This is a genomic window from Actinomadura sp. RB99 (genome assembly GCF_014706005.1).
Classification (GTDB): domain Bacteria; phylum Actinomycetota; class Actinomycetes; order Streptosporangiales; family Streptosporangiaceae; genus Spirillospora.
The window spans coordinates 1-44,474 of record NZ_JABMCA010000078.1 but is presented as its reverse complement, the minus strand read 5'-3'; the positions used below and the strand labels follow the sequence as shown (position 1 = coordinate 44,474).

The window sequence follows — 44,474 nt, the reverse complement described above, 5'->3', positions numbered from 1 at the left end:
TACTGGCCCTGGCCCGCCGACGAGTGAACGTTCTGTGGGCACTTCTGCGTGACGGACGGTGCTATCAGCTCACACCACCGGTCACCGCTGCGGCTTGACAACAGCATTAGGAAGCGTCCTGCGCCCGGCGGCGCCGCACCGCGATCGCGATGCCCGCGCCGAGCGCGACGGCGCCGACGCCGGCGCCGGCCAGCATCGGGTTCGTCGCGACCGAGGTGCCGCCGGCACCGGCGGACGCGCCGCCGCTGGGAGTGATCAGCTTCAGGAACTTCTTGAAGACAAAGCCGTGCCGCTGGCTCACCGGCACGCCCCCGTGCACCTCGACCCAGCCGCCGTGGCTCGCCGTGCAGTCCGCGTCGATGTGCAGGCCGAACTTCAGCGGCGGCGGGATGAGCTTGCCGGCCGGGGTCTCGTGGACGTTCAGGCCGTCCCGCGCGATGACCTCGTACCGGCAGATGTCGCCGGCGCCGACGACCGGACCGCCGTGCGGCGCGGTGGCCGCCATGGCGGCGCCGCCGCCCAGCAGGGTCAGGCCGCCCGCCGCTCCGGCCACCGCGAGCCTCATGCCGGTTCGCGCGCTTGTCATCATACTTCTCCCCGAACTAGTGATCGTGTTGTTTGCCGGAGGTGTCCGACATCGTTTCGTTGATCACACTTCCCGGGGAGAATTCGACTGATGTCGCGCTGATCGCAAACATTGGGGACAGCGTCGGACGTAGATCATGAAGTCCGGTTCGAACGATCCCCAAGCGGAGACATTCCGCCCCCGTCAGAAGCCCAGATAATGGACATGCTGATCATGTAAGACAAAGAGGAAAAGCATTGCGAGTCGCGGCGTTCGGGTCATCCGGCGCGGCGTACCGTCCGGCGCGGGGGCGGCGTGGCAGGGTGGGGCGCATGGTGCCGATGCACACGAGCACGGAGGAACGGGACGCCCGCGTGGCGCTGCTGCCCGTCGGGAGCTTCGAGCAGCACGGGCCGTTCCTGCCGCTGGCCACGGACACGGTGATCGCCTGCACCGTCGCCGAGGAGATCGCCGAACGGTATCCCGTGCGGGTGCTGCCGCCCGTGACGATCTCCTGCTCGCACGAGCACGCGGGCTGGCCGGGGACGGTCAGCATCTCGGCGGCGACCCTGTACGCGGTGGTGCGGGACGTCGCGGAGTCGCTGCGCGGGGCGGGCGTGCCGAAGCTGGTGCTGGTCAGCGGGCACGGCGGCAACTACGTGCTCGGGAACGCCGTCCAGGAGTCGGCCGGCGCCATGGCGCTGTTCCCCGGAATGGACGAATGGGAGGACGCGCGCGCGGCCGCCGGAATGGCGACGTCCGGCATCTCCGACATGCACGCCGGTGAGCTGGAGACGTCGATCCTGCTGCACGCGCACCCGGAACTGGTGCGGCCCGGGTACGAGGGCTCCGACCACCTGGCCGACGACCGGCGGCACCTGCTGACGGCCGGAATGGCGCCCTACACCGCGTCGGGCGTCATCGGGCGGCCGTCACTGGCCTCGGCCGGCAAGGGCCGGGACGCGCTGGCCAGCCTCGTCGGGGCGTTCGGGAGGTGCCTCGCGGTGCTGGACCAGCAGGGCCAGGCCGCCCGGCAGGGCGGACACGAAGGTCAGCACGCCGTAGACGACGGAGATGGTGAGGCCCTCGGCGGAGCCTAGGCCGGCGGCGCCGAACGCCAGCGCGGTCACGGCCTCGCGCGGCCCCCAGCCGCCGACGTTGATCGGCAGCCCCATGACCAGCAGCGCCAGCAGCATCAGCGGCAGCAGTTCGGTGAGGGGCGCGTGGGAGCCGGCGGCGCGCGCGGCGACGACGAACAGGGCGAGATGCCCGGCGAGCGCCGCGACCGACAGCCCGGCGATGCCGGGCCAGGCCGCGAGGACGCCGCGGGCCTCCGAGAGCGCGGCGGCGACCGCGCGGTGCCGCCACCGGGCCAGCGCGAGCAGGACGCTCAGCACCAGCGCCGCCGGGATCAGCGCGGGCGCCAGCGACGCCAGCAGGGACGGCCGGGCCGGCAGGACGGCCAGGCACGCGAGCACGAGGACGATCTGCCCCGCCGCGCGCTCCAGCACGACCGCGCGGACGCCGCGCCCCACGTCCCCGGACCGGTGGCCGTGGCTGACGGCGCGGTGCACGTCGCCGAGGACCCCGGCGGGCAGCACCGCGTTGAGGAACAGCGCCCGGTAGTAGGCGACGACGGCGCCGGACAGCGGCAGCGGCAGGCCGAGGCGCCGGGCGATCAGCCGCCAGCGGGCCGCGGCGCACACGGTGCTGAGCAGGCCCACGGCCAGCGCGGCAGCGACGGACGGCCCGTCGACCGCCTTCAGCGCGGCCACGAACGCCGACGTGCTGTGCCACCACAGCAGGCCGGCGAGGATCGCCAGCGCGGCCGCGACGCGCAGCCAGGGACGGAGTTTCACGGTGTTCCCCCGGGGAGTGCGAGCAGGTCGGTGTGGTGGACCTCGGCGGTGAGGCGGCCGGCGTCGCACTCGGCGAGCCGGCGGCGCAGGTACTCGGCGGCGGGTTCGGCGAGGTCGGGGCGCTGCTCGACGGCGGCGCCGACCCAGCCGCGCAGCCATTCGGCGGTGAGCTCGGCCCGGTCCGGGCCGAGCCGCCACGGGCTGGGACGGGTCTGGACGTGCGCGCCGCGGCGGCGGAACGCGGTCGCGGCGGCGGCGGGCGCGTCGGGGCCGAGCAGCCCGTCGCGCCGCTGGTGGGCGTCGAACGCGGCGCCGATCTCGGCGTCGAGCGGGTCGTGCGGGAGGATCCGGACGCGTCCGGCGACCGTGAGGGTCAGCAGCGCGGGGCACGACGCGGCGGCGGCGATCCCGTCGACCTCCTCGGCGGTGAGGACGTCCAGCAGCGCGGACGCGGTGACCAGCGACGCGCCGACGAGGTCGGCGGCGCGCAGCCCGGCGAGGTCGCCCTCGCGGGTCTCGAGGGTGGCGGGCGTGCCGTCGGCGGTGCGGTAGGCGTTGGCGCGGGCCTCCTCCAGCAGCGCGGGGTCGTCGTCGTACAGGACCCAGTGCTGGGGGCCGGGCAGGCGCGGGGCGAGCCAGCGCCCGAGCGCGCCGGTGCCGCAGCCGAGGTCCCAGATGACCAGCGGCCCGCCGGCCGGCAGGCGGGCGCGCAGCGGAGCGAGCAGCTCGCCGGCGCGGGCGGCGGCGTCGGCGTCCTCGCGCAGCGCCAGCCAGGTCGGGGCGAACCCGGTCACGGTGCCTCCTCGGTGAGGCCGTCCAGGACGGCGGCCATGCGGCGGGACGTGTCGTCCCAGCCGGACAGGGTGTCGCGGCGCCGCCGCGCGGCGTCCCGCAGCCGGTCGCGCAGGCCGGGGTCCAGCAGCCAGCGGCGCAGGGCCGCGGCGAGCGCGGCGGGGTCGTCCGGCGGGACGAGCAGGCCGGGGACGGTGCCGCCGGGCGCGTGCCCGAGGGTGCCGGGGACGCCGTCGACGTCGCCGGCCAGGACGGGGGTGCCGCGCGCGAGCGCCTCGGTGACGACCATGCCGTAGGTCTCCGAGCGGGTCGGCAGGACGGCGAGGTCGGCGGCGTCCTGGACGGCGGCGAGCCGGGGTCCGGTGAGGGGCCCGGCGAGGTGGACGCGGTCGCCGAGCGAGTGCCGGGCGATCAGGTCGCGCACCCGCCCGGCGTGGGCGGGGTCGCGGTCGAGGGGCCCGGCGCAGACGCAGCTCCACGGCAGGTCGGCGGCCCGGGCGAGGGCCTCCACGAGGACGTCGTGGCCCTTGCGCGGGGTGACCGACGCGACGCACACCAGCCGCGACGCCCCGTCGGTGCCGGCGGCGAGCGGCGCCGGATCGACGCCGGGCGGGACGGCGTGCACCCGGGCCGGGTCGAGGTCATGGTGCCTGATCAGGCGTTTCATCGCCCACGGGCTGGTCGCGACGACCGCGGCGGCGGAGTGCAGCGTGGCGCGTTCGAGGGCGTCGAGACGGTCGTCGCCCTCGTCGACGAGGGGCATGTGGACGAGGACGGCGAGCCGCAGCCGGGACGCGTGCGGGACGACGACGTCCGGCACCCCGCACGCGACCAGGCCGTCCATCAGGACGGCGGTCCCGTCGGGCAGGGCGGCGAGGGACCGGCCGAGCCCCTCGCGGGCCGCCGCGTCGGGCCGCGGCCAGGCGCCGGGCGCGGCGATCTCCCGGACGGGCCGCCCCGCGGCGGCGAGCGCCCGGCAGAGCCGCCGGTCGTAGACGTTGCCGCCGCTCGGGACGTCCGGGTCGTCGATGCCGCCGGGAACGACGAACGCGGCGCCGCCGGGGGCGGGGAACGCAGCGCCGCCGGGGGCGGGGAACGCAGCGCCGCCGGGGGCGGGGAACGCAGCGCCGCCGGGGGCGGGGAACGCAGCGCCGCCGGGGGCGGGGAACGCGGTGCCGCCGGTCACAGCTCGCGCTCGTAACTCGCCCAGGCGACGTGCGACTCCCGCAGCGTCACCGCGATCCCGGACAGCCCGCGCGCGCTCTCCCCCATCGTCCCGGCGTGGATCCGGGCGGCCAGCCGGTCGGCGACGACCTTCGCGAGGTACTCCGTCGTCGTGTTGACCCCGGCGAACTCGGGTTCGTCGTCCAGGTTGCGGTAGTTCAGCTCCCGCAGGACCTCGCCGAGCTCGCGGGTGGCGAGCCCGATGTCGACCACGATGTTGTCGGCGTCGAGTTCCGCGCGGCGGAACGTCGCGTCCACGACGAAGGTGGCGCCGTGCAGCCCCTGCGCCGGGCCGAAGACCTCGCCGCGGAAGCTGTGCGCGACCATGAAATGGTCGCGGACGGTGATGCCGAACACGTGCCCTCCCTGTTGCGTTCCTGTGCGTGCTAGGCCGCCGGGTAGTCGATCCGGTGGCAGAGCGCGGGCGGCTCCCCGCGCGCCAAGCGGGCCATGGCCTGGGGAAGCTCGTCGAAGGGGCTGTTCCCCGTGATCAGTGCGTCGAAAGCCGGGGCGGCCAGCAGCCGCAGCGCCAGCGCGAGCCGGTCGCCGAACGACCGGCGGGACCGCCGGGCCGGCGCGACCATGCCGACCTGGCTGGCGCGGACGGCGAGCCGGCGCGAGTGGAAGAACTCGCCGAGCGGCAGGCTCACCTTCCGGTCGCCGTACCAGCTCAGCTCGATCACCTCGCCCTCCGGCGCGAGCAGCTCCAGCGAGCGGACCAGCCCGGCCTCGGTCGCGCTGGCGTGGAACACCAGGTCGCGGCCGCCGTCGGCGTCGCCGGGCAGTGCGAACCGGACGCCGAGCGCGCGCGCCGTCTCCGCCCGCGCCGGGTCGACGTCGACGAGCTGGACGTCGCATCCGGGCAGCCCGGCGAGGACGCCCGCCACCGAGCACCCGACCATGCCCGCGCCGACGACCGCGATCCGGTCGCCGACCAGCGGCGCCGCGTCCCACAGCGCGTTCACGGCGGTCTCCACGGTCCCGGCGAGGACGGCCCGCTCGGGCGGGACGCCGTCCGGCACCGGGACGACCGCGCCCTCCGGGACCACGTAGCGGGTCTGGTGCGGGTAGAGGCAGAACACGTGCCGCCCGGCCAGCTCCGGCGGTCCGTGCTCGACGACCCCGACGTTGAGGTACCCGTACTTGACCGGCCCGGGGAACGCGCCGTCCTGGAACGGCGCCCGCATCACCGCGTACTGGTTCTCCGGGACGCCGCCGCGGAAGACGAGCGTCTCGGTCCCCCGGCTGACGCCGGAGAACACCGTCCGGACGACGACCTCGCCGGGCCCCGGCTCCGGCAGCTCCACCGGGCGGATCTCCCCCTCACCGGGCGACCGGATCCAGAACGCGCGCGCGTCGGGCTCCATGCACTTCCCTCCCCCGCCGGGTCCTGCGATGCCGTGCGGCCAGCGCCAGCACGTCCCGTCCGAACGACCAGGCCAGCAGCGCCAGCGCCGCGGCCACGAACGCCGCCGCGTACGGGACGGCCCCGGACGCCGCGGCCGTCAGCACGACGCCCTGCACCACCGCGACCGCCTTGCGCGCGAAGCTCGGCGGCAGCGGCGCCCGCAGCCACGGCGCCGCCCACGACGCCGCGGCGAACGCGTACCGCATCGCCCCGATCGCCAGCACCCACACCCCGACCACCGTCGCGACCTGCACCGACAGGACCAGGATCAGCAGCGCGTCGGTCTCCATGTCGAAGCGCGCGCCGAGGTCGGAGGACGTCCCGGTGCGGCGCGCGACCCGTCCGTCCACCCCGTCCAGCACGAGCGCGACGGCCGCGAGCGCGACCAGCGCCCCGACCGGCCCGCCGTGGACGAGCCGCGCCGTGACGAGCGCCGCGACGCATCCGACGAGCACGAGCCGCGCCAGCGTGACGTGGTCGGCGGGGCGCAGCGCGCGCCGTCCCCGGAACGCGAACTCCAGGACGCCCCACGCGGCGAGGGCGCAGGCGACGCCGGCGGCGAGCCCCGCCAGGCCCGGCCGCAGCCACGCCACGGCCGCCACCTGGACGCACGCGGCGCCGGCGAGCTCCCACGCCCGCCACACCATGGGCCGGCGCCGCCCCGGCCGCGGCACGGGGCGTGACACCGTCATCGGCCTGGTCATCGGCGCGCCTCACCGGCGTCCACCGGGGCCGCCTGCGCGGGCAGCACGCCGTCCAGCTGCGGCAGGTCGTGGCCGAGGCGGTCGCGCTTGGCGGTCAGGTAGCGGAGGTTGTCGGCGCTGACCGGGACGAGGAGGGGGACCCGGGCGGCGACGTCGATGCCGTAGGACCGCAGGGCGCTGACCTTCACCGGGTTGTTCGACAGCAGCCGCACCGACCCGACGCCGAGGTACCGCAGCACCCGGGCGGCGGGCCCGTAGTCGCGGGTGTCGACCGGCAGGCCGATCGCGGTCGCGGAGTCGACGGTGTCGAGCCCCTGGTCCTGCAGCACGTGCGTGCGGACCTTCGCCACCAGCCCGATCCCCCGGCCCTCGTGGCCGCGCAGGTAGACCAGGACGCCGGCGCCCTCCCGGACGAGGGCGTCCATCGCCGCGTCCAACTGGTCGCCGCACTCGCACCGGGTGGCGCCGAAGATGTCGCCGGTCATGCACTCGGAGTGCATCCGGACGAGGACGCGCGCGCGGCCGGCGACGTCGCCCCGGACGAGCGCCATGTGCTCGTTGCCGTCGACCGGGTCCCGGAACGCCACGGCGCGGAACGTCCCGCGCCGCGTTCTCAGGTCCGCCTCCGCGATGTCCTCGCTGTCGATGCCCTGGTCGTGCATCTGCCCCTCCTCGGCTCGTGATCACCGTGCCCCGCAGCGATCGGTACGCAGCGGCCGCGGCCCGTGGTCGCGTCCCCGGCAATGAATCTACCCGTGAATCATTCAGACTCTGAACGAATCCGTCGGGCGGTCACACCGACTGGCACGGAGGGGAGGTACCCGAGGGTTCAGCCGATTCGCGCGCGGACCACGAGGTCGTGCAGGGCACGGCGCGCCGGCGGCTGCTCGGGGAGCGCGCTGCGGCCGCGCTCGTCCTCCAGCCGGGCCGTGAGCGCGGCGACGTCCGCCTCCAGGACCTCCCGCGACGGGGCGTCCGCCGGCAGCGCGCCGTGCTCGGCGGCGCGCTTGGCCTCGACGAGTTCCGGCAGGTAGGCGGGGCCGTATCCGGTCAGGCGGGTCAGGTCCGCCTGGAGCTCCGCCTCCCGCATCAGGTGGACGCCGGTGAGCAGCACCCGGAACGTGTAGAGCAGCGGCTTCAGCTCGCCGGTCCGCTCGAACAGCTTCCACTGCGAGCGCGCGAAACCGAGATAGTGGTGCGCGTGGTTCGACGTGAACAGGCCGGGCGCCAGCGCGACCAGCTCCTCGTGCAGCGGCGACGTCGCGACGACCAGCGGCGACAGCACCTGCTCCAGCACGTACCCGTTGCGCCGCAGCAGCAGCGCGCAGAACTTCGCGAGGTCGTGGGTGACCACGTCGGCCTCCACGCCCGCCTGGTCCCACATGAGCGTCACGGTCTCCTCGCCGGTCTCCAGCCCGACGATCTCCTCCAGCGGCAGCAGGTGGACGCCCCGCAGGTCGACATCGGAGTCCTGCGACGGGAAGCCGTACAGGTGGGCGCCGCTGACGGTGACGAACGCCCGCGGGTACGGGTGGTCGGCGGCCAGCGCGTCGAGCATGCCTTCGGGAAGGTTCACCAGTCGACACTCCTGCGGCGGACGGAGACGAGGAGGGTCTCCACGCGGTCGCGGTCGGGTTCGGGGGGCAGCGGGCTGCGGTCGAGGGCGCCGTCGAGGCCGGCGGTGAGCGAGGCGCGCCACCGCTCGATCTCGTCCCAGCCGGTCTCGCCGCGCCGGACGGCCAGCAGCCGGTCGCGCAGGGCGCCGACGTCCACCAGCGGCTCGCCCGTCCGGACCAGGTGCTCGCCGCTCAGCAGCAGGCGCAGCAGGTGCATGACGTGCTTCCACTTGGGCTCGCCGCGGTTGCGCAAGTCGCCTTGCAGCTTGCGGAACTGGGCGTCGGCGTAGCGGAGGAAGGTGCGGTGCGCGTGCCGGGACAGGAACGCCTCCCGGACGGCCAGCAGCTCCTCCCCGACGGGCGTGACCGTCTCGACGATCGGCGACCAGAGACACTCCAGGACGGTCGGGTTGGCGGCCAGCGCCAGCTCGCAGAACCGTTCCAGCTCCCACGAGAACTGCTCGGGCAGCGGGCCGTCCAGATGGGTCGGCGGCTTGGTGAAACGCCAGAACAGCGGCGCGGGCGCGACGAACACGCCGCGCCGGTCGGTGTCGCTGTCCCCGGTCGCGAGGCCGTACGCGCGCGAGCCGGTGACGACCGACAGCACGGTGTGGTCGCGGACGAGCCGGAGGTCTTCGGAGGTCACGACGGAAGCCTGGCGCAGGCGCCCGCCCGGACGCCACCGGGTTTGCCGGCGCGCTGTAAGGCGTTACGGCTCCGCAACGGGCTTGCAGAAACTTTCTGCAAGCTATTTACGCGACTGCAAGCCGTTGCTAACGTCCCCGTCCAGCCACCCCAATCCCGGACCTGCGGGACGACGTCCGCGTCCCGCAAAGGAGGACCCCATGCGGCGCATCCCCCCGATCGGCGCCCCGAGTTCCACCGGCCCCCTCGTCACCGGCCCCTTCATCACCGGCACCGTCGTCTGCGCCGCCCTCGCGCTCTCGCTCTCCGCCTGCGGCGGGGACGACGGGGGCGGCTCGAAGGGCGGCGCGGGCACCGCGAGCCTCACCGGCCGCGGCCCCATCACCTTCGTCACCGGCAAGGACCGCTCCGGCTACCTGCAGAAGCAGCTGGACGGCTGGAACGCCGACCACCCGCAGGAGAAGGTCCGGGTCATCGAGCTGCCGGACGAGCCGAACGACCAGCGCCAGCAGATGATCCAGAACGCGACGACGAAGTCCGACGCGTACACGGTGCTGAACCTCGACGTGGTGTGGACCGCGGAGTTCGCCGCCAACCGCTGGCTGACACCGCTGCCCAAGGACCGGATCGACCTGGCGAAGATGCTGCCCGCGACCGTCACGACCGGGCAGTACCGCGGCAACCTGTACGCGGTGCCGTCCACCTCCGACGCCGGGATGCTGTACTACCGCAAGGACCTGCTCGCCAAGGCCGGGATCTCCGCGCCGCCGAAGACCTACGCCGAGATGTGGTCCGACTGCGACAAGGTCGAGAAGCTGCCTGAGGGCAAGGGCGTCGACTGCTTCTTCACCGAGGTCAACAAGACCGAGAGCGTCACCATCAGCGCGGTCGAGGCGATCGGCAGCGCCGGCGGGTCCATCGTCGGCGCGGACGGCAGGCCGACGCTGAACACGCCGCAGGCCAAACAGGGCCTGCAGTTCCTCGTCGACGCCAAGAAGGACGGGCGGATGCCGAAGGAAGCCGTCACGCTCGACACCGAGGGCGGCCGCCGCTACTTCCAGTCCGGCAAGCTGCTGTTCCAGCGGCAGTGGCCCTACCAGTACGCGCTCGCGAACTCCGGCGACGGGTCGTCGAAGGTGGCGGGCGAGTTCGCGGTGGCGCAGCTGCCCGGCCCGAACGGGCCGGGCGTCGCCAACCTCGGCGGCCACAACCTCGCGATCTCCGCGTTCGCCAAGAACAAGGCGACCGCGCTCGACTTCATCCGGTACCTGACCGGTGAGCAGTCGCAGCGCGCGAACCTCCTCGCCACCTCGCAGGCGCCGACGCTCGCCTCGCTCTACGACGACCCCGAGATGGTGAAGAAGTTCCCGTACCTGCCAGTGCTGAAGCAGGCCATCGCCAACGCCAGGCCGCGCCCCGTCGCGGTGAAGTACGGCGACGTCACCGCCGCGATCCAGGGCGACGTGTACGACGCGGTGACCGGCAGGAAGACCGTCGACCAAGCGCTGACCGACCTGCAGGGCAAGCTCGGTCCGCTGACCGCGCAGTGACCGGCATGACCACCACGTACGACGGCACGCCGCCCGCCGCGGACACCGCCGCGGCGGGCGGGGCGCGCCCCCGCAAGCGCGACGTGCAGGGCACGAGGCGGCTCGCGGCGCTGCTGCTGTCCCCGACGCTGCTCGTGCTCGCGCTGGTCATCGGCTACCCGGTACTCGCCGGGTTCCGCGAGTCGCTGTACACGCGAGGCGAGGGCCTCGACGCCAACGGGTTCGTCGTCCAGGGCGAGCGCTTCGTGGGCCTGGACAACTACACCGCGATCTTCCACGGCGACCGCGGCGACGCGTTCTGGAACGCCTTCGGCAACACGACGTTCTTCACCGTCACGACGGTCGTGCTGGAGACGGTGATCGGCGTCGTGATGGCGCTGATCATGCAGCAGGCGTTCCGCGGCCGGGCGTTCGTGCGGGCCGGCATCCTCGTCCCGTGGGCGATCCCGACCGCGATCTCCGGCCTGCTCTGGCGGTGGATCTTCCAGGCGGACGGCGCCGCGAACGCGGTGCTGCGGCACCAGGTCCTGTGGACCGCCGACGGGTTCCAGGCGAAGATCGCCGTCGTCGTCGCCGAGGTCTGGAAGACCTCCCCGTTCATCGGGCTGCTCGTGCTCGCCGGCCTGCAGATGATCCCCCGGGACGTCTACGAGGCGGCCCGGGTGGACGGCGCCGGGCCCGTCCAGCGGTTCTGGCGGATCACGCTGCCGCTGGTCAAGCCCGCGCTGCTGGTCGCGGTGCTGTTCCGGATGCTGGACGTGCTGCGGATGTTCGACCTGCCCGCCGTGCTGATCGGGGTGAACCAGAGGTCGGTGGAGACGCTGACGATGATCGCCTGGTTCGAGGCGTCCAACCTGCGGTACGGGTCCGCGGCGGCGTACGCGACGATCCTGTTCCTGTACATCGCGCTGATCGCGTACCTGTTCGTCAAGCTGCTCGGCGCCGACATCATCGGCGAGGCGCGGCAGCAGGCGAAGCGGCCGCGCAGGAACCGCTCGGTCAGGGGGAAGCGAAGGAAGGTGACCGCATGACGGGGTCGCTGCCGAAGCGGGTACTGTCCTACCTCGGGCTCGCCGTCGTGGCCGTGTACTGCCTCGCGCCGTTCTACTGGATGGCCGTGTCGGCGTTCCGGCGCCCGCAGGACCAGTTCGACAACTCCATCGTCCCCACGCGCTGGTCGTGGGAGAACTTCCACGCGGTGTTCTCCGGCGACAACGGCTTCGGCCGCGCGCTGCTGAACAGCCTCGTCGTCGCGGGCTGCACCACCGCGCTGACCCTGCTCATCGGCACGTTCACCGCGTACGCCCTCGCCCGGCTGGACTTCCGGTTCAAGAACGCGGTGCTGGGACTGATCGTCGCGACCACGATGTTCCCGGGAATCTCGCAGCTGGTGCCCTTGCTGAAGCTGTTCACGGACATCAAGTGGATCAACACGTACCAGGCGATGATCCTGCCCAGCCTGGGGTTCGCGCTGCCGCTGTCGGTCTGGCTGCTCACCGCGTTCTTCCGCCAGCTCCCGTACGAGCTGGAGCAGGCCGCGATGGTGGACGGCTGCACCCGCGGCCAGGCGTTCCGCAAGATCATCGTGCCGCTGGCGGCGCCCGGGGTGTTCACCACGGCGATCCTGACGTTCATCGCCGCGTGGAACGAGTTCCTGATCGCGCTGTCCATGGTCAACAAGAAGGAGATGCAGACCGCCACCGTGGCGATATCCAAGTTCACCGGCGTCTCGGGCTTCGACCAGCCGTTCGGCACCCAGATGGCGGCGGGGGTCATCGTGACCGTCCCGCTCATCGCCGTCGTGCTGGTCTTCCAGCGCCGGATCGTCGCCGGCCTCACCGCCGGCGGCGTCAAGTGACGGCCCGCACGTGACCCCGACCGGCTCCCTACCTGAAGGACCTTCATGACGCAGGACACCCTCGCCGTCCCCGCGACGGGCTCCCCCGCCGGGGACGCCGCCCGCTGGTGGCGCGACGCCGTCATCTACCAGGTGTACGTGCGCAGCTTCGCCGACTCGGACGGGGACGGCGTCGGCGACCTGCCGGGCGTCCGGTCCCGGCTGCCGTACCTGGCCTCCCTCGGCGTGGACGCGCTGTGGCTGACCCCGTTCTACGTCTCGCCGATGGCCGACTTCGGCTACGACGTCGCCGACTACCGCGACGTCGACCCGCTGTTCGGCACGCTCGCCGACGCCCGCGCCCTGATCGAGGACGCGCACGCGGCGGGCCTGCGGATCATCGTCGACGTGGTGCCGAACCACACCTCCGACCGGCACGCCTGGTTCCGGGCGGCGCTCGCCGCCGCGCCCGGCTCGCCGGAGCGCGCCCGCTACGTCTTCCGCGACGGCCGCGGGCCGGACGGCGCCGAGCCGCCCAACGACTGGGAGTCGGTGTTCGGCGGCCCCGCGTGGACGCGGGTGCCGGACGGGCAGTGGTACCTGCACCTGTTCGCCGCCGAGCAGCCCGACCTGGACTGGGAGAACCCCGAGGTCCGCGCCGAGTTCGCGGACATCCTGCGGTTCTGGCTCGACCTCGGCGTGGACGGGTTCCGGATCGACGTCGCGCACGGCATGGCGAAGGCGCCCGGCCTGCCCGACGTCGGGCACCCGAACCAGGTCGAGATGCTCGGTACCGACGTCCTGCCGTACTTCGACCAGGACGCCGTCCACGACATCCACCGCGAGTGGCGCCGCGTCCTGGACGGCTACGGCGGGCGGCGGATCGCGGTCGCGGAGGCGTGGGCGCCGACCCCGGAGCGGCTCGCGCTCTATACCCGCCCGGACGAGCTGCACCAGGCGTTCAACTTCCACTACCTGACCGCGCCGTGGGACGCGGCCGGGATGCGGGAGGTGGTCGACGAGTCGCTGCGCACCGCCGGGGCCGTCGGCGCGCCCGCGACCTGGGTGCTGTCGAACCACGACGTGAAGCGGCACGTGACCCGCTACGGCGGCGGCGACACGGGCCTGCGGCGGGCCCGCGCGGCGGCCCTGCTGACGCTCGCCCTGCCCGGCTCCGCGTACGTCTACCAGGGCGAGGAGCTGGGCCTTCCCGAGGTGCTCGACCTGCCGGAGGAGTTCCAGCAGGATCCGCAGCGGCTGCGCGGCGAGGGCCAGGGCCGGGACGGCTGCCGCGTCCCGCTGCCGTGGGAGGGCGAGGAGCCGCCGTTCGGCTTCGGCGCGGGCGCCTCGTCCTGGCTGCCGATCCCGACGTCGTGGCGCGACCTGACCGTGGCGGCGCAGAGCGAGGACCCCGGCTCGATGCTCGCGCTGTACCGGACGGCGCTGCGCCTGCGGCACGAGCATCCCGCGCTCGGCGACGGCCCGCTCCGCTGGCTGGACGGCCCCGAGGGCACGCTGTCGTTCGTCCGCGAGGACCCCGCGACCGGGCGCGCGTGCGCCTGCGTCGTGAACATGGGCGACCGTCCGGTCCGCGTCCCGGCCGGGGGCGTTCCGCTGCTCGCGAGCGGACCGGTCCATATCGAGGGCGACACGGTCGAGCTCCCGCCGGACACCGCGCTGTGGCAAAGCCGTGAAGAGGGATAATTTGAGACCTATGACGACACGCCTGGCGGACATCGCCGCGCACGCCGGGGTGAGCGAGGCGACCGTGAGCCGGGTCCTGAACGGCAAGCCGGGCGTGTCCCCGTCCACCCGCCAGGCGGTGCTGACCGCGCTGGACGTGCTCGGCTACGAGCGGCCGGCCCGGCTGCGCCAGCAGCGGGCCGGGCTGATCGGGCTGATCATCCCGGAGCTGACCAACCCGATCTTCCCGGCGTTCGCCGAGGTCATCGAGAGCGCGCTGGCCCGGCACGGGTACATGGCGGTGCTGTGCTCGCAGGCGCCGGGCGGCGTCGCCGAGGACGACTACATCGAGATGCTGCTGGAGCGCGGCGTCGCGGGGATCATCTTCGTCAACGGGCTGCACGCCAACGCGCGCTCGGACCGGGCCCGGTACGTGCGGCTGATCGAGCAGGCGCTGCCGGTCGTGCTCGTGAACGGGTACCGGCCCGACATCGACGCGCCGTTCATCTCCAATGACGACGTCGCGTCGCTGGAGGCGATCGTCGGGCATCTGGCCGCAATGGGCCACCGCCGGATCGGGCTGGCGATCGGGCAGGACGTGTACGTGCCGACGCGCCGCAAGACCGAGGGGTTCCGGCGGGCGATGGCCGCGCACACCGGGCTGCCGGCCGACGAGGTGGACTCGCTGGTCGTCAACACGATGTACACCGTCGAGGGCGGGCAGGCCGCGGCGGCCAAGCTGCTGGACGCCGGGTGCACGGCGATCTGCGGCGGCAACGACATCATGGCGCTCGGCGCGATCCGCGCGGCGCGGGCGCGCGGCCTGCGGGTGCCCGAGGACGTGTCGGTGACCGGCATGGACGACTCGCTGCTGACCGCCTACCTCGACCCGCCGCTGACCACGATCCGCCAAGCCGTGCGGGAGATGTCGATGGCGGCGGTCAGCACGGTGCTCGACGAGATCCGGGGCGCGCGGTCACCCCGCACCGAACTGCTGTTCCGCCCGGAACTGGTCGTGCGGCGGTCCACGGCGCCCGTCCCGGCCGGCCGGCGGCTGTCCACCGTACAGGAGGGCTGAGCCGGGCCCCGACCGGGGCCCGGCCGGTTCTGTCCTCGTTGTAACGGTTGTGTTGCGGCGGATTGACAGTGAGGCGGCTCACGGTCTTTCCTTCGTGGGAGCGCTCCCACGCAATGGAAGACACAACCTGAGAGGGGTCCGCCATGAGGGCCATCATGCGGCGCGGACTGGGTACGGCGATGGCGGTCCTGCTCGCCGGCGGTCTCGCGGCCGCCTGCGGCGGGGACGACAAGAAGGACTCGGACTCGGGGCCGGTGACGCTCACCGTCGACGTGTTCGGCGAGGTCGGCTACGACCAGCTGTACAAGCAGTACGAGCAGTCCCACCCCGGCGTCACCATCAAGCAGCGCAAGGTCTCCGACCTGGACACCTACAAGCCGCGCATCCAGCAGTGGATGGCCACGGGCAGCGGCGCCGGAGACGTGGTGATGCTGGAGGAGGGCATCCTCCCGCTCTACATGCAGCAGCGGGCGAAGTTCCTCAACCTGTTCGACTACGGCGGCAAGGCCCTCCAGGACAAGTTCCTCCCCTGGAAGTGGCAGATGGGCGTCAGCCCCGACGGCAAGCAGCTCGTCGGGCTCGGCACCGACGTGGGCCCGCTCGCCATGTGCTACCGCACCGACCTGTTCAAGAAGGCCGGCCTGCCCACCGACCGCGAGGAGGTCGGCAAGCTCTGGCCGACGTGGGACGCGTTCCTGCAGACCGGGCAGAAGTTCCAGCAGAAGGTGTCCGGCACCAAGTGGCTCGACGGCCCCACCGCCGTCTTCCGCGCCACCGTCCTGCAGAACGCCGGCGCCGGCCCCGGCTACAGCTTCTTCGACAAGGACGACAAGTTCGTCTTCGACACCAACCCGGCGGTGAAGCAGGCGTTCGACACCTCGCTGAAGTTCGAGGAGAGCAAGCTCACCTCCGACATGTCGATCTTCACGCCGCCGTGGCAGGCGGGCCTCAAGCGCGACACGTTCGCCACCGTGCCCTGCCCGTCCTGGATGCTCGGCGGCATCGAGCAGTTCTCCGGCCCGTCCGGCAAGGGCAAGTGGGACGTGGCGACCACGCCCGGCGGCTCCGGCTACTGGGGCGGCTCGTGGCTCGCGGTCCCCAAGCAGACCAAGCACCCGAAGCAGGCCGCCGCGCTCGCCGAGTTCCTGACCTCCCCGCAGGGGCAGACCGGCGCGTACGCCGCCGCCAACACCTTCCCGTCGTCGCCGCAGGCCGAGCAGGACCCGGCCGTCGCCGGCTCCAAGAACGCCTACTTCAACGACGCCCCCGCCGGCAAGATCTTCGGTGACCTGGTCGCCTCGGTGAAGCCGGTGCACCTCGGCCCGAAGAACGAGGACGTCCGGGCGGCCGTCGAGAACGTGCTGATCTCGGTCGGCCAGGGCAAGGTCAAGCCGGACGAGGCCTGGTCCAAGGCCGTCGAAGCGGCCAAGAAGGCCGCCAGGTAGCCGCCCCCCGCCGCGGCGGCGGCGCCGTGCCCCACCTCCCCGTACGGCGCCGCCGCCGTTCTCTTCCCCCGCCCAAGTCCCGTCCTCGGAAAGGAGGCGCAAGGCCATGGCCACCGAACTGCGCCCCAGCCGGAACGGCCCCCAGCATCCCCCGGCGAAGGCCCCTCCGGCGGCCCCCCGCTCCCTGCGGTCCCGGTTGACCCGGCTCGATGTGAAGGGCGCGCCGTACGCCTTCATCTCGCCGTTCTACATCATCTTCGCGATCTTCGGCGCGTTCCCGCTGGTCTACACGCTGTGGGTGTCGCTGCACGACTGGGAGCTCGCCTCGGGCACCCGCAAGTGGGTCGGCTTCGACAACTACAAGTACCTGTGGGGCGACCCCGACTTCTGGCACGCGACGGTCAACACGCTCGCCATCTTCGTGCTGTCGACGATCCCGCAGCTGCTGATCGCGCTGTTCATCGCCAACGCGCTCAACCGGCGGATGCGCGTGCCGACCCTCTTCCGCATCGGCATGGTCGCGCCGCTGGTCACCTCGACCGCCGCCGTCGCCATCGTGTTCACCCAGATGTTCGACCACGACTGGGGCATGATCAACTGGGCGCTCGGGCTGGTGGGCATCGACCCGATCGGCTGGTCCACCAGCCGCGGCTGGTCCTGGGTGGCGATCGCCACCATGGTCGACTGGCGCTGGACGGGCTACAACGCGCTCATCTACCTCGCCGCCATGCAGGCGATCCCGAAGGACCTGTACGAGGCCGCCTCGATCGACGGCGCGTCCCGGATCCGGCAGTTCTGGCAGATCACCGTGCCGATGCTGCGCCCCACGATCATCTTCACCACGATCATCGCGACCATCGGCGGGCTGCAGCTGTTCACCGAGCCGGTCCTGTTCAGCGTGGGGACGCCCAACAAGATGGACGGCGGCCCGCTGCACCAGTTCCAGACGCTGACGATGTACATGTACGACAACGCCTTCGGCCATGACCGGTACGGCTACGGCGCCACGATCGCGTGGGCCCTGTTCGTGATGATCATCCTCTTCTCGCTGATCAACTTCCTGTTCGTGCGGCGCACGGGAGGCACCAAGTGACCACGCTCCTGGCCGGTCCCGGCGACGCCCGGCACGCGCGCGGCGGCGGCCGTCCCCGCCGGCTCCACGGCCTGTGGAACGCCAGCCCGCTGACCTACCTCACGCTGATCGTCGCGCTCGCCCTGTCGGTCTTCCCGATCTACTGGATGATCGCGGTGGCGACCCGCACCAACGACGTGGTCTCCGACGTCCCGCCGCCGCTGCTGCCCGGCGGGCACGGCGGCACCAACGTGCACCGGCTGTTCGACAACCCCGACGCCTACTTCGCCAAGGGCCTGCTGAACTCCGCGATCGTCTCGGCATGCGTGACCGTCTCCACCGTGTTCTTCGCCTCGCTGGCCGGCTTCGCGTTCGCCAAGCTGCGCTTCCGCGGCAAGAACGCGCTGCTGGTGACGATCGTCGGGACGATGATGATCCCGGTGCAGATGGGCATCATCCCGCTCTACATGATCATGGTGAAGCTGGGCTGGCAGAACCATCTGGAGGCGGTGATCGTCCCGTTCCTCGTCACCGGGTTCGGCGTGTTCATGATGCGGCAGTACGCCGACCAGGCCGTCCCTGACGAGCTGATCGAGGCGGCCCGCGTGGACGGCTGCACGACGTTCGGCATCTACTGGCGGGTCGTGCTGCCCGCGCTGCGCCCCGCCGCGGGCGTCCTCGGCCTCTTCACGTTCATGCAGTCCTGGAACGACTTCATGTGGCCGCTGGCGACGCTCAGCCCCGAGAACCCCACGGTGCAGCTCTCGATCAACAACCTGGCGAACGCCCACTTCTCCGACTACACGCTCATGTTCGCCGGCACCACCGTGGCGGTCCTGCCGCTGCTCGTGGTGTTCATCCTGTTCGGCCGCCAGATCATCGGCGGAATCATGGAAGGTGCAGTGAAGGCGTGACCTCTCTGGAATCCAGCGCCGTTCAGGACGACGCCGGCGCCCGCGGCGCCGGCCCGCGGTTCCCCACCGGGTTCCGCTGGGGCGCCGCCACGGCCGCCTACCAGATCGAGGGGGCCGCGGCCGAGGACGGCCGCGGGCCGTCGATCTGGGACACCTTCGCGCGCACCCCCGGCAAGGTCCTCGGCGGCGACACAGGGGACGTCGCCGTGGACCACTACCACCGGTACCCCGAGGACGTCGCGCTGATGCGCGACCTCGGGCTGTCCTCCTACCGGTTCTCCATCTCCTGGCCCCGGGTTCAGCCGGCCGGGGCCGGGGCCGTCAACGAGCGGGGGCTCGACTTTTACCGGCGCCTCGTCGACGCGCTGCTGGAGGCGGGGATCGAGCCCTGGCCGACGCTCTACCACTGGGACCTGCCGCAGCCGCTGGAGGACGCGGGCGGCTGGCCCGAGCGGGACACCGCGCACCGGTTCGCCGACTACGCCGGGCTCGTGCACGAGGCCATCGGCGACCGGGTGCGGCACTGGACGACGGTGAACGAGCCGTGGTGCGCGGCGTTCCTCGGCTACGCGTCCGGGGACCACGCGCCCGGCCGGCTCGACCCGTCGGGGTCCCTGCTGGCCGCGCACCACCTGATGCTGGGCCACGGCCTGGCGGTGCAGGCGATGCGGGCCCGCCACCCCGGCAACCTGTTCGGCGCGGCCGTCAACCTGTACGCGGTCTCCCCCGCGACGGACGACCCCGCCGACGTGGACGCGGCGCGCCGCATCGACGGCATGCAGAACCGGTTGTTCCTCGACCCGCTGCTGCTCGGCCGCTACCCCGAGGACGTGCTGGCCGACACGGCCCGGCACGGTTTCGAGCCCGGCGCGGCGGACCTCGCCGTCATCAACCAGCCGATCGACCAGCTCGGCATCAACTACTACACGCGGCACACGGTCGCGGGGACGCCCGGGGAGGCGGCGCAGACGGCGTCGGGGCCGTTCGCCGTGCACTCGCCGTGGGTGGGCAGCGAGCACGTCCGGTTCGTCTCGGCGGGGCGGCCGACGACCGGGATGGGCTGGGAGATCGACGAGGGCGGGCTGCACGAGGTGCTGACCCGGGTGCACCGGGAGTACCCGGCCGTCCCGCTGTACATCACCGAGAACGGCGCGGGCTACGACGAGACGCCGGACGGCGATGGCACGGTCCACGACGCGGGGCGCATCGCCTACATCGACGCGCACCTGCGCGCGTGCCACGCCGCCATCGCCGACGGGGTACCGCTCGCGGGCTATTTCACATGGTCGCTGCTGGATAATTTCGAATGGGCTTGGGGCTACTCCAAGCGCTTCGGGCTGGTTCACGTGGACTATGCGACGCAGCGCCGGACGCCCAAGGACAGCGCGCGCTGGTACTCGGACGTGATCCGGCGGGGCGGCCTGCCCGGGGGCGGCTGACGGTCGCGGGGGCCGGCACCGCCCGCCCGGGCGGGCGGTGCCGCCGTCCGCCGGGCGGGCGCCCGGTGGCCGCCGGCCCGGCGGGACGGCGACGACGCCGCAGGAACGACGGAGGGGGCCTGATGACACAGAGGGGCACGCGCCCGACCCTGGAAGAGGTCGCGGCGCGCGCCGGCGTCGGCCGCGGCACGGTGTCCCGGGTGGTCAACGGGTCGCCGCGGGTCAGCGAGCGGGCCCGGCAGGCGGTGCTGAAGGCGATCGACGAGCTCGGGTACGTGCCGAACCGGGCGGCCCGCACGCTGGTCACCCGGCGCACCGACACCGTCGCGCTGGTGGTCGCGGAGTCCGACCAGCGGCTGTTCGGCGAGCCGTACTTCGCCGGGATCATCCGCGGGATCAGCAACGGCCTCGGCGACACCGGGCTGCAGCTGCTGCTCGCGCTCGCCCGCTCCCCCGCCGAGTACGCGCGCCTCGAGCACTACCTGACCACCCAGCACGTGGACGGGGTGCTGCTCACCTCGCTGCACGCCGAGGACCCGCTGCCCGCGAAGCTGGAGGCCAACGGGGTGCCGACGGTGCTCGGCGGCCGCCCGCCGGGGCTGTCGCCGGTCAGCTACGTCGACGTCGACAACCGGCTCGGCGCGCGCGAGGCCGTCGCGCACCTCATCGCCGGCGGGCGGCGGCGCATCGCGACGATCGCCGGCCCGCAGGACATGGGGGTGGGCATCGACCGGCTCGCCGGCTACCGGGAGGCGCTCGGCGAGGCGGGGTTGCCGGAGTACGTCGCGTTCGGCGACTTCGGCGAGGCCACCGGCATCAGCGCCGCGGAGCGGCTGCTGGCCGGCGAGCCCGCGGTGGACGCGGTGTTCGCCGCGAGCGACCCGATGGCGCTCGGCACGCTGCGGGTGCTGCGCCGGCTCGGCCGCCGCGTCCCCGACGACGTCGCGGTGATCGGCTTCGACGACTCCGCGGCGGCGCCGCTGGCCGACCCGCCGCTCAGCAGCGTGCACCAGTCGCCGGAGGAGATGGGCGTGGCGATGGCGCGGCTGCTGGTGTCGCGGATCCGCGGCGAGGCCGTCGCGGACCCGGTGGTCATCATGCGCCCGCACCTCGTCCTGCGCGAGTCGGCGTAGCCCGCCGGCGAGGCTCAGCGGCGCGGCTCAGCGGCGCGCGACGCCGGCGTACATCCAGCGGGTGCCCTCGCCGCCGCCGTCGGGCCGCCACTGCGGCACCCACACCACGCCCGGTTCCACCAGCTCGAACCCGTCGAACAGGGCCTCCACCTCGGCGCGGTCGCGGCTGCGGAGCCGTGCCGTGGCGTCGCGCCACGCGCCGACGGCCTGCCTGCCGCGCTCCGGCTGGCCCTCGGTGGTGCTGTGCGAGAGGGCGAGCAGGCTGCCCGGGGCCATGACGTCGCGGAACGCGGCGATGGCCGCCCGCGCCTGCTCGTCCTCGGCGAAGTGCAGCACGGCGAGCATCAGCACCGCCACCGGGCGGTCGAAGTCGATCAGCTCGCGCAGCCTCGCGTTCCCCAGGATCCCGGCGGGTTCGCGGACGTCCCCGCGGATCACCGCGGTGGTCGCGGACGCCGGCAGCAGCGCCCGCGCGTGCACGAGGACGATCGGGTCGTTGTCGACGTAGACGACGCGCGCCGACGGATCCAGCGCCTGCGCGACCTCGTGCACGTTCCCCTGCGTCGGCAGCCCGGTGCCGATGTCGACGAACTGCCGCACGCCCGACTCGATCGCGAACCGCACGGCGCGGCCGAGGAACGCCCGGTTCTCCCGCGCGGCCTGCGGGATGTCGGGGCCGGCGTCGGTGGCGACCTTCGCGGCCGCGCGGTCGACGGCGAAGTTGTCCTTGCCGCCGAGGAAGACGTCGTAGATCCGCGCGGGGCTCGCGGTGCGGGTGTCCACGCCGGGAGGGGCGAGCTCCTCGTTCATGCCCCCACCTTATGATCATTAGGGACGCACCGGACCCGAGACGAGGATTTAATGGCCTACGAACCGACCGAAGAAGAGCTGGTCCATCTGCGCCGCGCCGTCGAGCTGGCCGCCGAGGCGCTGGCCGACGGGGACGAGCCGTTCGGCACCGTGCTGGTGTCGGCGTCCGGCGAGGTGCTGTTCGAGGACCGCAACCGCACCGCCGGCGGCGACCAGACCCGGCACCCCGAGTTCGAGGTCGCGCGCTGGGCCGCCGCGCACATGGCGCCGGAGGAGCGCGCCGGCGCCGTCGTCTACACCTCCGGGGAGCACTGCCCGATGTGCTCGGCCGCGCACGGCTGGGTCGGCCTCGGCCGCATCGTCTACGTCCACTCGTCCGCGCAGGTGGGCGCGTGGCGCGCCGCGCTGGGGGTCCCGCCGTCGCCGGTCAGCGCGATCCCGGTCCAGGACGTGGTGCCCGGCATCCGGGTCGACGGGCCCGTCCCCGCGCTGGAGGCCGAGGTCCACGACCTGCACGTGCGCGCCTGCTCCTGAGTCCCGCCGAGCGGGACCGCTCCACAGGGCCCGGCGCGCCGCGGCTTGAATGGCCGCTCGTCCCCACGTCAGGAGTTCCCGCATGTCCGACGCCCTCCCGGCCGACCAGGCCGTCCGGAACCTGATCTTCGCCTACGCCGAGGCCGTCGACGGCGGCGACTTCGCCGCGGTGGGCGCGCTGTTCGCGCACGGGGACTTCGTCAGCAGCGGCGCCACCCTGACCGGGGACGCGGTGGCGCGGATGTTCGAGAAGACGATCATCCTCTACGACGACGGCACGCCGCGGACCAAGCACGTCACGACCAACGTCGCCATCGAGCTGGACCGCGCCACGGCCACCGCGAAGTCGTACTTCACCGTGATGCAGGCGACGCCGGAGCTGCCCTTCCAGGCGATCTGCGCCGGCCGCTACGACGACCGCTTCGAGCTGCACGACGCCCGCTGGCGCTTCGCCGAGCGCCGCATCACCCTGGAGCTCGTCGGCGACGTCGCCCACCACCTGCGCCGCCCCGACACCCTCCCTCCCCACCTGCGCCCCGCCACCTCGCGGTGAGCGCGCCGCACCTCAGCGGAAGGACGCGTCCAGGGCGTCGATCAGGCGGGTGAAGGTCTCGTCCAGGGACTCCGGCAGGCCGAAGGCCGCGTCGCGCTCCAGCGACGCGAACCCGTGGCAGGCGATCCGCCACATGCGGATCGCGTGGACCAGGTCGCCGCCCTCGAGCCGGTAGCCCCGGAACGCGGACGCGATGACGGCGATCGCCCGGTCGGAGACCGCCTCGTGCTCCGCGTCGCCGGGCGCCGGCGCCCGGACGCTCGCGGCGTACCGCCCGGGATGCGCGGCGGCGTAGGCGCGGTAGGCGGTCGACAGCTCCGCGAGCGCCTCGCGCCCGGTCACGCCCGCGACGGCGGCCGCGAGCCGCGCCGTCATCTCCTCCACGGCCAGCATCGCGATGCCGCGCTTGACCGCGTCCAGGCCGTCGACGTGCTTGTACAGGCCGGGGAGCGACACCCCGCACCGCTTGGCGACGGCCGCGAGGGTGAGCCGATCGAGGCCCGTCTCGTCGGCGACGTCCGCGGCGACCCGCACGACCCGCTCCGGGGTCAGGCCCACGCGCGGCACGCCCTACCCGGTCTTCCGGGCGAGGGCGAGACCGGAGCCGGTGACGAAGAGGATCAGCAGGGGCAGCGACACGTAGGCCAGCGTAGCGACGCCGGTGAGCAGCAGCGCGTAACCGATGCCGGAGCCGGCGATGGCGGCGGCGAGCGCGAAGCCCGCGTAGTTCAGCCAGCGCGGGAGCACCCCGGCGACCGCACCCGCGGCGCCGACGGCCGCGAGGAAGAACATCTTGACGCCGTCCGCGCGGTTGAGCGCTTCCAGCAGCGCGTGCGCGGTTCCGGGCGTGGACGTGGCGACCAGCGCCAGCCCGATCGCGAACTGCGCCAGCGAGATGGCCGCGGCCACCAGCCCGGCGCCCGCCGCGATCCGCCCGGCGCGCGACCACCGGGCCGCCCGCCCGAGCGCGAGGGGGACGAGCGCGAGCGCCGCCGCGGGAAGCCCCTCGGTGAGCAGGAACTGCACGGCCGCCGCGCCGCCGTGCCCGGCGTAGTCGCGGACGATCGCGCTCCCGCTCGCCCCGAACCCGGGCGACGGCACCGGGACCGCCAGCCCAGCGGCCCACGAGACCAGGAACCCGGCCCCGGCGACCGCGGGGACGCTCAGCAGCTTCTTGCGCGACGCGACGGCGATGGAGGCCATGCCACTCTCCTCAGAACGGTTAATGCGATTAGCCAAAAGTTAATCGCATTAACCGTCGCTTGGCAAGCCCCCGGACGGGCCCCGCCCCGGTGCTCGCCGGGACGGGGCCCTCGCGTCAGCGGAGGGTGAGAGTGCTGAGGCGGGCCTCGCCGGCGAAGACGAGGTAGAGGTCGTGGCGGCCGGTGGCGCGCAGGGCGGCCGTCACGTCCTTGTAGGCGTACCTGTCGCCGGTGGACGGGATGGTGAAGGTCGCGGCCACCGGGCCGGTCGGACTGTCGAGGCGGGCCTGGACGGTGGTGTTCCCGGCGGTCTCCTTGGCCGCGCGGAGGGTGAGGGTGCCGTTCTTCAGGGCGGAGTCCTTGAACGAGATCCACGCGTTCGCGGCGCCGGCGACCGCGTCGCCGGCCGCCTTGGACTCGTCGACGAGCTGGACGGCGTTCTGGTCGTCGAAGTCGGCGGCGCGGGTCGGCCGGGTGAGGTCGCGGGCGGGGACGCGCTCGCCGTGGACGTCGACGGTGGCGCGCTGCCGGATGTCGGTCGACGAGGAGCCGATGAGGACGTCCTGCTTCGAGGTCTCCAGCGTCCACCTGTTGCGGGTGACGTCCCAGGTCGCGAGGTCCGACGCCTTGACGCGGAGCGTCACCGAGGCGGTCCGGCCCGGCGCGACGTGCACCTTCTGGAAGGCGCGCAGTTGCTCGACGGGCTGCTTCACGCGGGACGTCCGCTGGTGCGTGTAGAGCTGGACGACCTCGTCCGCCGCCCGCTTGCCGGTGTTGGTGACCGGGACGGTGACGGTCAGCGTCTTGCCGCCCGACAGCGAGCGGCCGCTGAGCTTCGGCTCGCCGTACCGGAACGTCGTGTAGGTGAGGCCGTAGCCGAACGGGTAGAGCGGCTTGCCCTTGTAGTAGAGGTACGTGCGGTCGGACTTGATGATGTCGTAGTCGAGGATGTCGGGCAGGTCGCTCTCGGAGCGGTACCAGGTCTGGGGCAGCTTCCCGGACGGGCTCTCGTCGCCGAACAGGACGGACGCGAGGGCGTTGCCGGTCTCGGCGCCCGCGTGGCTCGTCCACAGGATCGCCGGGACGTTCGCCTGCTCCCAGGTGAGGGTCGTCGGGTAGCTGTTCTCCACGACGACGACCGTGTTCGGGTTGGCCTTCCGGACGGCCTTGATCAGCTCCTCCTGGCCTTCGGCGAGGGCCATGGTGGTGCGGTCGTGGTCCTCGCGGCCGTTGATGAACGGCATGCTGCCGACCACGACGACGGCGGTGTCCGCGCCGGCCGCGGCCTTGACGGCGGAGTCGACGCCGCTGCCGACGACGTCCTTGGCGAACGTGCTGGCGTCGTCCTTGGTGGTGAGGACGAGCGTGCCGTCGTCCTGGACCTTCACGTAGACCTTGGTGGGGTCGGCCCAGTCGTACGCCTTCTCGTAGCCCGCGTAGCGCAGGAGGTAGCCGCCGTCGCCCTGCTTCTCCAGCTTGAACATCTGCTGGACGAACCAGCCGTTCGGCTGGTCCTGGTCGTTGGCGAACGTGTTGCCGGAGTGGATGCCGACGGTCTTGCCGTTGGCGGCGCTGCGCAGCGTGACGATGCCCTGGCCCCAGTCGAACACGTCGAACTGGGTGGAGGCGTCGGGGGTGGCCGGGCCCGTCTTGAGGACGGCCCCGGCGGCGGTCGTCCCGCCCGCCACGTACTTGCCCGTCTTCACGTCCTTGAGGGCGATGCGGTCGACGCCCTCGCTGGACGCGACGTTGCCCGCGCCGGCCTTCGCCTTGATGCCGTCCAGCGGCGTCACGCCGTACGGCAGCGAGCCCGAGTACCAGTCGGTGTAGAGGGTGTTCGACAGGGGGCCGACGACGGCGACCTTCTTGCCGGACGCGAGGGGCAGCGCGCCGCCCTGGTTCTTCAGCAGCACCATCTGCTCGGTCGCGGCCTTGCGTTCGAGGGCGCGGTGGGCGGGGCTGTCGATGACGTCCTTGGTGATCTTCCCGTACTCGCCGCCGCCCGGGTCGAACTCGCCGAGCCGCACGCGGACGCTGAGGACGTCGCCCACGGCGCGGTCGAGGTCGGCCTCGCTGAGCAGGCCCTTGGACAGCGCCGTCTTCACCGCGTCGACGGTGATGGACGAGTTGGTGTCGTCGGTGGTGAAGCTGTCGACGCCCGCCTTGATGGCGGCGGCGTCGCCCGCGGGCAGGTCCGGGTAGTACTGCTCGGAGCCGACGAGGTTGTTGGGCGCGCCCGCGTCGGTGACGTTGAGCAGGGTCCTGCCGCTCCATTTCCGGGCGTCGTTCACCAGCGGCGACGCGGTCGCGGGACGTCCGTTGACCAGGTTGTAGGAGGTCATCAGGCCGGTCGCGGCGTCCTGCGTCAGCGGCAGCCGGAACGGGACCTCGTCGTACTCCTTCAGCACGCGGGGCCGCACGCTGGACGACGTCTGGTCGCGGCGGATCTCGTTGTTGTAGGCGAGGTAGTGCTTGAGGACGGGGGCGGCCTTGAGGTGGTCGGGGTCGTCGCCCTGCATGCCCTTGCCGTAGGCGGTGGCGAGCAGGCCGGTGAGCAGCGGGTCCTCGGAGTAGCCCTCCTCGTTGCGTCCCCAGCGCGGGTCGCGCAGCAGGTTGACGACGGGCGCCCACAGCTGCAGGCCCCACACGTCCGGGTCGATGGTGTTGTAGCCGCGGGCCTCGTCGCCGACGGCGGATCCGATCTGCTTGAGCAGCGCCGGGTCCCACGTCGCGCCGAGGCCGACGGACTGCGGGAACACCGTGCCCCTGGCGGTCCGGACGGCGCCGGACGCGTTGACGTCGGTGGACCAGGCGACGCCGTGCAGCGCCTCGGTCCCGGTCTTGAACCGCTTGATCCCGAGGCGCGGGATCGCCGGCTCGTACTGGTGGAGCAGGGAGATCTTCTCGTCGGTCGTGAGCCGTCCGAGCAGGTCCTTGACGCGGGCGTCGACGGACAGCCGCGGATCGCGGAACGGGTAGGTCTCGGCGGCCGAGGCGGCGGGGACCGCCGTCCACGCGGCGGGCGCCGCGATCACGGCGGCCACGGCCAGCGACAGGGCCCGGCGGCGACGGCCGGGGAAACGGGGGGTGGGGCGGGTGGTGTGCACCTGTTCTCCTCTGTGGCTCGTCCCCCGAGTACGGTTGTCGAAGCGCTTCGACGATCGGGCCGCGCGGGCCCGGGGCATGCCTCCTTCAGGTCCGGCGGGGCGGGAGGGTCAGCGCGGTGCCGGGGCGGAACTCGCGCGCGGGGTCAGGGCCGGCGGCAGCAGCGTCGCGGCCGGGACGGCCTCGCCGCCGAGCTTGCCCATCAGCAGCTCGACGGCGCGCCCGCCCACCTCCTGGGCGGGGATCGCGACGGACGACAGCGGCGGCTCGGCGTGCTCGGCCATCTCGTCCGGGCAGATCGCCACGACCGACACGTCCCGCGGGACGGCGCGGCCGTGCGCGCGCAGCGCCCGCACGACCGTGTCGACGACCGGCTCGTTGTGGACGAGGATCCCGGTCAGCCCGGGGCGTTCGGCGAGCAGCCGGGCGACCAGCGCGCGGGCCGCCTCCGGGGTCGCCTCGCACGGGTGGACGCCGCCGGCGAGCCCGTGCTCGCGGACGGCCGCACCGAACCCGTCGGCGACCCGCTGCGCGAACCCGGTCCGCCGCGCGTACACCTCGGGCGGCGAGCCGATCAGCGCGACCTCGCGGTGCCCGAGCCCGGCCAGATGCTCCACGCAGACCGCGCCGGCCGCGTGGAAGTCCAGGTCGATACAGGTCAGGTCGCCGGCGTCGGCGGGGAAGCCGATGAGCACGCTCGGCCGGTCCAGGGAGCGCAGCAGCGGCAGCCGCGGGTCCTCCATCTGGACGTCCATCACGATGAGCGCGTCCACGAGCGCGCTGTCGGCCACGCGGCTCAGGCCGTCCTCGCCCTCCTCCTGGGTCAGCAGCAGGACGTCGTGGTCGTGCCGCCGCGCGGCGGTCACCACCGACATCGCGAACTGCATGACGACGGGCACCGCGATGCCGGAGCGCAGCGGGATCATCAGGGCGAGGACGTTGGAGCGGCTGCTCGCCAGCGCGCGGGCGCCGGCGTGCGGGCGGTAGCCGAGCTCGCGGATGCTGTCGCGGACGCGCCGCCGGGTCTCCTCGGAGATCGTGCGCTTGCCGCTCAGCACGTAGGACACCGTGCTCGGGGACACCCCGGCGTGCCGCGCCACGTCGGTGATCTTGACCACGGACCGTCCCGTCGTCGAGCGGTTCATTTTGCGTCCGATGCTAGCGATGCGCGGATCGCGTCGCGGTACCAGAACGCACTGTCCTTCCAGGTTCGCTCGCCCGTGCCGTAGTCGACGTGGATCAGCCCGAAGCGCCGGTCGTACCCGTAGGCCCACTCGAAGTTGTCGAGCAGCGACCAGGCGAAGTATCCGCGCAGGTCCACGCCCGCGGCGCAGGCGCGCTCGGCGGCGGCGACGTGGTCGCGCAGGTAGGCGACGCGGCGCTCGTCGCGCACCCGGCCGTCCACGACCTCGTCCTCGAACGCGGCGCCGTTCTCGGTGATCATCAGCGGCACGTCCGGGTACTCGCGGTGCAGCCGCAGCAGCAGCTCCTCCAGACCGGAGGCGTCGATCGGCCAGCCCATCGCCGTGTACGGGCCGGGCTGCCGCACGAAGTCCAGGCCCTCGCAGCCGACGAACGGGGTCGCGGCGCCCTGCTTGTGGCCGTCGTCGGACGCGCGCGGCGACGTCCCGTCCCACACGCGGACGAGCGTCGGCGAGTAGTAGTTGACGCCGAGGACGTCGAGCGGCGCGGCGATGACGCCGGCGTCGCCGTCCCGGACGAACGCCCAGTCGGTGATCTCCGCGGTGTCGGCGAGCAGGTCGGCGGGGTAGCCGCGGCCGAGCATCGGGTCGAGGAAGATCCGGTTCGCGACGGCGTCGGCCCGCCGCACGGCCTCGGCGTCGCCGCGCAGGTGGTGCAGGTTGAGCGTGACCGAGTGCCGCGCGGACGGCGACACGACGCCGCGCAGCGCCCGCACCGCCAGCCCGTGCGCGAGGTTCAGGTGGTGGGCGGCGGCGAGCGCGTCCGCCGGATCGGTGCGGCCCGGCGCGTGGACGCCCGCGGCGTAGCCGAGGAACGCCGAGCACCACGGCTCGTTCAGCGTGGTCCAGGTGGCGACGCGGTCGCCGAGGACCCGGCCGACGCGTTCGGCGTAGTCGGCGAAGCGGCGGGCGGTGTCGCGCTCCGGCCAGCCGCCCGCGTCCTCCAACTCCTGCGGCAGGTCCCAGTGGTAGAGGGTCGCGACGGGCGAGATGCCGTTCTCGAGCAGTTCGTCAACGAGCCGCGAGTAGAAGTCGAAGCCCTTCTGGTTCGGCTTCCCCCCGGGCAGCACGCGCGACCACGAGATGGAGAACCGGTACGCGCCGAGCCCGAGCCGCGCCATCGACGCGACGTCCTCTTTCCAGCGGTGGTAGTGGTCGGTGGCGACGTCGCCGGTGTCGCCGTTCAGCACCTTGCCCGGCGTGCGGCTGAAGGTGTCCCAGATGGACGGCGTGCGGCCGTCCTCGCGGGCGGCGCCCTCGATCTGGTACGACGCGGTCGCCGCGCCCCACAGGAACCCCTCCGGGAAGCCCATCAGTTCTCCTCTTCCAGGGTGATGACGAGTTCGCCGCCGGCGGCCTTCACCAGCACCCCCTGCGGATGCTCCGACGCCTCGCCTCCCTCCACCGCCGCGACGCGCGCGTTCACCAGGAGGACGCTCCAGGCGCCCGCGCCGGTGACCCGCAGCGTGGCGCCGTTCCGCACCGTGGTGAAGGACGTGTCGTCGACCTGCGTGAGCACGGTCGTCCCGTCGGCCGGTTCGTAGACGCGCAGCGTCACGCCGTCGGCGTGGTCGTAGTCGGGACGGTCGTCCACCGAGCCCTCGGGGATCACCGCGCCGGGACGGGCCAGCAGCGGCACGCTGCCGAACCCGTGCCGTTCCCGCACCCACCGGCCGCCGTGCACGCGCTCGCCCGTGAGGTAGTGCGTCCACACGCCGTCCGGGACGTAGTAGGAGATGTCGCCGTCCGCCGAGAACACGGGCGCGACGAGCAGGTCGTCGCCGAGCATGTACTGGCGTTCGAGGTGCGTGCAGGCCGGGTCGTCCGGGAACTGCAGCACCATCGCCCGCATCATCGGCAGGCCCTCGCCGTACGCCTGCCGCGCCGCCCCGGAAAGGTAGGGCATCAGCCGCATCTTCAGTTTCGTGAAGTCGCGGAGGACGTCCACCGACTCCTCGTCGAACAGCCACGGCACCCGGTACGAATGGCTGCCGTGCAGCCGGCTGTGCGAGGACAGCATCCCGAACGCGATCCACCGCTTGAACAGCGCCGGATCGGGCGTCCCCTCGAACCCGCCGATGTCGTGGCTCCAGTACCCGAACCCCGACAGGCCGAGGGAAAGGCCCCCGCGCAGGCTCTCCCCCATCGCCTCGAACGTCGATTCGCAGTCGCCGCCCCAGTGCACCGGGAAACGCTGCCCGCCGGTCGTCGCGGACCGGGCGAACACCACCGCCTCGCCCTCGCCGCGCTTCTTGCGCAGCAGTTCGAAAACGGTCTGGTTGTAGAGGTAGGTGTAATAGTTGTGCGCGCGTTCCGGGTCGGAGCCGTCGTGGTAGACGACGTCGGTCGGGATGCGCTCGCCGAAATCGGTCTTGAAGCAGTCGACGCCCATGTCCATGAGCGCCTCCAGCTTCGCCGCGTACCACTCCCGGGCCTCGGGGTTGGTGAAGTCGACCACCGCGAGGCCGGGCTGCCACTTGTCCCACTGCCAGACGTCGCCGTCCGGCCTGGTCAGCAGGTAGCCGCGTGCCCGCCCCTCGGCGAACAGCGGCGAGCGCTGCCCGATGTACGGATTGATCCAGACGCAGATCCGCAGCCCGCGCTCCTTGAGCCGGCGCAGCATTCCCGCCGGGTCCGGGAACACGCGCGGGTCCCATTCGAAGTCGCACCACTGGAACTCGCGCATCCAGAAGCAGTCGAAATGGAACACGCTGAGCGGCAGGTCCCGCTCGGCCATCCCGTCGATGAACGAGGAGACGGTCGCCTCGTCGTAGTCGGTGGTGAACGAGGTGGACAGCCACAGGCCGAACGACCAGTCCGGCAGCCGCGCCGGCCGCCCGGTCAGCGCCGTGTACTTGCGCAGGATCTCCCGCGGCGACGGCCCGTAGATGACGAAGTACCGCATCGACTGGCCCTCGACGCTGAACTGCGTCCGCGCGACGGCCTCGGAGGCGACCTCGAACGAGACGTGCCCGGGATGGTCGACGAACACGCCGTAACCCGCGTTCGTCAGGTAGAACGGCACGTTCTTGTACGCCTGCTCGCTGGCGGTGCCGCCGTCGGCGTTCCAGATGTCGACGGACTGGCCGTTCTTCACCAGCGGCCCGAACCGTTCGCCGAGCCCGTACACGAAGTGGTCGACGCCGAGATCGAGCTGTTCCCGCACGTAGTGCCCGCCGTCGTCGGTGTCGATGACCGCCGTCGCCTTCGGCGCCGTCCCGGTCAGGCGCCGCCCGCCCGCGAGGAAGTCGACGCCCCACTCCCCGCCGCGCCGGACCCGCACGGTCAGCGCCCCGGACGTCAGTTCCGCCGCGTGGTCGTCCACCCGGACGTCCCCGGTGGGATCGGCGGCCAGCTCGAACCGCGGCCCGCGGGCCTTCTCCCCCGCGAAATGGGTGATGGTGACGCCGATGACGTCCGGCATGGGCGACGCGCAGTCCACCGTCACCACCGGGCCCTTGAGCAGGTCGCCCCGGTGCCGGATCCGCTGCACGGGCGCCTGCACCGAGAACGAGCCGGGCCCTTCCGCGACGTCGAGGACCTCCACCGGATGAACGGCGTGCACACCCTCGCGCATCATCCAGTAGCCGTCACTGAACTTCATTACTTAATGGCTCCTGCGGTGAGTCCGCGCGACAGGGTGCGCTGGAAGATGAGGAAGAACACGACGGTCGGGAGGAGGCCGAGGAGCGCGGCGGCGCTGGACATGGTGGCGTCCATGAGGCGCTGCCCCTGCAGCACGCCGAGCGCGACGGAGACCGTCTGGTTCTCGTTGGAGATGAGGAAGACCATGGGGATGAGGAACTCGTTCCACGTCCACACGAAGAAGAAGACGAGCAGCACGCTCAGCGTCGGCCGGACGACCGGGACGACCACCCGCCACAGGACCTGCCAGCGGTTCGCGCCGTCGATCCGGGCCGCCTCCAGCAGCGGGCGCGGGAACGCCGACATCACCGACGACAGCAGGTAGGTGCCGAACGCGCTCTGCACCACCGTGAACACGATGATCACGCTGAGCCGGGTGTCGTAGATCCCGAACTGCTTCGCCAGGTGGTACAGCGGGTAGACGAGCGCCTCCTGCGGCAGCGTGTTGGCCAGCAGGAGCAGCGCGAGCAGCCAGATGCGGCCCTTGATGCGGCCGATGCCGAGCGCGTAGGCGTTGAACACCGACAGCAGGACGGCCAGCACCGCGACAGAGCCGCTGATCAGCACGCTGTTGAACAGCACGTGCCCGAAGTCGACCCGGTCCCAGAAGTCGCGGATCGCGTCGAGATTCAGGCCGGACGGCGGCGCGAGCGGCCCCTTGGAGGTGTACTCCTGCGGGGTCTTCAGCGCGTTGAACACCACGACCAGGAACGGGATCAGCATGATCCCGGCCAGCGCGACGAGCGCGACGAGCACCGCGTAGGCGGACGGGCCGCGGCGGCGCCTCCGGCGCGGGGCGCCCTGCCGGTCGCGCGCCGGCGCGGCCGGCTCGGTCATCGTCACGGTCATCGCTCCTCCCCCAGGTCACGTCCTTGCAGCCGCAGGAAGACGACGGTGAGCGCGACGATGACGAGCGTCAGCACGGTCGCGATCGCCGAGCCGTAGCCGACGTCGGACTTCTCGAAGAAGTTGACGTAGGAGTAGTACGACGGGACGTTCGTGGCACCGCCCGGACCGCCCTTCGTCAGCACGAAGATCTGCGGGAACGCCTTGAGCGCGGCGATCGTCGTCCACAGCAGCACGACGAAGATCTCCGGTCGGATCTGCGGGATCGTGATGTGCCGGAACCGCCGGGCCCACGTGGCGCCGTCGATCTCGGCGGCCTCGTACAGCGACGGGTCGACGCGCTGCAGCCCCGACATGAAGACCACGAGCGGGAAGCCGATCTGCATCCACACCATGACGCCGAGGACGGACCACAGCGCGGTGGACGGGTCGCCGAGCCAGTCGTGCGCGAGCGACCCGAGCCCGACGTCCTTCAGCAGGGTGTTCACCGCGCCGTTGTCCGGCGCGAGCAGCCAGCTCCACACGACGCCGGCGATGACGACCGGCAGCACCTGCGGCAGGTACAGGCAGGCCCGCAGGATCGCCGCGGCGCGCGGCCCGAAGTGCCGGTCGATCAGGTCGGTGAGGGCCGCCGCCAGCACCAGCCCGATCGCCGTCGGGACGATCGCCATCCCGATGATGACCAGGACGTTGTGCCGGAACGAGGCCCAGAACTCCCCGTCCTTCACGAGCTCCCGGTAGTTGTCGAGGCCGGCCCAGGACGGGCTGCCGACGCCGGACCAGTCGGTGAAGCTCGTCCCGACGTTCATCAGGAACGGCACGCCGATGACGGCGGCGAACAGCAGCAGCCCGGGGATCAGGTACGGCAGGTAGGCGAGCTGCTCGCGCGCCCACCCCCGGCCGCCCGGCCGGGGCGCGGCGGCGGCGCCGCGCCCCTTCCGGGCCTCATGGCGCGTGGTCACTTGGGCAGGCCGGAGTCGTAGGTCTTCTGCAGCGCGCCGAGCGCGTCACCGGGCGCGGTGCCGTTCATGATCTTCTGGCCCTGCGCGACCCAGGCGTCGTAGAAGCCGGCGACCGGCCAGTCGGGGTAGTAGGCGAGCTGGTTGTTCTGCGCCAGCGTGGTGAAGTCGTCGGTGAGCTTCTTGACCTTCGGGTCGGTGATCGCCGACGGGTCGGCCGCGACGGGGATGCCGCCGAGGTTGCCGAGCATGTTCTGGACCTTCTTCTTCATCGTGATGTCGATGAAGTCGTAGGCGAGCTGCTTGTTCTTCGAGCCCTTCGGGACGACCCACAGGTTGCCGCTGGAGCCGAGCGTCATCTTCGCGCCGGGCCAGACGGAGGTCTCCCAGTCGAACTTGGCCTCCTTGGCGACCCGGCCGAACCACCAGGACCCGGAGAACATCATCGGGAACTTGCCGCTCATGAAGGCGACGCCCGCGTCCTCGGCCTTCTGGCTCACCGAGTTCTTGGCGATGTAGCCCTTCTTCACCCAGTCGGCGAACGTGGCGGCGCCGGCCGTCCAGGCGGCGTCCTTGAAGTCCGGCTTGGCGGTGTAGCGCTGGTAGGCGTCCACCCAGGACCGGTCGGGCGCCTTGTCGAGGGCGAGCTGGTAGACGAACTGCTGCGCCATGTACTCGGCGCCGGCGTTGGTCAGCGGCGTGACGCCCTTGGCGACGAACTTGTCCATCGCGGCGGTCAGCTCGGCGAACGTCGTCGGGATCGCGACGCCGTTCTTCTTGAACAGGTCCTTGTTGTAGTAGACCTGCAGGTACTCGCCGTAGTTGGGCACGCCGTACCATTTGTCGCCGCCCATGGTGCCCTTGGCGTCGTACTTGGCGGTGACCTGGACGCCGGGGCTGATCAGCTTGTCCCAGCCGCGCTTGGTGACCTCGGGGGTGAGGTCCTGGAGGAGGCCCTGCTTGGAGAGCATCCCGGCGGTCGCGTTGCCCTTGTTGTACTCCAGGACGTCGGGGGCGTCCTTGGAGTTGAGGACCATCGGCGCGGTCTTCTGGATCTGCTCGAAGCCCTTCTCCTCGAACTTCACCTTCACGCCGGGATGGGCGGCCTCGAACTCCTTGATCGCCTCGTTCCACGCCGCGCCCATGGCGCTGTCGGGGGCCTCGTAGTGCCAGAGCTTGAGCACCTTGCCGCCGGAGTCGCCGCCGTCGCCGCCACAGGCGGAAAGCGACAGGGCCGCGGCGGCGAGGGCGGCGAGCAGCGCCGCGCTCCTGCCTGCCTTGAACATGGGGGATCCTTCGCGGGGGTGGGACCGGGGGTGGTCGGATCGATGAGGGTGTCGAAGCGCTTCGATTGACGGGGATGCTAAGCCCTGGGTGAGCCGCCGCACAATAGGCCGAACGGCATTCACCACCGAAAACGGGTGTTGAACTGCGAGAACTTTCTGGGAGCGCTCCCACTCACGGCCGGGGCTAGCGGCACTCCCCGCCGTTCAGGGTGAACCTGGACGGCCGCCCGTCGCCCGCGTCCCGCTTGCCGAGGAACCCGAACTCGACCGTCCCGCCCGGCGGGATCGACCGGTTCCAGTCCGCCGCGGTGACGGTCACCGAGGTGCCGTCCTGCTGCTGCCCGGCGTTCCACACCTGCGTGATCGACTGGCCGTCGGGGAAGTCGAACGCCAGCCGCCAGCCGTCGATCGCGGCCGTCCCGAGGTTGGTGATCCGCACCGTCGCCTGGAAGCCCTGCGGCCACGACCCGTCGATCCGGTACGCCACCGAGCACGCGGTGACCGCCGCGGTGGTCCGCGACGGCGACGGCGCCGGCGGACGGCCCGGCCCGTCCGAGGACCGGGACGAGCCCGGCGTCAGCAGGCCGATGAGCAGGGCCGCCAGCCCCGCCGCGCCGATCCCCGCCCCGGCGATGATCAGCGGCTTGCGGCCCGGCGGGCGGGACGCGCCCTCGGCCAGGGGTGCGGCCGGGGATGCGCCGGGCGTCGGCCCGTCGGGCGGCGGCTCGTCCAGCACGCGGGTCGGCGGGTGCTCCTCGTCCGGCGGGGGCGCCGGCTCCGGCGTGGACTGCGGGAAGGGGGCGAGCTGGACGCCGGCCGCGTCCGCGAGGACCCGCGCGGCCTCCGGCGCCGCCGGGCGGGCCTCGGGGTCCTCGTCCAGGCAGCGGCGGCACAGCTCCGTGACCTCGGCGGGGACGCCGTCCGGCGGCGTGCCGAGGACGGCTGAGGGCGCGTCGCCGGTCAGCGCCTGGTTCAGCACGACGCCGAGCGAGAAGACGTCGGCGGCCGGCCCGGGCTCCGCGCCCGTGAGCAGCTCGGGAGCGACGTAGGCGGGGGTGCCGAGGAGGGGCCCGCCGGACGTCCCGGTGAACGCGATGCCGAAGTCGAGGACCTTCACCCCGACCGGCGTCAGGAACACGTTCGCCGGCTTGATGTCGCGGTGCACGACCCCGGCGGCGTGCGCGGCGGCCAGCGCGTCGGCGATCCGGGCGCACACGCCCGCCGCCTCCCGCCAGGGCATCGGGCCGCGCGCGAGCCGCGCCGCCAGGGTCTCCCCGTCCAGCAGCTCCATCACCACATACGGGACGCGGCGCCGCTGCGCGAACCGGCCCGTCCGCGGGGTGACGTCGTCCTCGCCGTAGTCGTACACGCCGGTGATGCTCGGGTGGGCGAGGCCGGCGGCGGCCTTGGCCTCCTGGCGGAGCCGGCGGCCGAGCTCCTCCGGCCAGCCGTCCGCCGGGACCTTGACCGCGACGGCGCGGTCCAGGACGAGGTCGGTGGCGCGCCAGACGGTGGCCATCCCGCCGGCGCCCAGCGGCGCCTCCAGGACGTAGCGCTCGCCGAGCCGGTCGCCGGGGGCGACGATCTCGGGCATGGACGAAGCCTATGCCGGACTCAGGGCACGAGGTACCGGGAGTCGCGCGCGTCGGTGATCGCCATGTGCCCGGGCGCGTGGCCGATCGCCAGCTTCGGGCGGGACGCCATGACCGCCGCCTGCGGCGTCACCCCGCACGCCCAGAACACCGGGATCTCGTCCACCCGGACCTCGACGGGGTCGCCGAAGTCCGGCTCGTCCAGGTCGGCGATGCCCAGCTCGACGGGGTCGCCGACGTGCACGGGAGCGCCGTGCACGGACGGGTACCGGGCGGTGACGCGGACCGCGTCGGCGACCTGCGCGGCGGGGACGGGCCGCATCGACACCACCAGCGGGCCGCCGAACTCGCCGGCGCGGCGGCACATCCGGTTCGTCCGGTACATCGGGACGTTGGTGCTCTGCTCGATGTGCCGGACGGGGACGCCCGCCTCGCGCAGCGCGTCCTCGAACGTGAAGCTGCACCCGATGAGGAAGGAGACCAGGTCGTCGCGCCAGTACCCGGTGACGTCGGTCGCCTCGGCGACCGGTTCGCCGTGCTCGTACACGACGTAGCCGGGCAGGTCGGTGCGCAGGTCGCCGGCGAACAGCGGCGCCGACACCGCGCCCGGCTCGGTGACGTCCAGCACGGGGCACGGCTTGGGGTTGCGCTGCGCGAAGAGCAGCAGGTCGTAGGCCTGGTCGCGGGGCACGGCGATGAGGTTCGCCTGCGTCCAGCCGGAGCACCACCCGGCCGTGGGGACGCGCAGTCCGGCGCGGAACAGCGCCCTTGCCTGGTCCGGGGAGAGCGAGCCCGGGTCGATCGGATTCGTCACGGTCCCTCCTGTCTGATCTGTTCGGCCTGCCTGGCTCGTCCGGCCTGCCTGGCCTGTTCGGCCGGCAGTCCTGCGAGCGGGGGCGCGGGACGCGGGCGGAACCGCAGCCGCTGCCCGGGGCGCGCCTGGGCGGCGCGCCCGACGTCGGCGGAGACGACCACCGCGATCACCGGGTAGCCGCCGGTGACCGGGTGGTCGGCGAGGAACAGCACGGGCAGCCCCGACGGCGGGACCTGCAGCGCGCCGGTGACGGTGCCCTCGCTGGGCAGTTGGCCGCGCCCGGCGTGCGCGAGGCGCGGGCCGTCCAGCCGCATGCCGACCCGGTCGATCTCGCTGGTCACCGCGTAGGGCGAGCCGAACAGGGCGTCCAGGGCGCCGGGCGCGAGCCAGTCGGCGCGGGGACCCGGGATCGCGCGCAGCACGATGTCGCGGGCGGGCGGCGGCGCGACCGGGAGGACGTCCAGCAGCGGGTCCCGGCGCGGCGCCGGGCCGATCGGCAGCAGGTCACCGGGCTTGAGCGGGGCGGGGCCGAGGCCGGACAGCGTGTCGGTGGAGCGGGAGCCGAGGACGGGCGGGACCGCGATCCCGCCGCGGACGGCCAGGTAGCTGCGCAGGCCGGTGGACGGCGCGCCCATCCGCAGCTCGGCGCCGTCCGGGACGTGGAAGACGGAGAAGGGGGCGACGGCGCGGCCGTCGACGGTCATGGGGACGGGTGCGCCTGTCACGGCCGCGAACACGCCCCCGCGGGAGCGGACGTGCAGCCCGCCGAAGGTGGTCTCGATGGCGGCGGCGTCCTCGGGATTGCCGACCGCGCGGTTCGCGAGCCGGAACGAATCCGGGTCCGCGGCGCCCGCCACCCCCACGCCGAGCGCCGCGTGACCCGGACGTCCCAGATCCTGAACGGTTGCCAGGAGTCCTGATCGGAGAACGTCCAAGCCCCGCTTCATGGTTCCCTCCGGACGAAACAAACTTTTCCTCCGGGGCGGAGCAGGGCGGGCGGGTCGCGGTCGAGGTCCCACAGGACGGCCTCCGTACGCCCTATGAGCTGCCAGCCTCCGGGCGACTCGACCGGGTAGACGCCGCTGAAGCGGCCCGCGAGGCCGACCGCGCCGGCCGGGACCCGGACCCGCGGGGTGCCGCGGCGCGGGACGTCCAGCCGCGGGTCGCCGCCGTCGAGGTAGCCGAAGCCGGGCGCGAACCCGGTGAACGCGACCCGCCACGGGGTGCCGGTGTGGGCGGCGACGACGCCGTCCGGGGTGAGTCCGGTGAGCGCGGCGACCTCGTCGAGGTCCGGGCCGTCGTAGACGACGGGGACCTCTATGGCCGCCGCGGACCCGGCCGCCGCGCCGGGGCGCGCGCCGCGCACGGCGGCGGCGACCCCGGCGGGGTCGGCGGACGGGTCGAGCAGCAGGGTGAGGGTGCGGGCCGCCGGGACGATGTCGGTGACGCCGGGCGGCGGCGCGGCGCTGAGCGCCGCGTACAGGCCGAGCATCGCCTCCGCTCCGGGCACCTCGACGAGCAGCGCCCGGTCGCCGTTCCGCAGGATCCGCACCCGTCCCCTCACTTCCACAGGTCTTCTATGCCCGAGAGCGCGTTCCAGCCGAGGTACAGGGAGAGCAGCCAGGCGGCGACGCCGAGGGCGAGGAGCCAGGCCGGGTACCGGTACCCGCCGAGCAGGTCGCGACGGCGGGCGGCGACCCACAGGAGCACGGCCAGCCCGAACGGCAGGATGAGGCCGTTCAGCGCGCCGGCGAGGATCAGCAGCTTGGCCGGGGTGGTCCCCATCGCCAGGTAGATCGCGGTGGAGACCAGGATGAACGCGACGACGAGCCGGTTGCGGTGCCGCTCGATCCAGCCGGAGAACGACACCAGGAACGACACGGAGGTGTAGGACGCGCCGATCACCGAGGTGATCGCGGCGGACCACATGATCAGGCCGAACACGCGCAGCCCGGTCTCGCCGGCGGCGTGCTGGAAGGCCGAGGGCGCCGGGTTGTCCTTGGCGAGGGTGACGCCGCCGGCGACGACGCCCAGCACGGCGAGGAAGAGCAGCACCCGCATCACGCCGGTGACGACGATCCCGGTGACGGCGCTGCGGTTGATCTCCCGGATGTTGCCGGGCCCGGTCAGCCCGGATTCGATCATGCGGTGCGCGCCGGCGTAGGTGATGTAGCCGCCGACGGTCCCGCCGATCAGCGTCGTGATGACGAGGAAGTCGACCTGCCCGGGCGCGACGGTCTCGCGGAGCGCGTCGCCGAGCGGCGGCCCGGACTTCACCGCCACGTAGAGCGTCATCACGATCATGACGGCGCCGAGCACCACCACGATCCGGTCCATCGCGACGCCGGCCCGCCGGATCAGGAAGATCGCGATGGCGACCAGCGCGGACAGCGCGCCGCCGATCTTGACGTCCAGGCCGAGCAGCGCGTTCAGCCCGAGCGCGCAGCCGGCCACGTTGCCGATGTTGAACACCAGGCCGCCGAAGACGTCCAGCGCGGCCAGCGCGTAGCCGCCGCCGGGCACCACCCGGTTGCCGAGGTCCTGGGCGCGCCGTCCGGAGACGCCGACGATCCGCCACACGTTCAGCTGGATCGCGATGTCGACCAGCACCGACACCAGGATCGCGAACGCCATCGCGGCGCCGAGCTTGGCGGTGAAGGTGGTCGTCTGGGTGATGAACCCGGGGCCGATGGCGCTGGTGGCCATCAGGAACATGGCGCCGAGGAGCGCGCCGCGGCGGGAGGAGGAGGTGGGCGGGGAGGCCGGCGTGTGGTCGAGGGTGGTGTCCGTCATGGCTGCCCCTTCCGGGGTGTCGGCTTTCCGCCAGGGTAAGGATTGTTCAACAATCCTTCAATCCCCTTGTTGATGAATCCTCTCGGAGAGGGGATACGGTGGTGCCGTACGAGTCACGCGCGCGCCCCCGCGGCGCCGCGCCACCGCGGGGAGGACGGGCCGATGCCGCCGCAGGAGTCGTGGCTGGAGAACATCGCTGCGGCGCGGGACGACATCGGCCGGCTCAGCACCGCGGACCGCGTCGCCCACCTGCTCCGCGAGCAGATCACCGACGGCCGCCTCGCGCCCGGCGACCGGATCCCCGAGGAGGATCTCGGCCGCGCCGCCAAGGTCTCCCGCAACACCATCCGCGAGGCGTTCCGGCTGCTCATCAACGAGCGGCTGCTCGTGCACGAGTTCAACCGGGGCGTGTTCGTCCGCCGCGTCACCGCCGAAGGGCTCGCCGACCTGTACCGGGTCCGCCGCATCCTGGAGTGCGAGGGCGTGCGGTGCGCGCCATCCGCGCCGCGCGAGGCGCTCGCCCGGGTGGAGGCGGCCGTGGCCGACGGCGAGCACGCCGCCGCCGGCGGGCGCTGGGCGCAGGTCGGCACCGCCGACATCCGCTTCCACCAGGCGCTCGCCGCGCTGGTCGGCAGCCCCCGGGTGGACGAGATGATCCGGCACCTGCTGGCCGAGATGCGCCTGGTCTTCCACGAGATGGGGTCGCCGCGCGAGTTCCACGAGCCGTACCTGGCCCGCAACCGGCGGCTCTACGACCTGCTGGAGCGGGGCGACGTCGCGGCCGCCGAAGCGGAGCTGCGCTCCTACCTCGACGACGCGGAGGCGCAGCTCACCAAGGCCTACCGCGAGCAGGAGTGACCCCCGCCGCGAGGCGGAGGGAGACGTGCCGGGACCGCGCGCGGGCGCCTCAGGGCGCGTAGTTCATGACGTGGTCGTGCAGCAGCTGCGGGGCCTGCGGGTCGCGGCGGCGGAACGCCTCGATCAGCTCGGCGTGCTCGGCCGACTTGGAGTAGATCTCGGTGTGGTGCAGCCGCAGCGACAGGGTCGTCCACAGCTCGATGCCGAGGCCCTCCCACACCGAGAACAGCAGCCGGTTCCCGGCCGCCTCGACGATCTCGCGGTGGAAGGCGATGCTGAGCCGCATCTGCTCGTGCAGGTCGCCCTCGCGCGCCGCCTCGCTCAGCTGCCGGTTGCGCTCCTCCAGCGCGTCCAGGCAGCCGCTGATCCGCGCCATGCCGAGCTCGGCGGCGGTGCGCTCCAGCCCGGCGCGGACGGGGAAGATCTCGGCGAGGTCCTGCTCGGTGAACTCGCGGACGCGGGCGCCCCGGTTCGGCAGCGACTCGATCAGCCGCTGCGCCTCCAGCTGCCGCAGCGCCTCGCGCACCGGTCCCTGGCTGACGCCGAGCTCGGTGGCGATGCGGCGCTCGACGATGCGCTCGCCCGGCTCCCACCGGCCCGCGCTGATGCCCTCCACGATGAACTCGCGGATCTGGTCGGCGAGCCCGGTGCGCAGCAGCTGGGCGGGGACGGGCGTGTTCACGGGAGCCAATATTAGACGGGGCGACGGTAAGTGAGTCTTGACGCCGGAGGAGATAGACTCGAATATGATCGATCATTGATCAATGATGATCGGTGAGCGTCGTGGCGATCCTACGGCGTTCCCCCGGACTTAGGAAGGTCGCCGATGGCTGAGACCACCCGGTCAGCTACCAAGGCCGCTCCGGCTCGCACGACCCGGAGAGCGCGCGGCACCAAGGCCTCCGGGCCGGCCGCCGCTCCGGCGGGCAACGGCGCCGCGAGCGAGCCCGCCGTCGACGGCGCCGCCCCGGACGCCCCGGCGGAGAGCGCCGAGACGCTGGTGGCGTACTACCGCCAGATGCTGCTGATCCGCCGCTTCGAGGAGCGGGCCGCCCGCGCCTACACCGAGGCCAAGATCGGGGGCTACTGCCACCTGAACCTCGGCGAGGAGGCGACCGTCGTCGGCCTGATGGCCGCGCTGCGCCCCACCGACTACCTGTTCACCAACTACCGCGAGCACGGCTATGCCCTCGCCAAGGGCATCTCCGCCGAGCGCGTGATGGCCGAGCTCTACGGGCGCTCCACCGGCGTCTCCAAGGGCTGGGGCGGGTCCATGCACCTGTTCGACGCCGAGGCGCGGCTGCTCGGCGGGTACGGCATCGTCGGCGGGCAGGTCCCGCTCGCGGCCGGCGCCGCCCTCGCCGTCTCCTACAAGGGCGGCGACGAGGTCGTGATGTGCCACATGGGCGACGGGACCACCGCGATCGGCGCGTTCCACGAGTCGCTGAACATCGCCGGCCTCTGGGACCTCCCGGTCGTCTTCGTAGTGATCAACAACGGGCTGGGCATGGGCACCACCGTGGAGCACTCCGCCGCCGAGCCCGAGCTGTACCGGCGCGGCGCCGCCTACCGGATGGAGAGCGTCCGGGTGGACGGCACCGACGTCGTCGCCGTGCGGGACGCCGCGCGCCACGCCGTGGAGCGCGCCCGCAGCGAGAGCAAGCCCTACCTGCTGGAGACCACCAGCCCCCGGCTCAAGGGCCACTCGGTCGTCGACCCGGCCCGCTACCGGTCCAAGGAGGAGAAGGAGGCCCTGAAGGCCGCCGACCCCCTCGCCCGGCTGGCGCTGGAGCTGGAGGAGGCGGGGATCCTGTCGCACGACGAGCGCGACCGCCTCGACGCGGAGGTCACCGCCGCGATCGACGCCGCCGCCGCGTTCGCCGACGAGAGCCCGGCCCCCGAGGTCTCCACGCTGTTCGACTACACCTACGCCACCCCCGTCCCGGGCGAGCTGCGCCGCCTGCCCGCCGACCCGGTATTCAGTTCCTGAGGAGCACGCTGATGGCACCCGTCACTTACCGCCAGGCGCTCCGGGACACGCTGCGCGCGGAGATGCTCCGCGACGAGAACGTCTTCCTGATGGGCGAGGAGATCGGGCTCTTCGAGGGCTCCTACAAGATCACCGAGGGGCTGCTGAAGGAGTTCGGGCCGAAACGCGTCCGGGACACCCCGATCGCCGAGGAGGGCTTCGTCGGCGCCGCGATCGGCGCCGCGATGCTCGGCCTGCGCCCCGTCGTGGAGATCATGACGATCAACTTCTCGCTGCTCGCGCTGGACCAGATCGTCAACCACGCCGCCAAGATCTACGGCATGTTCGGCGGCCAGGCCAGCGTGCCGATGGTGATCCGCACCCCGGGCGGCGGCGGCCAGCAGCTCGGCGCCACCCACTCGCAGAACGTCGAGCTGTTCTACTCGTTCATCCCCGGCCTGAAGGTCGTCGCGCCGAGCACGCCCGCCGAGGCGTCGGCCATGCTGAAGGCCGCGATCCGCGACGACGACCCGGTGCTGTTCCTGGAGAACCTCGCCCTCTACAACACCAAGGGCGAGCTGCCGGCCCCGGTCGAGGAGATCGAGCCGGCCGAGATCGGCCGCGCCGCCGTCACCCGCCCCGGCACCGACATCACGATCATCGGCTACTCGCGGATGGCGCGGGTCGCGACCGAGGTCGCCGAGACCCTCGCCGCCGAGGGCGTCTCCGCCGAGGTCGTGGACCTGCGCAGCCTGCGCCCGCTGGACCGCGCCACGATCGTCGAGTCGGTCCGCAAGACCGGCTGCGCGGTCGTCGCCGAGGACGACTGGCTGACCTACGGGATCGGCGCGGAGATCGCCGCGACGATCCAGGAGGGCGCCTTCGACTGGCTGGACGCGCCGGTCCGCCGCGTCGCGATGGCGGAGGTGCCGCTGCCCTACGCCAAGTCCCTGGAGTCGGCGGCGCTGCCGTCCGCCGACTCCCTGCTCACCGCCGTCCGCGACACGCTCCGCGCGACCGGCCGTCCGATGCTGGAGCCCGCCCGATGACCGAGATCCTCATGCCGCGCCTCTCCGACACCATGGAGGAGGGCGTCATCAGCTCCTGGCAGAAGCAGCCGGGCGACGAGGTGGCGGTCGGCGACGTCCTGGTGGACATCGAGACCGACAAGGCGGTCATGGAGTACGAGGCCTACGAGGCCGGCGTGCTCGAGAAGATCCTCGTCGGCGAGGGCGAGACCGCCGCGATCGGCGCGCCGATCGCGGTGATCGCCCCGAAGGGCGGCGCGGGCACCGAGGCGGCGGCGGCCGAGCCGGCGCCCGCCCCGGCCGCCGCACCCGCT

42 protein-coding genes and 1 pseudogene are annotated in these 44,474 nt (G+C 72.9%); 17 read left to right on the top strand and 26 right to left on the bottom strand.

Annotated elements, in window-relative coordinates; all coding sequences use genetic code 11:
* Positions 1-106: 106 nt before the first annotated feature.
* Entirely contained in the window at positions 107-586 is a 480-nt protein-coding gene (locus tag amrb99_RS41405; protein WP_190866908.1) for a hypothetical protein, read from the bottom strand.
* 311 nt (positions 587-897) lie between these two features.
* Here amrb99_RS41405 and amrb99_RS41400 point away from each other — a divergent pair, with 311 nt between their 5' ends.
* Positions 898-1,665: a creatininase family protein gene (locus amrb99_RS41400; RefSeq protein ID WP_190866906.1), complete on the top strand. Its 768-nt coding sequence runs from the start codon at positions 898-900 to the stop codon at positions 1,663-1,665.
* On the opposite strand, the pseudogene amrb99_RS41395 reads toward amrb99_RS41400, so the two are convergent.
* The 9 genes and pseudogenes from amrb99_RS41395 to amrb99_RS41360 form a co-directional block, all read right to left on the bottom strand.
* A pseudogene (locus amrb99_RS41395) lies at positions 1,657-2,340 on the bottom strand (lysylphosphatidylglycerol synthase transmembrane domain-containing protein); the annotation flags it as partial. The gene amrb99_RS41400 and the pseudogene amrb99_RS41395 sit on opposite strands and share 9 nt — an antisense overlap.
* An 80-nt stretch (positions 2,341-2,420) precedes the next feature.
* Entirely contained in the window at positions 2,421-3,218 is a 798-nt protein-coding gene (locus amrb99_RS50310; RefSeq protein WP_347257081.1) for a methyltransferase domain-containing protein, read from the bottom strand.
* Positions 3,215-4,402, bottom strand: a complete 1,188-nt coding sequence (locus amrb99_RS41390) for a glycosyltransferase (RefSeq protein WP_190866904.1) — start codon at positions 4,400-4,402, stop codon at positions 3,215-3,217. The genes amrb99_RS50310 and amrb99_RS41390 overlap by 4 nt, the downstream gene beginning before the upstream one ends.
* On the bottom strand, positions 4,399-4,797 hold the full coding sequence (locus amrb99_RS41385) for a 6-carboxytetrahydropterin synthase (RefSeq protein WP_190866901.1): 399 nt from the start codon (positions 4,795-4,797) through the stop codon (positions 4,399-4,401). The genes amrb99_RS41390 and amrb99_RS41385 overlap by 4 nt, the downstream gene beginning before the upstream one ends.
* Before the next feature lie 29 nt (positions 4,798-4,826).
* The gene (locus amrb99_RS41380) at positions 4,827-5,807 is read right to left on the bottom strand and encodes a zinc-binding alcohol dehydrogenase (protein WP_190866900.1); all 981 of its coding nucleotides are present in this window, start codon (positions 5,805-5,807) and stop codon (positions 4,827-4,829) included.
* Positions 5,764-6,540, bottom strand: coding sequence for a CDP-alcohol phosphatidyltransferase family protein (locus amrb99_RS41375; RefSeq protein ID WP_241756428.1), 777 nt, complete (start codon positions 6,538-6,540; stop codon positions 5,764-5,766). Before amrb99_RS41375 ends, amrb99_RS41380 begins: the two co-directional genes overlap by 44 nt.
* Before the next feature lie 8 nt (positions 6,541-6,548).
* Entirely contained in the window at positions 6,549-7,214 is a 666-nt protein-coding gene (ribA, locus tag amrb99_RS41370) for a GTP cyclohydrolase II (RefSeq protein ID WP_190866897.1), read from the bottom strand.
* Between the two features lie 167 nt (positions 7,215-7,381).
* On the bottom strand, positions 7,382-8,128 hold the full coding sequence (locus amrb99_RS41365) for a nucleotidyltransferase domain-containing protein (RefSeq protein ID WP_347257080.1): 747 nt from the start codon (positions 8,126-8,128) through the stop codon (positions 7,382-7,384).
* The gene (locus amrb99_RS41360; RefSeq protein ID WP_347257079.1) at positions 8,125-8,814 is read right to left on the bottom strand and encodes a nucleotidyltransferase domain-containing protein; all 690 of its coding nucleotides are present in this window, start codon (positions 8,812-8,814) and stop codon (positions 8,125-8,127) included. Before amrb99_RS41360 ends, amrb99_RS41365 begins: the two co-directional genes overlap by 4 nt.
* A gap of 199 nt (positions 8,815-9,013) precedes the next feature.
* Here amrb99_RS41360 and amrb99_RS41355 point away from each other — a divergent pair, with 199 nt between their 5' ends.
* The 10 genes from amrb99_RS41355 (at position 9,014) to amrb99_RS41310 (ending at position 20,964) form a co-directional block, all read left to right on the top strand.
* Positions 9,014-10,363: an ABC transporter substrate-binding protein gene (locus tag amrb99_RS41355; RefSeq protein ID WP_190866895.1), complete on the top strand. Its 1,350-nt coding sequence runs from the start codon at positions 9,014-9,016 to the stop codon at positions 10,361-10,363.
* 5 nt (positions 10,364-10,368) lie between these two features.
* On the top strand, positions 10,369-11,394 hold the full coding sequence (locus amrb99_RS41350) for a sugar ABC transporter permease (protein WP_190866893.1): 1,026 nt from the start codon (positions 10,369-10,371) through the stop codon (positions 11,392-11,394).
* Complete coding sequence (locus amrb99_RS41345; protein ID WP_190866891.1) at positions 11,391-12,221, top strand: carbohydrate ABC transporter permease; 831 nt, start codon at positions 11,391-11,393, stop codon at positions 12,219-12,221. The genes amrb99_RS41350 and amrb99_RS41345 overlap by 4 nt, the downstream gene beginning before the upstream one ends.
* Before the next feature lie 45 nt (positions 12,222-12,266).
* The gene (locus amrb99_RS41340; RefSeq protein WP_190866889.1) at positions 12,267-13,904 is read left to right on the top strand and encodes a glycoside hydrolase family 13 protein; all 1,638 of its coding nucleotides are present in this window, start codon (positions 12,267-12,269) and stop codon (positions 13,902-13,904) included.
* 10 nt (positions 13,905-13,914) lie between these two features.
* A complete protein-coding gene (locus tag amrb99_RS41335; protein WP_190866887.1) occupies positions 13,915-14,961 on the top strand; it encodes a LacI family DNA-binding transcriptional regulator in 1,047 nt (348 codons plus the stop codon).
* A gap of 155 nt (positions 14,962-15,116) precedes the next feature.
* Positions 15,117-16,406 (top strand): extracellular solute-binding protein, encoded by a 1,290-nt coding sequence (locus tag amrb99_RS41330; protein WP_241756427.1) that lies wholly within the window; start codon positions 15,117-15,119, stop codon positions 16,404-16,406.
* A 106-nt stretch (positions 16,407-16,512) separates the two neighbouring features.
* Positions 16,513-17,499 carry a sugar ABC transporter permease gene (locus amrb99_RS41325; protein WP_190866883.1) on the top strand — a complete coding sequence of 329 codons (987 nt, stop codon included), beginning with the start codon at positions 16,513-16,515 and terminating at the stop codon, positions 17,497-17,499.
* Complete coding sequence (locus amrb99_RS41320; protein ID WP_347257078.1) at positions 17,496-18,392, top strand: carbohydrate ABC transporter permease; 897 nt, start codon at positions 17,496-17,498, stop codon at positions 18,390-18,392. The genes amrb99_RS41325 and amrb99_RS41320 overlap by 4 nt, the downstream gene beginning before the upstream one ends.
* 5 nt (positions 18,393-18,397) lie before the next feature.
* The gene (locus amrb99_RS41315; protein ID WP_190866914.1) at positions 18,398-19,831 is read left to right on the top strand and encodes a GH1 family beta-glucosidase; all 1,434 of its coding nucleotides are present in this window, start codon (positions 18,398-18,400) and stop codon (positions 19,829-19,831) included.
* A 122-nt stretch (positions 19,832-19,953) separates the two neighbouring features.
* Positions 19,954-20,964: a LacI family DNA-binding transcriptional regulator gene (locus amrb99_RS41310; RefSeq protein ID WP_190866881.1), complete on the top strand. Its 1,011-nt coding sequence runs from the start codon at positions 19,954-19,956 to the stop codon at positions 20,962-20,964.
* A gap of 27 nt (positions 20,965-20,991) precedes the next feature.
* Here the strand turns inward: amrb99_RS41310 and amrb99_RS41305 are convergent, their stop codons facing one another.
* A complete protein-coding gene (locus amrb99_RS41305; RefSeq protein WP_190866879.1) occupies positions 20,992-21,774 on the bottom strand; it encodes an SAM-dependent methyltransferase in 783 nt (260 codons plus the stop codon).
* Positions 21,775-21,825: 51 nt separating this feature from the next.
* Between amrb99_RS41305 and amrb99_RS41300 the strand changes: the two genes are divergently transcribed.
* On the top strand, positions 21,826-22,308 hold the full coding sequence (locus amrb99_RS41300; protein WP_190866877.1) for a nucleoside deaminase: 483 nt from the start codon (positions 21,826-21,828) through the stop codon (positions 22,306-22,308).
* Positions 22,309-22,390: 82 nt separating this feature from the next.
* Positions 22,391-22,861 carry a nuclear transport factor 2 family protein gene (locus tag amrb99_RS41295; protein WP_190866875.1) on the top strand — a complete coding sequence of 157 codons (471 nt, stop codon included), beginning with the start codon at positions 22,391-22,393 and terminating at the stop codon, positions 22,859-22,861.
* Between the two features lie 12 nt (positions 22,862-22,873).
* On the opposite strand, the gene amrb99_RS41290 is transcribed toward amrb99_RS41295, so the two are convergent.
* The 14 genes from amrb99_RS41290 to amrb99_RS41225 form a co-directional block, all read right to left on the bottom strand.
* The gene (locus amrb99_RS41290; RefSeq protein ID WP_194737630.1) at positions 22,874-23,419 is read right to left on the bottom strand and encodes a TetR/AcrR family transcriptional regulator; all 546 of its coding nucleotides are present in this window, start codon (positions 23,417-23,419) and stop codon (positions 22,874-22,876) included.
* A gap of 12 nt (positions 23,420-23,431) precedes the next feature.
* Positions 23,432-24,064: a hypothetical protein gene (locus amrb99_RS41285; protein WP_190866871.1), complete on the bottom strand. Its 633-nt coding sequence runs from the start codon at positions 24,062-24,064 to the stop codon at positions 23,432-23,434.
* A gap of 115 nt (positions 24,065-24,179) precedes the next feature.
* Positions 24,180-27,170, bottom strand: a complete 2,991-nt coding sequence (locus amrb99_RS41280; protein WP_347257077.1) for a glycoside hydrolase family 3 C-terminal domain-containing protein — start codon at positions 27,168-27,170, stop codon at positions 24,180-24,182.
* 108 nt (positions 27,171-27,278) lie between these two features.
* The gene (locus tag amrb99_RS41275; RefSeq protein WP_190866867.1) at positions 27,279-28,313 is read right to left on the bottom strand and encodes a LacI family DNA-binding transcriptional regulator; all 1,035 of its coding nucleotides are present in this window, start codon (positions 28,311-28,313) and stop codon (positions 27,279-27,281) included.
* Positions 28,310-29,683, bottom strand: coding sequence for a GH1 family beta-glucosidase (locus tag amrb99_RS41270; protein ID WP_190866865.1), 1,374 nt, complete (start codon positions 29,681-29,683; stop codon positions 28,310-28,312). Before amrb99_RS41270 ends, amrb99_RS41275 begins: the two co-directional genes overlap by 4 nt.
* A complete protein-coding gene (gene yicI, locus amrb99_RS41265; RefSeq protein WP_190866863.1) occupies positions 29,683-31,974 on the bottom strand; it encodes an alpha-xylosidase in 2,292 nt (763 codons plus the stop codon). Before yicI ends, amrb99_RS41270 begins: the two co-directional genes overlap by 1 nt.
* The gene (locus amrb99_RS41260) at positions 31,974-32,864 is read right to left on the bottom strand and encodes a carbohydrate ABC transporter permease (protein ID WP_190866860.1); all 891 of its coding nucleotides are present in this window, start codon (positions 32,862-32,864) and stop codon (positions 31,974-31,976) included. The genes yicI and amrb99_RS41260 overlap by 1 nt, the downstream gene beginning before the upstream one ends.
* On the bottom strand, positions 32,861-33,823 hold the full coding sequence (locus amrb99_RS41255; protein ID WP_190866852.1) for an ABC transporter permease subunit: 963 nt from the start codon (positions 33,821-33,823) through the stop codon (positions 32,861-32,863). The genes amrb99_RS41260 and amrb99_RS41255 overlap by 4 nt, the downstream gene beginning before the upstream one ends.
* Entirely contained in the window at positions 33,820-35,106 is a 1,287-nt protein-coding gene (locus amrb99_RS41250; protein ID WP_190866850.1) for an extracellular solute-binding protein, read from the bottom strand. The genes amrb99_RS41255 and amrb99_RS41250 overlap by 4 nt, the downstream gene beginning before the upstream one ends.
* Before the next feature lie 184 nt (positions 35,107-35,290).
* Complete coding sequence (locus amrb99_RS41245) at positions 35,291-36,700, bottom strand: cellulose binding domain-containing protein (protein WP_190866847.1); 1,410 nt, start codon at positions 36,698-36,700, stop codon at positions 35,291-35,293.
* Between the two features lie 20 nt (positions 36,701-36,720).
* The gene (locus amrb99_RS41240) at positions 36,721-37,512 is read right to left on the bottom strand and encodes a putative hydro-lyase (RefSeq protein WP_347257076.1); all 792 of its coding nucleotides are present in this window, start codon (positions 37,510-37,512) and stop codon (positions 36,721-36,723) included.
* Positions 37,509-38,459, bottom strand: a complete 951-nt coding sequence (locus amrb99_RS41235) for a biotin-dependent carboxyltransferase family protein (protein WP_190866845.1) — start codon at positions 38,457-38,459, stop codon at positions 37,509-37,511. The genes amrb99_RS41240 and amrb99_RS41235 overlap by 4 nt, the downstream gene beginning before the upstream one ends.
* Positions 38,456-39,064 carry a carboxyltransferase domain-containing protein gene (locus amrb99_RS41230; protein WP_190866843.1) on the bottom strand — a complete coding sequence of 203 codons (609 nt, stop codon included), beginning with the start codon at positions 39,062-39,064 and terminating at the stop codon, positions 38,456-38,458. Before amrb99_RS41230 ends, amrb99_RS41235 begins: the two co-directional genes overlap by 4 nt.
* An 8-nt stretch (positions 39,065-39,072) precedes the next feature.
* On the bottom strand, positions 39,073-40,227 hold the full coding sequence (locus tag amrb99_RS41225; protein WP_241756430.1) for an NRAMP family divalent metal transporter: 1,155 nt from the start codon (positions 40,225-40,227) through the stop codon (positions 39,073-39,075).
* Between the two features lie 240 nt (positions 40,228-40,467).
* On the opposite strand from amrb99_RS41225, the gene amrb99_RS41220 reads away from it, so the two are divergent.
* Positions 40,468-41,163, top strand: coding sequence for a GntR family transcriptional regulator (locus amrb99_RS41220; protein WP_190866840.1), 696 nt, complete (start codon positions 40,468-40,470; stop codon positions 41,161-41,163).
* 49 nt (positions 41,164-41,212) lie between these two features.
* Here amrb99_RS41220 and amrb99_RS41215 read toward each other — a convergent pair whose 3' ends face one another.
* Entirely contained in the window at positions 41,213-41,845 is a 633-nt protein-coding gene (locus amrb99_RS41215) for a GntR family transcriptional regulator (protein WP_347257075.1), read from the bottom strand.
* Positions 41,846-41,989: 144 nt separating this feature from the next.
* Between amrb99_RS41215 and pdhA the strand changes: the two genes are divergently transcribed.
* The 3 genes from pdhA to amrb99_RS41200 form a co-directional block, all read left to right on the top strand.
* Positions 41,990-43,153 carry a pyruvate dehydrogenase (acetyl-transferring) E1 component subunit alpha gene (gene pdhA / locus amrb99_RS41210; RefSeq protein ID WP_190866838.1) on the top strand — a complete coding sequence of 388 codons (1,164 nt, stop codon included), beginning with the start codon at positions 41,990-41,992 and terminating at the stop codon, positions 43,151-43,153.
* A gap of 11 nt (positions 43,154-43,164) precedes the next feature.
* Positions 43,165-44,181, top strand: coding sequence for an alpha-ketoacid dehydrogenase subunit beta (locus tag amrb99_RS41205; RefSeq protein ID WP_190866836.1), 1,017 nt, complete (start codon positions 43,165-43,167; stop codon positions 44,179-44,181).
* A partial coding sequence (locus amrb99_RS41200; protein ID WP_347257074.1) for a biotin/lipoyl-containing protein occupies positions 44,178-44,474 on the top strand: 297 nt, incomplete at its 3' end. The genes amrb99_RS41205 and amrb99_RS41200, both read left to right, overlap by 4 nt.

What these genes read in the sequence shown, in the direction of transcription:
- amrb99_RS41305 (WP_190866879.1), bottom strand. Translation starts at nt 21,774, where the DNA reads ATGAACGAGGAGCTCGCCCCTCCCGGCGTGGACACCCGCACCGCGAGC.
- amrb99_RS41335 (WP_190866887.1), top strand. Translation starts at nt 13,915, where the DNA reads ATGACGACACGCCTGGCGGACATCGCCGCGCACGCCGGGGTGAGCGAG.
- amrb99_RS41245 (WP_190866847.1), bottom strand. Translation starts at nt 36,700, where the DNA reads ATGCCCGAGATCGTCGCCCCCGGCGACCGGCTCGGCGAGCGCTACGTC.
- amrb99_RS41375 (WP_241756428.1), bottom strand. Translation starts at nt 6,540, where the DNA reads ATGACGGTGTCACGCCCCGTGCCGCGGCCGGGGCGGCGCCGGCCCATG.
- amrb99_RS41225 (WP_241756430.1), bottom strand. Translation starts at nt 40,227, where the DNA reads ATGTTCCTGATGGCCACCAGCGCCATCGGCCCCGGGTTCATCACCCAG.
- amrb99_RS41275 (WP_190866867.1), bottom strand. Translation starts at nt 28,313, where the DNA reads ATGAACCGCTCGACGACGGGACGGTCCGTGGTCAAGATCACCGACGTG.
- amrb99_RS41405 (WP_190866908.1), bottom strand. Translation starts at nt 586, where the DNA reads ATGACAAGCGCGCGAACCGGCATGAGGCTCGCGGTGGCCGGAGCGGCG.
- amrb99_RS41355 (WP_190866895.1), top strand. Translation starts at nt 9,014, where the DNA reads ATGCGGCGCATCCCCCCGATCGGCGCCCCGAGTTCCACCGGCCCCCTC.
- amrb99_RS41325 (WP_190866883.1), top strand. Translation starts at nt 16,513, where the DNA reads ATGGCCACCGAACTGCGCCCCAGCCGGAACGGCCCCCAGCATCCCCCG.
- amrb99_RS41250 (WP_190866850.1), bottom strand. Translation starts at nt 35,106, where the DNA reads ATGTTCAAGGCAGGCAGGAGCGCGGCGCTGCTCGCCGCCCTCGCCGCC.
- amrb99_RS41300 (WP_190866877.1), top strand. Translation starts at nt 21,826, where the DNA reads ATGGCCTACGAACCGACCGAAGAAGAGCTGGTCCATCTGCGCCGCGCC.
- amrb99_RS41350 (WP_190866893.1), top strand. Translation starts at nt 10,369, where the DNA reads ATGACCACCACGTACGACGGCACGCCGCCCGCCGCGGACACCGCCGCG.
- amrb99_RS41270 (WP_190866865.1), bottom strand. Translation starts at nt 29,683, where the DNA reads ATGGGCTTCCCGGAGGGGTTCCTGTGGGGCGCGGCGACCGCGTCGTAC.
- amrb99_RS41260 (WP_190866860.1), bottom strand. Translation starts at nt 32,864, where the DNA reads ATGACCGTGACGATGACCGAGCCGGCCGCGCCGGCGCGCGACCGGCAG.
- amrb99_RS41235 (WP_190866845.1), bottom strand. Translation starts at nt 38,459, where the DNA reads ATGAAGCGGGGCTTGGACGTTCTCCGATCAGGACTCCTGGCAACCGTT.
- amrb99_RS41340 (WP_190866889.1), top strand. Translation starts at nt 12,267, where the DNA reads ATGACGCAGGACACCCTCGCCGTCCCCGCGACGGGCTCCCCCGCCGGG.
- amrb99_RS41205 (WP_190866836.1), top strand. Translation starts at nt 43,165, where the DNA reads ATGGCACCCGTCACTTACCGCCAGGCGCTCCGGGACACGCTGCGCGCG.
- amrb99_RS41310 (WP_190866881.1), top strand. Translation starts at nt 19,954, where the DNA reads ATGACACAGAGGGGCACGCGCCCGACCCTGGAAGAGGTCGCGGCGCGC.
- amrb99_RS41220 (WP_190866840.1), top strand. Translation starts at nt 40,468, where the DNA reads ATGCCGCCGCAGGAGTCGTGGCTGGAGAACATCGCTGCGGCGCGGGAC.
- amrb99_RS41380 (WP_190866900.1), bottom strand. Translation starts at nt 5,807, where the DNA reads ATGGAGCCCGACGCGCGCGCGTTCTGGATCCGGTCGCCCGGTGAGGGG.
- amrb99_RS41400 (WP_190866906.1), top strand. Translation starts at nt 898, where the DNA reads ATGGTGCCGATGCACACGAGCACGGAGGAACGGGACGCCCGCGTGGCG.
- amrb99_RS41295 (WP_190866875.1), top strand. Translation starts at nt 22,391, where the DNA reads ATGTCCGACGCCCTCCCGGCCGACCAGGCCGTCCGGAACCTGATCTTC.
- amrb99_RS41285 (WP_190866871.1), bottom strand. Translation starts at nt 24,064, where the DNA reads ATGGCCTCCATCGCCGTCGCGTCGCGCAAGAAGCTGCTGAGCGTCCCC.
- ribA (WP_190866897.1), bottom strand. Translation starts at nt 7,214, where the DNA reads ATGCACGACCAGGGCATCGACAGCGAGGACATCGCGGAGGCGGACCTG.
- amrb99_RS41345 (WP_190866891.1), top strand. Translation starts at nt 11,391, where the DNA reads ATGACGGGGTCGCTGCCGAAGCGGGTACTGTCCTACCTCGGGCTCGCC.
- yicI (WP_190866863.1), bottom strand. Translation starts at nt 31,974, where the DNA reads ATGAAGTTCAGTGACGGCTACTGGATGATGCGCGAGGGTGTGCACGCC.
- amrb99_RS41330 (WP_241756427.1), top strand. Translation starts at nt 15,117, where the DNA reads ATGCGGCGCGGACTGGGTACGGCGATGGCGGTCCTGCTCGCCGGCGGT.
- pdhA (WP_190866838.1), top strand. Translation starts at nt 41,990, where the DNA reads ATGGCTGAGACCACCCGGTCAGCTACCAAGGCCGCTCCGGCTCGCACG.